The organism is Cryobacterium ruanii (genome assembly GCF_004404055.1).
Taxonomy (GTDB): Bacteria; Actinomycetota; Actinomycetes; order Actinomycetales; family Microbacteriaceae; genus Cryobacterium; species Cryobacterium ruanii.
This window is the reverse complement of sequence record NZ_SOHK01000002.1, coordinates 1-54,665: the sequence shown is the minus strand read 5'-3', so window position 1 is coordinate 54,665 and position 54,665 is coordinate 1. Positions and strand designations below refer to the sequence as shown.

Annotated in this window: 48 protein-coding genes, 1 pseudogene and 1 other annotated feature; of the genes and pseudogenes, 33 read left to right on the top strand and 16 right to left on the bottom strand. The window is 63.5% G+C overall.

Going from position 1 to position 54,665, the window contains the following annotated elements:
* From E3T47_RS16185 to E3T47_RS00650, 18 genes are all read left to right on the top strand, one after another.
* On the top strand, positions 1 to 1,488 hold a 1,488-nt coding region (locus E3T47_RS16185; protein ID WP_241981825.1), incomplete at its 5' end, for a hypothetical protein.
* Entirely contained in the window at positions 1,466 to 2,494 is a 1,029-nt protein-coding gene (locus tag E3T47_RS00730; RefSeq protein ID WP_134553755.1) for an HAD-IIA family hydrolase, read from the top strand. The genes E3T47_RS16185 and E3T47_RS00730, both read left to right, overlap by 23 nt.
* A 10-nt stretch (positions 2,495 to 2,504) precedes the next feature.
* A complete protein-coding gene (locus E3T47_RS15740; protein ID WP_166805573.1) occupies positions 2,505 to 2,660 on the top strand; it encodes a hypothetical protein in 156 nt (51 codons plus the stop codon).
* An 80-nt stretch (positions 2,661 to 2,740) separates the two neighbouring features.
* Positions 2,741 to 3,541, top strand: a complete 801-nt coding sequence (locus E3T47_RS00725) for a TlyA family RNA methyltransferase (RefSeq protein WP_134553754.1) — start codon at positions 2,741 to 2,743, stop codon at positions 3,539 to 3,541.
* Positions 3,542 to 3,545: 4 nt separating this feature from the next.
* On the top strand, positions 3,546 to 4,466 hold the full coding sequence (locus E3T47_RS00720) for an NAD kinase (protein ID WP_134553753.1): 921 nt from the start codon (positions 3,546 to 3,548) through the stop codon (positions 4,464 to 4,466).
* Positions 4,463 to 6,175 carry a DNA repair protein RecN gene (gene recN, locus E3T47_RS00715; RefSeq protein WP_134553752.1) on the top strand — a complete coding sequence of 571 codons (1,713 nt, stop codon included), beginning with the start codon at positions 4,463 to 4,465 and terminating at the stop codon, positions 6,173 to 6,175. The genes E3T47_RS00720 and recN overlap by 4 nt, the downstream gene beginning before the upstream one ends.
* A gap of 32 nt (positions 6,176 to 6,207) precedes the next feature.
* The gene (locus E3T47_RS00710; RefSeq protein ID WP_134553751.1) at positions 6,208 to 7,905 is read left to right on the top strand and encodes a CTP synthase; all 1,698 of its coding nucleotides are present in this window, start codon (positions 6,208 to 6,210) and stop codon (positions 7,903 to 7,905) included.
* On the top strand, positions 7,898 to 8,542 hold the full coding sequence (locus E3T47_RS00705; RefSeq protein WP_134553750.1) for an NUDIX domain-containing protein: 645 nt from the start codon (positions 7,898 to 7,900) through the stop codon (positions 8,540 to 8,542). Before E3T47_RS00710 ends, E3T47_RS00705 begins: the two co-directional genes overlap by 8 nt.
* Positions 8,543 to 8,544: 2 nt before the next feature.
* A complete protein-coding gene (gene xerD, locus E3T47_RS00700) occupies positions 8,545 to 9,477 on the top strand; it encodes a site-specific tyrosine recombinase XerD (protein WP_134553749.1) in 933 nt (310 codons plus the stop codon).
* Between the two features lie 160 nt (positions 9,478 to 9,637).
* Entirely contained in the window at positions 9,638 to 10,555 is a 918-nt protein-coding gene (locus E3T47_RS00695; RefSeq protein WP_134553748.1) for a ParA family protein, read from the top strand.
* The gene (locus E3T47_RS00690) at positions 10,539 to 11,363 is read left to right on the top strand and encodes a segregation and condensation protein A (RefSeq protein ID WP_134553747.1); all 825 of its coding nucleotides are present in this window, start codon (positions 10,539 to 10,541) and stop codon (positions 11,361 to 11,363) included. Before E3T47_RS00695 ends, E3T47_RS00690 begins: the two co-directional genes overlap by 17 nt.
* Before the next feature lie 40 nt (positions 11,364 to 11,403).
* Positions 11,404 to 12,075 carry an SMC-Scp complex subunit ScpB gene (gene scpB / locus E3T47_RS00685; protein ID WP_134553746.1) on the top strand — a complete coding sequence of 224 codons (672 nt, stop codon included), beginning with the start codon at positions 11,404 to 11,406 and terminating at the stop codon, positions 12,073 to 12,075.
* Positions 12,076 to 12,152: 77 nt separating this feature from the next.
* Positions 12,153 to 12,896, top strand: coding sequence for a pseudouridine synthase (locus E3T47_RS00680; protein ID WP_241981827.1), 744 nt, complete (start codon positions 12,153 to 12,155; stop codon positions 12,894 to 12,896).
* A gap of 55 nt (positions 12,897 to 12,951) precedes the next feature.
* Entirely contained in the window at positions 12,952 to 14,034 is a 1,083-nt protein-coding gene (locus tag E3T47_RS00675) for a prephenate dehydrogenase (protein WP_134553744.1), read from the top strand.
* Positions 14,035 to 14,038: 4 nt separating this feature from the next.
* Positions 14,039 to 14,731, top strand: a complete 693-nt coding sequence (cmk, locus tag E3T47_RS00670; protein ID WP_134553743.1) for a (d)CMP kinase — start codon at positions 14,039 to 14,041, stop codon at positions 14,729 to 14,731.
* Entirely contained in the window at positions 14,724 to 16,235 is a 1,512-nt protein-coding gene (gene der, locus E3T47_RS00665) for a ribosome biogenesis GTPase Der (protein ID WP_092339537.1), read from the top strand. The genes cmk and der overlap by 8 nt, the downstream gene beginning before the upstream one ends.
* A 207-nt stretch (positions 16,236 to 16,442) precedes the next feature.
* Entirely contained in the window at positions 16,443 to 17,903 is a 1,461-nt protein-coding gene (locus E3T47_RS15735; protein ID WP_166805572.1) for a right-handed parallel beta-helix repeat-containing protein, read from the top strand.
* 284 nt (positions 17,904 to 18,187) lie between these two features.
* A complete protein-coding gene (locus E3T47_RS00650) occupies positions 18,188 to 19,465 on the top strand; it encodes a hypothetical protein (protein WP_134553740.1) in 1,278 nt (425 codons plus the stop codon).
* A 640-nt stretch (positions 19,466 to 20,105) separates the two neighbouring features.
* Here E3T47_RS00650 and E3T47_RS00645 read toward each other — a convergent pair.
* A complete protein-coding gene (locus tag E3T47_RS00645) occupies positions 20,106 to 21,212 on the bottom strand; it encodes an SDR family oxidoreductase (RefSeq protein WP_134553739.1) in 1,107 nt (368 codons plus the stop codon).
* 139 nt (positions 21,213 to 21,351) lie between these two features.
* Here E3T47_RS00645 and E3T47_RS00640 point away from each other — a divergent pair, with 139 nt between their 5' ends.
* From E3T47_RS00640 to E3T47_RS00625, 4 genes are all read left to right on the top strand, one after another.
* On the top strand, positions 21,352 to 22,026 hold the full coding sequence (locus tag E3T47_RS00640) for a response regulator transcription factor (RefSeq protein ID WP_134553738.1): 675 nt from the start codon (positions 21,352 to 21,354) through the stop codon (positions 22,024 to 22,026).
* The gene (locus tag E3T47_RS00635; protein ID WP_134553737.1) at positions 22,023 to 23,030 is read left to right on the top strand and encodes a sensor histidine kinase; all 1,008 of its coding nucleotides are present in this window, start codon (positions 22,023 to 22,025) and stop codon (positions 23,028 to 23,030) included. The genes E3T47_RS00640 and E3T47_RS00635 overlap by 4 nt, the downstream gene beginning before the upstream one ends.
* A 142-nt stretch (positions 23,031 to 23,172) precedes the next feature.
* A complete protein-coding gene (locus E3T47_RS00630) occupies positions 23,173 to 23,976 on the top strand; it encodes a COG4705 family protein (protein ID WP_198416561.1) in 804 nt (267 codons plus the stop codon).
* A 72-nt stretch (positions 23,977 to 24,048) separates the two neighbouring features.
* Entirely contained in the window at positions 24,049 to 24,702 is a 654-nt protein-coding gene (locus tag E3T47_RS00625) for a DedA family protein (RefSeq protein WP_166805571.1), read from the top strand.
* A gap of 150 nt (positions 24,703 to 24,852) precedes the next feature.
* On the opposite strand, the gene E3T47_RS00620 is transcribed toward E3T47_RS00625, so the two are convergent.
* The 8 genes from E3T47_RS00620 to E3T47_RS00585 form a co-directional block, all read right to left on the bottom strand.
* Positions 24,853 to 26,313: a multicopper oxidase family protein gene (locus tag E3T47_RS00620; protein WP_134553757.1), complete on the bottom strand. Its 1,461-nt coding sequence runs from the start codon at positions 26,311 to 26,313 to the stop codon at positions 24,853 to 24,855.
* Complete coding sequence (locus E3T47_RS00615) at positions 26,313 to 26,567, bottom strand: SHOCT domain-containing protein (RefSeq protein ID WP_134553734.1); 255 nt, start codon at positions 26,565 to 26,567, stop codon at positions 26,313 to 26,315. The genes E3T47_RS00620 and E3T47_RS00615 overlap by 1 nt, the downstream gene beginning before the upstream one ends.
* A gap of 118 nt (positions 26,568 to 26,685) precedes the next feature.
* Positions 26,686 to 27,651 carry a F510_1955 family glycosylhydrolase gene (locus tag E3T47_RS00610; RefSeq protein ID WP_166805570.1) on the bottom strand — a complete coding sequence of 322 codons (966 nt, stop codon included), beginning with the start codon at positions 27,649 to 27,651 and terminating at the stop codon, positions 26,686 to 26,688.
* A complete protein-coding gene (locus E3T47_RS00605; protein WP_134553732.1) occupies positions 27,644 to 28,495 on the bottom strand; it encodes a M23 family metallopeptidase in 852 nt (283 codons plus the stop codon). The genes E3T47_RS00610 and E3T47_RS00605 overlap by 8 nt, the downstream gene beginning before the upstream one ends.
* A gap of 139 nt (positions 28,496 to 28,634) precedes the next feature.
* A complete protein-coding gene (locus E3T47_RS00600; protein ID WP_134553731.1) occupies positions 28,635 to 29,228 on the bottom strand; it encodes a DUF305 domain-containing protein in 594 nt (197 codons plus the stop codon).
* Between the two features lie 95 nt (positions 29,229 to 29,323).
* Entirely contained in the window at positions 29,324 to 29,785 is a 462-nt protein-coding gene (locus tag E3T47_RS00595; RefSeq protein ID WP_134553730.1) for a hypothetical protein, read from the bottom strand.
* 159 nt (positions 29,786 to 29,944) lie between these two features.
* Entirely contained in the window at positions 29,945 to 31,183 is a 1,239-nt protein-coding gene (locus E3T47_RS00590) for an MFS transporter (protein WP_134553729.1), read from the bottom strand.
* Positions 31,176 to 31,568 (bottom strand): ArsR/SmtB family transcription factor, encoded by a 393-nt coding sequence (locus E3T47_RS00585; RefSeq protein WP_134553728.1) that lies wholly within the window; start codon positions 31,566 to 31,568, stop codon positions 31,176 to 31,178. The genes E3T47_RS00590 and E3T47_RS00585 overlap by 8 nt, the downstream gene beginning before the upstream one ends.
* A gap of 536 nt (positions 31,569 to 32,104) precedes the next feature.
* On the opposite strand from E3T47_RS00585, the gene E3T47_RS00580 reads away from it, so the two are divergent.
* The 4 genes from E3T47_RS00580 (at position 32,105) to E3T47_RS00565 (ending at position 36,104) form a co-directional block, all read left to right on the top strand.
* Complete coding sequence (locus tag E3T47_RS00580; protein ID WP_198416560.1) at positions 32,105 to 32,683, top strand: RNA polymerase sigma factor; 579 nt, start codon at positions 32,105 to 32,107, stop codon at positions 32,681 to 32,683.
* A complete protein-coding gene (locus E3T47_RS00575) occupies positions 32,670 to 33,278 on the top strand; it encodes a hypothetical protein (RefSeq protein WP_134553726.1) in 609 nt (202 codons plus the stop codon). The genes E3T47_RS00580 and E3T47_RS00575 overlap by 14 nt, the downstream gene beginning before the upstream one ends.
* A 331-nt stretch (positions 33,279 to 33,609) precedes the next feature.
* Positions 33,610 to 34,818: an FAD-binding domain-containing protein gene (locus E3T47_RS00570; protein ID WP_198416559.1), complete on the top strand. Its 1,209-nt coding sequence runs from the start codon at positions 33,610 to 33,612 to the stop codon at positions 34,816 to 34,818.
* A gap of 590 nt (positions 34,819 to 35,408) precedes the next feature.
* Positions 35,409 to 36,104, top strand: coding sequence for a hypothetical protein (locus E3T47_RS00565; protein WP_134553725.1), 696 nt, complete (start codon positions 35,409 to 35,411; stop codon positions 36,102 to 36,104).
* 285 nt (positions 36,105 to 36,389) lie between these two features.
* Here E3T47_RS00565 and E3T47_RS15730 read toward each other — a convergent pair whose 3' ends face one another.
* Positions 36,390 to 36,551 carry a hypothetical protein gene (locus tag E3T47_RS15730; protein ID WP_166805569.1) on the bottom strand — a complete coding sequence of 54 codons (162 nt, stop codon included), beginning with the start codon at positions 36,549 to 36,551 and terminating at the stop codon, positions 36,390 to 36,392.
* Positions 36,477 to 36,590: a sequence feature (AL1L pseudoknot), on the bottom strand. (Overlaps the previous gene by 75 nt.)
* Before the next feature lie 974 nt (positions 36,591 to 37,564).
* Complete coding sequence (locus E3T47_RS00550; protein ID WP_134553723.1) at positions 37,565 to 38,398, bottom strand: bacteriorhodopsin-like; 834 nt, start codon at positions 38,396 to 38,398, stop codon at positions 37,565 to 37,567.
* A 225-nt stretch (positions 38,399 to 38,623) separates the two neighbouring features.
* On the opposite strand from E3T47_RS00550, the gene E3T47_RS00545 reads away from it, so the two are divergent.
* Both E3T47_RS00545 and E3T47_RS00540 read left to right on the top strand, forming a co-directional pair.
* On the top strand, positions 38,624 to 39,829 hold the full coding sequence (locus E3T47_RS00545; protein WP_134553722.1) for a lycopene cyclase family protein: 1,206 nt from the start codon (positions 38,624 to 38,626) through the stop codon (positions 39,827 to 39,829).
* Positions 39,829 to 40,773 carry a Brp/Blh family beta-carotene 15,15'-dioxygenase gene (locus tag E3T47_RS00540; RefSeq protein ID WP_241981826.1) on the top strand — a complete coding sequence of 315 codons (945 nt, stop codon included), beginning with the start codon at positions 39,829 to 39,831 and terminating at the stop codon, positions 40,771 to 40,773. Before E3T47_RS00545 ends, E3T47_RS00540 begins: the two co-directional genes overlap by 1 nt.
* A gap of 157 nt (positions 40,774 to 40,930) precedes the next feature.
* On the opposite strand, the gene E3T47_RS00535 is transcribed toward E3T47_RS00540, so the two are convergent.
* The 5 genes from E3T47_RS00535 to E3T47_RS00515 form a co-directional block, all read right to left on the bottom strand.
* Complete coding sequence (locus E3T47_RS00535; RefSeq protein WP_134553720.1) at positions 40,931 to 42,151, bottom strand: calcium:cation antiporter; 1,221 nt, start codon at positions 42,149 to 42,151, stop codon at positions 40,931 to 40,933.
* A 527-nt stretch (positions 42,152 to 42,678) separates the two neighbouring features.
* Positions 42,679 to 44,709 carry a glycogen debranching N-terminal domain-containing protein gene (locus tag E3T47_RS00530; protein ID WP_134553719.1) on the bottom strand — a complete coding sequence of 677 codons (2,031 nt, stop codon included), beginning with the start codon at positions 44,707 to 44,709 and terminating at the stop codon, positions 42,679 to 42,681.
* A 60-nt stretch (positions 44,710 to 44,769) separates the two neighbouring features.
* Positions 44,770 to 45,678, bottom strand: coding sequence for a carbohydrate ABC transporter permease (locus E3T47_RS00525; RefSeq protein ID WP_134553718.1), 909 nt, complete (start codon positions 45,676 to 45,678; stop codon positions 44,770 to 44,772).
* Positions 45,675 to 46,763, bottom strand: a complete 1,089-nt coding sequence (locus tag E3T47_RS00520; protein ID WP_422386458.1) for a carbohydrate ABC transporter permease — start codon at positions 46,761 to 46,763, stop codon at positions 45,675 to 45,677. The genes E3T47_RS00525 and E3T47_RS00520 overlap by 4 nt, the downstream gene beginning before the upstream one ends.
* Before the next feature lie 12 nt (positions 46,764 to 46,775).
* Positions 46,776 to 48,035 carry a sugar ABC transporter substrate-binding protein gene (locus E3T47_RS00515; RefSeq protein WP_134553716.1) on the bottom strand — a complete coding sequence of 420 codons (1,260 nt, stop codon included), beginning with the start codon at positions 48,033 to 48,035 and terminating at the stop codon, positions 46,776 to 46,778.
* A gap of 193 nt (positions 48,036 to 48,228) precedes the next feature.
* On the opposite strand from E3T47_RS00515, the gene E3T47_RS00510 reads away from it, so the two are divergent.
* From E3T47_RS00510 to E3T47_RS00490, 5 genes and pseudogenes are all read left to right on the top strand, one after another.
* A complete protein-coding gene (locus tag E3T47_RS00510) occupies positions 48,229 to 49,278 on the top strand; it encodes a LacI family DNA-binding transcriptional regulator (protein ID WP_134553715.1) in 1,050 nt (349 codons plus the stop codon).
* A 239-nt stretch (positions 49,279 to 49,517) separates the two neighbouring features.
* Positions 49,518 to 49,631, top strand: a pseudogene (locus E3T47_RS16180) (transposase); the annotation flags it as partial.
* Between the two features lie 458 nt (positions 49,632 to 50,089).
* On the top strand, positions 50,090 to 51,241 hold the full coding sequence (locus tag E3T47_RS00500; RefSeq protein ID WP_166805568.1) for an alpha/beta fold hydrolase: 1,152 nt from the start codon (positions 50,090 to 50,092) through the stop codon (positions 51,239 to 51,241).
* Between the two features lie 241 nt (positions 51,242 to 51,482).
* Positions 51,483 to 51,893, top strand: coding sequence for an ester cyclase (locus E3T47_RS00495; RefSeq protein ID WP_134553712.1), 411 nt, complete (start codon positions 51,483 to 51,485; stop codon positions 51,891 to 51,893).
* A gap of 62 nt (positions 51,894 to 51,955) precedes the next feature.
* Complete coding sequence (locus tag E3T47_RS00490) at positions 51,956 to 54,046, top strand: GGDEF domain-containing phosphodiesterase (RefSeq protein WP_166805567.1); 2,091 nt, start codon at positions 51,956 to 51,958, stop codon at positions 54,044 to 54,046.
* Positions 54,047 to 54,665: the final 619 nt, after the last annotated feature.

Genomic DNA, 54,665 nt, shown 5'->3' with positions numbered 1-54,665 from the left:
TCGGACCGGCCTTCCGGCGGGAACGATCGTGCTCCGTACCGCGGCAACTCGGACCGTCCGGCGCAGGGCGAACGTGCTCCGTACCGCGGCAACTCGGACCGGCCTTCCGGCGGGAACGACCGTGCTCCGTATCGCGGCAACTCGGACCGGCCGGCGCAGGGCGATCGTGCTCCGTACCGCGGCAACTCGGACCGGCCTGTGCAGGGCGGGGACCGCAAGCCGTGGGCCAAGGATGGCGACCGGCCCGAACGCAGCGACCGGCCCACCAGTGACCGCCCTCGCAGTGACCGGCCGAGCAATGACCGCCCACGCAGCGAAAACGACAACAAGCCGTGGACCCAGCGCGGCGGTTCACCGAACCGTGCCGGTGCGCCGCGCGTCGATGCCGGTAAGAAGCTGTGGACCCGTGACGGCGCTCCGGCCCGAAACGACCGCGATGCCCGCGTTGTCGAAGAGGAGATGACCGAAGAACAGCGCATGCAGCGCGAGCTGCGTTCAGTGCGTCCGCGCCACGATGACCCGGAACTTCCCGACGACATTTCGGCCAATGATCTCGACCGCATTGCGCGCAACGAACTCAAGACGCTGACCAAGGAGAACGCCGAAACTGTCGGCCGACACCTTGCAATGGCCGCCCGCGTCATCGACGAGAACCCGCAGCTCGCGCACCAGCACGTGATGAGCGCCGCCCGTCGGGCCGGCCGCATCGGTGTCGTGCGCGAGAGCCTCGCAATCACCGCGTACGCCACCGGCGACTTCGCCCTCGCTTTACGCGAACTGCGCACCTACCGTCGTATTTCGGGCTCGAACGACCAGCTACCCCTTATGGTCGACAGCGAACGCGGCGTCGACCGCCCCGACCGTGCCCTCGAGCTTGGCCGGTCGGTCGATCGCAGCACGCTCTCTCCGTCCGTGCAGGTGGGTCTGGCCATCGCAATGTCCGGTGCGCGCCTCGACCTTGGCGAAACGGACGCCGCGCTCGTCGAACTCGAAATTCCCCAGCTCGACCCCAACACGGCCTTCTCCTACAGTCCAGAGTTGTTCGCTGCTTACGCTGAGGTGCTGACCGAGCTCGGCCGCGATGACGAAGCCGATGAGTGGCTCGAGCGGGCCTCCCGCGCCGACGCCGCCCTGGGCGCCTCCGATGACGATGACGAAACCATTGAAATCGAAGAGATAGAAGAGAACGACGACGATGCCCGCGCGTACTTTGCCGCCGGCGATGTTGATGATGATGATGACGACGAAACAGTGGCTGCTGGTGAAGCCGCTCGGGTAGTCTCCGCAGCCGGGCTCGGGTCGGTCGACCAGCCAGCCGCGTTCGATATCGACGAAACCGACGACATCGTGACCGCAGCGGTAACCACCGCTGAAGGTGACGAAGAGATCGACGTGACGCACGTTGGGTCCGACGCTGCGGCATCCGCTTCGAGCGACAGTGTCAACAACACCGCGACGGAGCCGGATGCTGCATCGCCGAAAGCCTGAGCCGCCGACGCCGCTCGCCGGCGTTGACGTTCTGCTGGCCGATCTCGACGGTGTGGTGTACGCGGGCCCGGCAGCGATTCCCTTCGCTGTCGAGAGCCTGAATCGTGCCGCCGAGACCATTCGCGTTGGCTACATCACCAATAACGCCTCGCGCACCGACCAGTCAGTTGCCGACCACCTCACCCAGCTTGGGCTGAACGTGGCCGCAGCGGATGTCGTCACCTCTCCCCAGGCGGCCGTGCGGCTGCTCGCGGAGCAGGTGGACGCCGGTGCCAGCATCCTCGTCATCGGCGGCGACGGTCTCGTCGACGAGGTCGTTAAGGCCGGATTCGTGGTGACCCGATCGGCCGACGACAAGCCGGCGGCGGTCATTCAGGGCTTTGCACCAGAGGTCGGCTGGGTGCATCTGGCCGAGGCGGCGTTCGCTCTCAACGCCGACGGCGTCGGCACGGGCATTCCGTGGATCGCGACCAACACCGACTGGACCATTCCGGTCGCCCGCGGCATCGCCCCCGGAAACGGCACGCTCGTCTCGGCGGTGCACACGGCAGTCGGCCGGCTCCCGCTCGTGGCTGGCAAGCCCGAAGCGGCGATTTTTTTGGAGGCCACGCGGCGCTTCGGCGCACAGAACGCCCTCTTCATCGGTGACCGTCTCGACACCGATATTCTCGGTGCGAACCGGGCCGGAATTCCCGCCGTTCTCGTGCTCACCGGCATCGACCGGGCAAAGCAGGTCCTTGCTGCCGATAAGGAATCGCGCCCGGCGTTTATCCTCGAAAACTTGCAGCAGCTGCACGAACCCTACCCGGAGACCGTGTTCTCCAAGGACGGCACGACCGCCACGGTGAACGGCGCGAGCGTGCGCGTCACCGGTAACGACGTGCACATCGTCAAGGACGGTGACGGCGGAATCAACCTGCTGCGCGCCGCGTGCGCTGCGATCTACCGGTCCGGGCGGGCCATTTACGGCCTCAACGTACCGGAGCGACTGTATCTCGCGCAGTAGCCTAGACAGCGTGAAACCCGAACCCGAGCCGGTCGATGTCGCAGCGCAGCTGGCCGACATCGAGACCCAGCCACTCGAACAGCGCGCCGAAGCGTTCGGGCGGCTGCATGAGCAGTTGCTCGCACGGCTCGAAGACGCTGATACCGACCCGACGGGCATGGCATGACCGACACCCCATACGACCCTGAAACAGATGCACCTATGCCCGTGAACGACGCCACTCCGGTTGATAGCCTCTCAGAACGGATGCCCGCCACCCGCCTCGACGTTGCCCTCGCCGATCGTGGGCTGGTTCGCTCCCGAACGGTCGCCGCTAAACTCATCGCCGACGGTCTCGTCACCGTCAACGGGGTGCCGGTCGTGAAGGCCAGCACCCAAGTGGCAGCGGACTCGGTTCTCGAGGTGGCCGCGACCGACCACTACGTCAGCCGGGGCGCCCACAAGCTCAACGCCGCCCTCGACGCCTTCCACATCAGCGTCACCGGCCGCACGGCGCTCGACGCCGGTGCGAGCACCGGTGGTTTCAGCCAGGTGCTGCTCGAACGCGGCGCCGCCCAGGTCATCGCCGCGGATGTCGGCCACGGCCAGCTCGCCGCGCAGCTGCAGACCGAGCCGAGGCTGCAGCTGGTCGAGGGGTACAACATTCGCTATGCGACCCCGGAAACGCTCGCCGGGGCATCCGGAGTCGCGCAAAGACCCGACCTCGTCGTGGCCGACCTGTCATTCATCTCGCTCACCACCGTACTACCGGCCCTCGTCGCCACGGCCGCGCCCGGCGCCGACTTCGTGCTGCTGATCAAACCGCAGTTCGAGGTAGGCCGCGGCGGCATTCGCGAGGGTATCGTGCACGACAAGGGCCTGCGCAGCGACTCCGTGGCCGGTGTGTTGTGGACCGGTCACGACCTCGGCCTGAAAACCTGCGGCGTGATCGCCTCACCCATCATCGGGGCGGCCGGGAATCACGAGTATCTGTGCTGGATGAACGCCACGAGCGGCTCGAATCCGACAGAATGGATGGATCGGATCGAAGCACTGGTGGGAGCGTGACGAGTTGAGTGACACCCCGCGGTACTTTCTGATAGTTGCGCACACCGGCCGTGCCGACTCCGTCGAAGCCGCCTCAACGGTCTGCAGGCAACTTCTCGCCGCCGGGGCTGTGCCGGTGCTCGCCATCGACGAACGCGCCGACCTGTTGGCGGCCTGCCCCGAGCTGAATGGGCACATCGCGATTCTCGGCGACACGGTGCGAACTGCCGAACTTGAACTCGTCATTGTGCTCGGCGGCGACGGCACCATTCTGCGTTCGGCGGAACTCGTGCGCGGCTGCTCGGCTCCATTGCTCGGAATCAACCTCGGCCACGTCGGGTTTCTCGCCGAGAGCGAGCGCGACGACCTCGGCGAGGCCGTGCGTCGCGCCCTCAAGGGCGACTACGAGGTCGAAGAACGACTCGCCCTCTCGGTGCGGGTCAAGGTCGCCGACGAGGTCGTCTATGAAACCTGGGCACTCAACGAAGTCACCGTCGAAAAAGCCAGCCGCGAACGTATGATCGAGGTCGTCGTCGAAATAGATGGTCGACCGCTGTCGTCGTTCGGCTGTGACGGCGTCGTGCTGTCCACCCCGACCGGTTCGACAGCGTACTCGTTCTCGGCCGGCGGTCCGATCGTCTGGCCCGGTGTCGAAGCCCTGCTGCTGGTTCCGCTCAGCGCTCACGCCCTGTTCGCGCGGCCGCTCGTGGTGGGCCCGGAATCCTCCCTCGCCGTCGAGGTGCTCTCACGCACCGGCGCTCGGGCCGTGCTGTGCGCCGACGGACGCCGCACCCACGACCTCCCGCAAGGATCCCGCGTGATCGCGCGCCGTTCCAGCGTGCCGGTGCGCCTGGCCCGCCTGCACATCGGCCCGTTCACCGACCGCCTGGTCAATAAATTCAACCTACCCGTCACGGGCTGGCGCGGACCGGTCGGCCGCGAGTGATCGACGAGCTGTTCATTCGCGACCTCGGCGTCATCGCCGAGGCCACGCTGCCGCTCGGCCCCGGGTTCACCGCCGTCACCGGTGAAACCGGCGCCGGCAAGACCATGGTGGTTACCGCGCTCGGACTACTGCTCGGCGATCGAGCGGATGCCGGCACCGTGCGCCAGGGCCAGCCGCAGAGTTTCGTGCAGGGCCGCTGGGTCATCGACCCCGCCAGTTCGGTCGCCGAACGGGTGCGTGACGCCGGGGGAGACCTCGACGGCCCCGAGCTCATCCTCGGCCGCTCTGTCTCGAGCGAAGGACGCAGCCGCGCGGTGGTCGGCGGGCGCGGCGCTCCGGCGAGCGTGCTCGGCGACCTGCGCAACGACCTCGTCGTCGTGCACGGCCAGAGCGACCAGGTGCGACTGCGCTCCGCCGCCGCGCAGCGGGACGCCCTCGACCGCTTCGCCGGCCCCGACCTCGCCGCAGTGCTCGCTGACTACCAGCACGCCTTCCACCGCTGGCAGTCCAACCAGGCCGATCTTGACCGGCTCGTCACCGAACGAGACCTGCGCGCCCGCGAGGCCGACGACCTGCGCGCCGCGCTAACCGAGATTGAAACGGTCGCCCCGCAACCCGGCGAGGACGCCCTACTCGCCGAACGCGCCGAACGCCTCGGCAACCTCGAAGAACTTCGCTTGGCCGGCGAACAGGCCCGTCAGCTCATTTCGGCCGAAGACAACCCCGACGACGTTCCCGACACGGTTGCCCTGCTCGAAACCGCTCGGCGTGCCCTCGACCGGGTCGCTGGCCACGATGCGGCCCTACCGCCGCTCGTTGCCGCCATCGCCAACGTGGGTTTCGTCGTCGCCGACATCGCCGCCGAACTCTCCAGCTACCTGGCCGGTCTCGACGCCGACGGCGCCCGCGAACTCGAAATCGTGCAGGAACGCCGCGCCGAACTGGGCATCCTCGCCCGCAAATACCCGGGCGGCCTCGAGGAGGCCATCGAATTTCTGCTGGTCGGAAGCATCCGGCTGCTCGAGCTCGACTCCGATTCTGACCGCATCGAACAGCTCAGCAGCGAAGCGGATGCCGACCACACACTGGTCACGACCCTCGCCGCCGCCCTCACCGCGTTGCGCCAGACGGCAGCCGAACAGCTCGGCGCCCGGGTGACCGCCGAGCTCGCCGCGTTGGCCATGCCCGACGCTGTGCTGCACGTGGAGGCCCTGCCCGGTCCCGAGTTTACGATCACCGGTAGCGATCTCGTGCGCCTGCTGCTGCAGCCGCACACGGGCGCGGAGCCGCGCGCGTTGGCGCGCGGGGCATCCGGTGGTGAACTGTCCCGGGTGATGCTCGCCATCGAGGTCGTCATCAACGCCACCGACCCGGTTCCCACCTTCGTCTTTGACGAGATCGATGCCGGTGTGGGCGGAGCCGCCGCGATCGAAATCGGCCGTCGGCTCGCCCGACTCGCCGAAACCGCGCAGGTGATCGTCGTCACGCACCTCGCCCAGGTCGCCGCGTTCGCCGGCAACCACCTCAGCGTCGTCAAGGACAGCGATGGATCCGTCACGGCCTCAAGCGTGCGGCAGCTGCGCGGCGACGACCGCGCCGCCGAAATGGCCCGTCTGCTCTCGGGCCTGCCCGACTCGAAAAGCGGCCTCGAACATGCCAGGGAACTGCTCGACCTTGCCCAATCCAACTCTCGTCCCCTCAAAAAGTGAGTGATCAAATCCAGGTGATAGCATTGAAGCCCGTGGTGGAAAATATAATTACGGACCGATCAGACGGCACGACCAAGCACATCTTCGTGACCGGGGGTGTTGTCTCCTCGCTCGGTAAGGGCTTGACGGCGGCCAGCCTCGGAAACCTGCTCACCGCGCGCGGCCTGCGGGTCGTCATGCAGAAGCTCGACCCCTATCTCAACGTCGACCCGGGAACGATGAACCCGTTCCAGCACGGCGAGGTCTTCGTGACTGACGACGGCGCCGAGACCGACCTCGACATCGGACACTACGAACGTTTCCTCGACATCAACCTCGGCCAGTCCGCGAACGTGACGACCGGCCAGGTCTACTCGCAGGTGATCGCCAAGGAACGCCGCGGTGAGTACCTCGGTGACACTGTGCAGGTCATCCCGCACATCACCGATGAGATCAAGCGCCGCATGCGCCTGCAGGCGAGCGATGAGGTTCGCCCCGACGTGATCATCACCGAGGTGGGCGGCACGGTCGGTGACATTGAATCCCAACCGTTCCTCGAAGCAGCCCGCCAGGTGCGCCACGAACTCGGCCGAGGCAACGTGTTCTTCGTGCACGTCTCGCTCGTACCGTTCCTCGGTGCGGCTGGCGAGCAGAAGACCAAGCCCACCCAGCACTCCGTGGCTACCCTGCGCTCTATCGGAATCCAGCCCGACGCCCTCGTACTGCGCAGCGACCGCCCCGTGTCCGAGTCGAACAAGCGCAAGATCGCGCTCATGTGCGATGTCGACGAAGACGCAGTGGTCAACTGTCCCGACGTCTCGTCAATCTACGAGATCCCCACCATGCTGCACAGCCAAGGCCTCGACAAGTACATCGTCAACGCCCTCGGCCTCACGGCCGACGTCGTCGACTGGACCGGCTGGGAGAACCTGCTGGAGGCCGTTCGCCACCCCAAACACGAGGTCACCATCGGCCTGGTCGGCAAGTACATCGACCTGCCGGATGCCTACCTCTCGGTCACCGAGGCGCTGCGAGCCGGCGGGTTCGCCAACCAGGCGAAGGTCAAAATCGTCTGGATCGGCTCCGACGACTGCGAAACCGACGATGGAGCGGCCCGCCTGCTCGGCGAACTCGACGGCATTTGCGTGCCCGGAGGCTTCGGAATCCGCGGCATCGAGGGCAAGCTCGGCGCCCTCAAATTCGCCCGTGAAAACGGCATCCCCGTGCTCGGCCTGTGCCTCGGCCTGCAGTGTATGGTCATCGAGTACGCCCGCAACAAGGCCAACCTGCTCGGCGCATCCTCGAGCGAATTCGACCCGGAGACCGAGTTCCCGGTCATCGCAACCATGGAAGAGCAGGTCGAGATCATTGCCGGTGGCGACCTCGGCGGCACCATGCGCCTCGGCCTCTACCCGGCCACCCTCGCCGAAGGCTCCCTGGTCGCCGAACTGTACGGCGCAAACGTAGCCTCTGAACGGCACCGTCACCGCTACGAGGTCAACAACACCTTCCGCGACCAGATCGCCCTCGCCGGCCTGTGGTTCTCCGGAACCAGCCCTGACCGTCACCTGGTCGAGTACGTCGAGCTCAAACGTGATGAGCACCCGTTCTACGTCGGCACGCAGGCTCACCCGGAGCTGCGGTCACGGCCAAACCACGCGCATCCGCTGTTTCGCGGCTTGATCAAAGCAGCGCTCGACCGCCAGCAAGCGAGCCGGTTGTTCGAGGTGAAGGAAGAACTCAGTGCCTGAAGATCTCCTGCAGGATGACGTAGTGCCGGTCGAGGTGACCGCCAGCGACATCGTCTACGACGGCGCTATCTGGAACGTGCGCCGCGATTCGTTCGCCTACAACGGTTCGAGCATCACCCGCGAATACATCGACCACCCTGGTGCGGTCGCCGTTCTCGCCCTCGACGAGCACGATCGGGTGCTATTGATCAAGCAGTACCGGCACCCGACCGGTCTGCGCGGCTGGGAACTGCCGGCCGGATTGCTCGACGTGACCGGTGAGAATGCCGTCGTCGGCGCCCAGCGCGAGCTGGCCGAGGAAGCGGATGTCGTCGCCGCCGAGTGGGCGCTGCTCACCGAGTTCTACACCACGCCCGGTGGCAGCAACGAAGCGCTCCGGGTTTATCTCGCCCGAGGCGTCTCAATGGTTGCCGCTTTCGAGCGCACCGACGAAGAAGCCGATATCGAGTTGCGCTGGGTGCCGCTCGACGAATGTGTCGACGCCGTCATGGCGAGGCGCATCGCGAACCCGATTCTAATCGTGGGGGTTCTGGCCGCTCAGGTGGCGCGTTCACGCGACTGGAGCACGCTCGCGCCGGCGGATTCGCCGTGGCCGCGGCATCCGCTCAGCCTTCAGTCGCGTAACATCACGGCCTGAGCGTGTCGATCGCCACGGCGGTGGATTCCTATCTGCGGCACGTGGCTGTCGAACGTGGCCTCGCCGCGAATACCGTCGCCGCCTACCGCCGCGACCTCGGCCTGTATTCGGCGTGGCTGGCGGCTGATTCCGCTCAGTCACCGCCGCGACCGATCAGTGATCTGCGGGCTGTCACCCGGCAGCACATTTCGGCGTTCGTGCAGCATCTCGGCCTGCGTGCGGAATCTCCGCTGACCGCCGCATCCATCGCCCGAATCCTGTCAACGGTGCGTGGATTCCACCGCTTCCTCCTCGACGAGGGCCTCGTCGAAGCGGATGCCGCGCACGACACCAAACCGCCCAAGCTTGCACTGCGACTGCCAAAGGCGATCTCGATCGAGCAGGTCACCGCGCTGCTCGCGGCGACCGACGGCGACGATGTGCAGCGCCTGCGCGACAAGGCCCTGCTCGAACTGCTCTACGCGACCGGCGCCCGGGTGAGCGAGGTAGTCAACCTCAACGTCGACGATGTGCTCATGGAGGTATTCGACTCGGTGCGCCTCACCGGCAAGGGCGACAAACAACGCATCGTGCCGGTCGGCAGCTTCGCCCGCACCGCAGTCTCGGACTACCTCGTGCGAGCCAGGCCGATGCTGTCGGCCCGTGGTCGGTCGACGCCGGCTCTCTTCCTCGGCCTGCGCGGGCAGCGAGTGAGCCGGCAGAACGCCTGGCTGATCATTCGCGCGGCCGCCGAACGCGCCGGACTCACCGTGCCCGTGTCGCCGCACACCCTGCGACACTCCTTCGCGACCCACCTGCTCGCCGGTGGCGCCGACGTGCGCGTCGTGCAGGAACTGCTCGGCCATTCCTCGGTCGCCACCACCCAGATCTACACCCTGGTCACCGCGGACACCCTGCGGGACATGTACACCCTGTCCCATCCCCGAGCGCGCTGACCGCCCGCGAGAGCGGAAGAATCGTTGCTTCACGGGTGCTGACGAAACGATTTATCCGCTTTCGAGAGGGGTGGGGAGCAGGCGGGGGCAGATAGGAGCGGCGGGTGCTCGGCGATCCTTGCGGCGACCGGTCGTTCCACTCGCTACAATCGACTAGGTAATGGGTGCAGGACAAATCAAGGACGGGCCAGTGACGCGTAAGTTGAGCGAGCGGATTTCGCTACCCGGTTTCGACGAGACGCCGGTGGGTCCTACGGGACGCGAAAAACACGAGTTCACCGAACCGGTGCCGTTGAAAAGCCACGGTCCGGCCCGGATCATCTCCCTCTGTAACCAGAAGGGCGGTGTCGGCAAGACCACGACGACCATCAACCTCGGTGCCGCCCTGGCCAGCTACGGCCGCCGGGTGCTCGCCGTCGACTTCGACCCGCAGGGCGCCCTGTCAGCCGGCCTCGGAGTGCCCACCCACGACGTCACCACCATCTACGACCTGCTGCTCAACGGCAAGGCTGACCCGAAAGACGCGATCCAGCAGACCTCGGTCGAGGGCCTCGACGTCATTCCTGCCAACATCGACCTCTCTGCCGCCGAAGTGCACCTGGTCAACGAGGTGGCCCGCGAGCAGATTCTGTCCCGCGTGCTGCGCAAGGTCTCCGGCGACTACGACGTCATCCTGATCGACTGCCAGCCGTCGCTCGGCATCCTCACCGTGAACGCACTCACCGCGAGCCACGGTGTGCTGATCCCGCTCGAGTGCGAATTTTTCGCCCTGCGCGGCGTCGCCCTGCTCATCGAAACCATCGATAAGGTGCGTGACCGCCTCAACCCGGCGATCGAACTCGACGGCATCCTCGCCACCATGTACGATTCCCGCACCCTGCACTCCCGCGAAGTACTCGAGCGGGTCGTCGACGCATTCGGCCACAGCGTGCTCGAAACCGTCATCGGCCGCACCGTGAAATTCCCTGACGCAAGCGTGGCCGGGGTGCCCATCACCGACTTCGCACCGGAGCACGCGGCCGCCAAGGCCTACCTGCAGGTGGCCCGCGAACTGATCCACCGTGGCGCAGTCGCCTAGCGCGGCCGAGAAGCCCGCGTTTTCGGTCGCCCTCGGCAACTTCGAGGGCCCGTTCGACCTGCTGTTGAAACTGATCACCCGGCACGAACTCGACGTCACCGAGATCTCGCTGAGCCAGGTCACCGACGAGTTCATCTCCTATCTGCGCAGCCTCGACGCGAGCGAAGAACTCGACCAGGCCACCGAGTTTCTCGTCGTCGCCGCGACGCTGCTCGACCTCAAGGTGGCCGGACTGCTGCCGCAGGGCGAACTCGTCGACGCCGAAGATGTGGCCCTGCTCGAAGCCCGCGACCTGCTGTTCGCCCGGCTGCTGCAGTACCGCGCGTTCAAAGAAGCCGCGACCTGGTTCACCGGCCAGCTCGACACCGAGACCCGCCGCCACGTGCGCTCGGTGCGCCTCGAAGAGAAGTACCGCCAGACGACCCCTGAGCTGGTCTGGACACTCTCCCTCGCCGACTTCGCTGCCCTGGCCGCCGTGGCCCTCGCACCGCGCGAGCTGCCCGTTGTGGGCCTCGACCACCTGCACGCGCCGCTCGTCAGTATTCGGGAGCAGGCCGCCTACATCGCAGCCATGCTGCAGCCGGGCGAGCTTGTATCGTTCCGTGCGCTCATCGCCGGCACCGACCAGAAGGGCGTCATCATCGCCCGTTTTCTCGCGGTACTCGAGCTATACCGCCACGGCGCCCTCTCCTTCGATCAAATCGAGCCCCTCGGCGAGCTCACCCTGCGCTGGAATACCCAGTCCCTGAACGGGCAGGCGTGGTCCGACGAAAACCTTGCCACGCTTGGAGCCGACTATGACAACTGACCGCATGACAACTGACCGCATGACAACAGATTTCAGACCTATGGCAGATCAGACCACAGACAGCCGATCACGCACCTCGAAAACGAATGCCGCGGCATCCGACTCGCAGCCAGTCAGCGACACAACTTCACAGGCAGGAAACGCCGCGCACGCCCTCGACCGCCAGCTCGAAGCCGTCTTCATGGTCGCCGACGAACCACAGGGACTCGTGCATCTGGCTACCGCCGTGGGGCATTCGATCGACGCGGTGGCGGCATCCGTGGCCCGGCTGGTGGCTGATTTCGACGGTGAAAGCGGCTCCGACGGCACGAAAACGGTGCGCCGCGGCTTCGAACTGCGCGAGGTCGCCGGCGGCTGGCGCATCTACGTGCGCGCCACCCACGACGAGCTCGTCACCGACTTCGTGCAGACTCAGAACCCCAGCCGGCTCAGTCAGGCAGCCCTCGAAACCCTCGCCGTGATCGCCTACAAGCAGCCGATCAGCCGCGGCCAGGTCGCGAGCATCCGCGCGGTCAACGTCGACTCCGTCGTGCGCACCCTGCTCGGTCGCGGCCTGGTCACCGAGGCCTTCACCGACAGTGAAACCGGCGCGATCAACTACGCCACCACAGACTTGCTGCTCACCCAGCTCGGAATCAACTCGCTCGACGAGTTACCCCATTTATCGCCGTTGCTCGACGGCGGAACCGACGGATTCGAGGATCTGCTTTGACCCACGACAATACGACCAACGACAGCGCCCCCCGCGACCCCAACTTCAACCCGGAGGCCGCGGCCGACGGCGTACGCTTGCAGAAGGTGCTCGCCTCGGCCGGCGTCGCCAGCCGCCGCGTCAGCGAAGACCTCATCACCTCCGGTCGCGTGCGGGTGAACGGCAAGGTCGTCACCGAGCTCGGCCGCCGCGTGCACCCCGAAACCGACCAGGTCGCCGTTGACAATGTGGCCGTGCAGCTCGACACCACCCGCCGCTACCTCATGCTCAACAAGCCGGTCGGCGTCGTCTCATCGATGCAGGACGAAAGCGGACGTCCCGATCTGCGCGAATTCACGGACCAGTTCGACGAACGCCTGTTCAACGTGGGCCGCCTCGACGCCCAGACCAGCGGACTGCTCATCCTCACCAACGACGGTGACCTCGCCCATGTTCTCGCCCACCCATCCTTCGGCGTCTCGAAGACCTACATCGCCAAGGTGGAGGGTCGCGTCTCGCCGCAAACCATCGGCCAGCTGCAGAGCGGAATCGAACTCGACGACGGTCCCATCCACGCCGACAGGGCACGTATCCTCACAACCCCTCCGGGCGGCGGCTACAGCATGGTCGAACTCACCCTGCACTCCGGGCGCAACCGCATCGTACGACGGATGCTGGACGCCGTCGGTCATCCCGTGGTCGACCTCGTGCGCCGCCAGTTCGGACCGCTCAACCTCGGTACCCTACAGCAGGGCGCCGTGCGCGAACTCACCCGCGACGAACTCGGCCAGCTGCTGACCGTGTCCCGCCAGGCGCCCACGGCCCGGCCCGACACCGAGTAACGACCCGCAACCGCGACCAGCGAGACCAATCACATACTGAAACAAGGACTGAACCATGGCTGAAAGCCGCCTCGTCGGCCCGGTGCGCATCGTCGGCGTCGGCCTGCTCGGAACCAGCGTGGGCCTCGGCCTGCGCAACCGCCAAATCGACACGATCCTCGCCGACGCCTCACCGACCAACCTGCGCATCGCCATCGACTACGGCGCCGGCCGCGCCGCAGAAGAGGGCGACCTGCCGCAGCTCATCGTGGTCTGCGTGCCGCCGGATGTCACCGCCGAGATCGTCGCTCGTGAGCTCGAGGCCTATCCGGGCGCAATCGTGACGGATGTCGCGAGCGTCAAGCTGGCCCCGCTCGCCGAGTTGCGCGCACGCGGAGCGGATATCAGTCGCTACATCGGGTCGCATCCGCTCGCCGGTCGGGAGAAAGGCGGTCCGCTCTCCGGCCGCGCCGACCTGTTCATCGGCCGTCCCTGGGTCGTGGCCGCGCACGATGCGATCAGCTACCAGCAGGCCGGCGCCATTGACGACCTCATTCTGGACCTCGGCGCCATTCTGGTCGAGATGACCCCGGAGGAGCACGACCTCGGCGTTGCTCTGGTCTCGCACGTGCCGCAGGTCATCTCCACCCTGATGGCCCGCCGCCTCACCGGGGCAGCACACTCCTCGCTCAACCTCGCCGGCCAGGGCCTGCGCGACATGACCCGCGTCGCGGCGAGCGACCCCGACCTGTGGGTGCAGATTCTCGGCGCCAACGCCGGACCGGTGCGTGACGTACTGATGGCCTACCGCGACGACCTCGACCGGTTCATCGAGGCCCTCGAAGACCCGGCCGCCCCCGGCGCGCAGCGCAAAGTCGCCGAAGAACTCGCCGGCGGCAACGCCGGTGTGGCTCGCCTGCCCGGCAAACACGGTCAGGACCGCCGGTTCTCCTCGATGGTCGTGATGGTCAACGACCAGCCCGGCCAGATCGCGCACCTGCTCAATGACATTGGCGCACTCGGCGTTAACCTCGAAGACCTACGCTTGGAACATTCGCCGGGTGCCCAGATCGGCCTGGCCGAAATCTCAGTCCTGCCCGAGGCCGTCACCCGGCTCACCGAAGAGCTGGCCGCCCGCGGCTGGCGGATTGCTGGTTAACCGCATGGCACATCACTCCCTCCCCACCCTCGTCGCCATCGATGGACCGGCCGGCAGCGGCAAGTCGAGCGTGAGCCGTGCCGCCGCCCGCCGCCTCGGCTTCGCCTATCTCGACACCGGCGCCGCCTACCGAGCGCTGGCCTGGCTCGCACTTGACCGCAAGACCGACAGCAGCCAAGCGGATGCCGTCACCGCGCTCCTGAAAGACTTCGACTATTCGATCGGTACCGACCCCGACGAGTACTTTGTCACGGTGGGCCAGGTCGACGTGACCGACGCCATCCGCTCGCCGGAAGTCAGCGCCGCGGTCAGTGCCGTCGCCCGCGTTCCCGCGGTGCGTGGTGCGCTCACCGAGTTGTTTCGGAGCATCGCCGAGAACGTGGATCGGCCCGGTGTCGTGGTCGAAGGACGCGACATCACGACCATTGTTGCCCCCAAGGCCGAAGTGCGCATTCTACTGACTGCATCCGAAGAGGCTAGAATGACTAGACGCTCTGCGGAAATAACGACCCAATCGGCTGAAACCGTGGCGGAACAGCTGCGATCACGCGATCGCGCTGACTCACAGGTTGTCGACTTCATGAGCGCTGCAGACGGTGTGATAACCGTCGACTCCACCCATCTCGACTTCGAGCAGACCATTGAAGCGGTCATCGACGTCTACCACACACGCATGAAGCAGGCTTTGAATGAGTAACGAATACGACGACACGAGCACAGCGCTCGATACTGAGCTGGCGGAACGACTCGCCAACCTCGACGAGGAACTCGCCACCCGGCGTTCCGCGGCGCTGCGCACGGACCTCGACAACTACGACCTCGACGAGGAAGACCTCGACGTGCTGCAGGCCGTCACCGACGACCCCGACGCGATCCAGTACCTGCCGGCCGTTCCGGTGATCGCCATCGTCGGCCGCCCGAACGTGGGCAAGTCGGCGCTGGTTAACCGCATCCTCGGCCGCCGTGAGGCCGTCGTCGAGGACACCCCCGGTGTCACGCGGGACCGCGTCGCGTACAAGGGCGAATGGCACGAGCGCAAGTTCAGCCTCGTCGATACCGGCGGTTGGGAGCCCGACGCCAAGGGCATTGACGCCTCCGTCGCCGCCCAGGCCGAAATCGCCATCGACCTGTCCGACCTCGTCATGTTCGTCGTCGACTCCAACGTGGGCCCGACCTCGACGGACGAAGCCGTCGTGCGCATGCTGCGCAAGAGTGGCAAGCCCGTTTTCCTCATCGCCAACAAGGTCGACGACGTGCGCCAGGAACCCGAAGCGGCCAGCCTCTGGTCGCTCGGCCTCGGCCAGCCGTGGCCGGTCTCCGCCCTGCACGGTCGTGGCGTCGCCGACCTGCTCGACGCGATTCTGCTCGTGCTACCCGAAATCTCCAACGTTGCCAAGCAGGAGGTCGGGGGCCCGCGCCGTGTGGCCATCCTCGGCCGCCCGAACGTCGGCAAGTCGAGCCTGCTCAACAAGGTCGTCGGGGAGGAGCGCGTTGTCGTCAACGAGCTCGCCGGCACGACCCGCGACCCGGTCGACGAGCAGGTTGAACTCGGCGGCAAGGTGTGGCGTTTCGTCGACACCGCCGGCATCCGCCGGAGAGTGCACCTCTCTCAGGGCGCCGACTTCTACGCCTCGCTGCGCACCAGCGCGGCCCTGGAAAAGGCCGAAGTAGCCGTTGTGCTGCTCGACGTGACCGAGGTCATCAGCGAGCAGGATATCCGCGTCATCGACCTTGTCATCGAATCGGGCCGTGCACTCGTGCTCGCCTTCAACAAATGGGACCAGATCGACGACGACCGTCGCCGCTACCTCGAGCGTGAGATCGAGCAGGACCTGGCCCACGTCGCCTGGGCCCCGCGCGTGAACATCTCGGCCAAAACAGGTCGTCACATGGAGAAGCTGGTTCCGGCCCTCGAGCTCGCGCTCGAGTCCTGGGACACCCGCATCGCCACCGGCAAGTTCAACGCCTTCCTGGCCGAGCTCGCTGCCGCCCACCCGCACCCCGTGCGCAGCGGCAAGCAGCCGCGCATCCTGTTCGGCACTCAGGCTTCGAGCCGCCCGCCGACGTTTGTGGTGTTCACCACCGGGTTCCTCGACCCGGGCTACCGTCGCTACATCCAGCGCCGTCTGCGCGAGATCTATGGCTTCGAGGGCAGCCCAATAAACCTGAGTATGCGCGTGCGCGAGAAGCGCAAACGCTAAATTCGCAGACTCGAAGCGGCCGGTCCTGTTAACGCAGGTCCGGCCGCTTTTTTGGGGTGCCGAGTGTCTGTCGTGGCTGCGAAGACGAGTACAGTCGATTTGCGTGCCCACCCTAAGTGGGGAATACTCATCGGTACACTGTGGCTCCCTACGGCCGCTCACCTGCACGTTCCCGAACTTGTGCGCGACTCAGAATATACGTAACTAATGGCATTGAGAAACACCCGCACACCATCGATAAATAAGAATTCATCTGTCGCCGGCCCGATCGTCACAACTCAGGCTGTCGGCGGCAGCACCACCCCGCACACGGCCCCGCGACTGGCCATTCTCTCAGCACTGGCGGTTTCCGGCATTGCCATCTCAGGCCTCGCAGCAATCCCGGCCCATGCTGGTACTAGCGACCTTGACACGATCAGTGCCTCAATTGTGATCCCAGCCGACAGAAGCGTGACCACCGATTTGGGCTCGGTGCCCGCCGGCTTGAAATCCGTCGACGTGAAGTTCTTTACCTCCGAGGTCTCGTCCCGGACCGAGGTGAAGATTGCTGTCGGTCCGAAAGACGCGAATACGTACTCGTTCACCGCGCCGGCCGGCACCAGCTCGACCAAGACCATATCGGTTCCCGTGACGCCAGAGATGGACGGCACGGTCACTGTGGCCAGCGGTACCGCCGACGTCACGTTAAACCTTGCCGTGGATGGTTTTGACCGCGCCGCAACCAGCCCGGCGCCGAGTCCTAGTCCGACGCCGAGTCCGACACCCACGCCGGTTCCGGCTCCTGAGCCAGCTCCCGCTCCTGAGCCAGCTCCCGCTCCTGAGCCAGCTCCAGCTCCCGCTCCTGAGCCAGCTCCTGAGCCCGCGCCAGCTCCTGCGCCCGCTCCGGAAACAACTGGCTCGCCGGGCGCCTCCAACACGGGTGTTCCGACCGGAACCGCCCTGACCGTGCACGAGGGTGACATCAACGTCACGAAGGCAGGGACCGTGCTCAGCGGCCTCGATGTTCGTGGTCTGGTCAAGATCAGTGCGCCCAACGTCACCATCGAGAACTCCATCATTCGTGGTCGTGCCATGAACGGACCGGGGGCCCTCATCGACAACCTCGGTGGATACAGCAACCTCGTTGTGACCGACACTGAGCTGTCCCCGAGCACCGCTTCGCCCGATGCCAATGGCATCTACGGATACAACTTCACCGCGACCCGTTTGAACATCAATAACGTCATCGACGGCATTCACATCACGGGCAGCAATGTGAGCGTGCGAGATTCCTGGATCCACGATCACATGCATTACCGCACTGACCCGAATCAGGGCGGATCACCCAGCCACGATGATGGCATTCAAGTCCAGGCTGGCAACAACGTGTCTGTGACCGGCAGTCGGCTCACCGATTCGCACAGCGCTGCAGTGCAGATCACGCAGGACAGGGGAGCGGTATCCAACTTCACCTTCAGTGACAACTTCGCCGACGGGGGAGCCTGCACCGTGAACATTGCCGAAAAATCCTATGGTCCGATTAGGGGAGCGACGATCACCGACAACAGCTTCGGTCGTGATTCGCGTCTGGCGAACTGTGCCGTGATAGCTCCGACAACGACCAAGATTGACTTCGCGCACAACTACTTCGTTCCCGATGACACCCTCGTCGCAATCAAGAAAGGGTAGTTCTTGGCCGTGACCGCGGAGCATGGCTGGTTCTAAACCTGCTCCATTGTCATGAAACACAAAATCCGTTGAGCGGATGCGGTCGGACCTGTTAACGCAGGTCCGGCCGTTTTTTTGCGCTCGTCGCGCGCTATCTGTCTACCCGCGAACGGGGGGTGAAGCTGAGAAAGCCATGTGTTGACTTGTGGGAATGCCCATTGTGGGCAATGCTCATCTAGGTCACCTCGGCCCCTACAGCCTCCATCCGCACCTCCCGATTCCGTGCACTAGACGAAATGTGAAACATGTCTTCCACTACTGCTGTCGCTTCGCGCTCCGCCGTTCGCCCGTCTCGCCGCCTGGCACTTGTCGCTGCGGCCGGCGCTCTCGCCGTCTCCTTCAGCGGCCTCGCCGCCATTCCCGCCCAGGCCGCCGAGAACACGACGTCGGTTGCGGTTCCCGCCGGCAACAAGGTCACCCGCGACCTCGGCACCATTCCCGCCGACGCCGCCTCGGTCGACGTCATGTTCGATACCACCGCCGCCGCCCGTACCGACATCAAGGTTCTCATCGGCCCGGAAAACACTCAGCGTTACTACTTCACCGCACCCACCGGTGACGGGCCCAAACGCACCTACACCGTGCCGGTCACCAGCAAATCCGACGGCACCATCACCGTCGCCAGCGCCACCGCCAACGTCAAAGTCGATATGACCATCGTCGGCTACACCGCCAAGACCGTGCCCGCCCCCACACCGGCCCCCACGCCTGCACCAGCCCTGGCACCCACACCAGCCCCGCCCACCAGCGGTACGCCGACGACGACCAACACCGGCGTTCCGTCCGGCACCGTGCTCAAGGTCGTCAACGGCGACATCAACGTCACGACGCCAGGCACCGTGCTCAACGGACTCGACATTCGCGGACTGGTCAAAATCCAGGCGGCGAACGTCACCATCAAGAACTCGATCATTCGCGGTCGCACCATGAACGGCCCCGGCGCCCTCATTAACAACCTCGGCGGCTTCAGCAACCTCGTCGTGACCGACACCGAACTGTCCCCGACGGTTGCCTCACCCCACGCCAACGGCATCTACGGCTACAACTTCACCGCGACCCGCCTCGACATCAACAACGTGATCGACGGAATCCACGTCACGGGCAGTAACGTGCTCATTCAGAACAGCTGGATCCACGACCACATGCACTACCTCAACGACCCGAACCAGGGCGGATCGCCCAGCCACGACGACTCCATCCAGGTACAGAGCGGGAACAACGTCAAGGTCACCGGTAACCGCCTGACCGACTCGCACAGCGCCGCCGTGCAGATCACCCAGGACCGCGGTGTGGTATCCAACTTCGTATACACCAACAACTACGCCAACAACGGCGCCTGCACCGTCAACATCGCCGAAAAGGCCTACGGCCCCCTCAAAGGCACGGTCATTAAGGACAACAAGTTCGGCCGGGACACCAAGGTTGCCAACTGTGCCGTGATCGCCAAGACCACGACCATCATTGACTTCCAGCGCAACTACTACACCCCCGACAACTCCACGGTCGTCATCAAGAAGGGCTAACCAGCTCTATCCACAAAGTTCCCTCGCAGGAACCCGGCGGGCCCACGTGCACACAGCACGTGGGCCCGCCTTCTGTGTACCGCTGACGAGACGTGAAACTTCGCAGCTACAGCCACCGGGTAACCCTCGAGTACGCGCCACCCCAAGGTCCGTGCCGGCTCCACCGCCCGCGCAAGAGCGCCTCGCCACTACCGCGCCGCCGGTACCCGACCCGCACCACGCAGCAGGTGACCGCCGTAACGGATGCGTCCTCCGCGGCTTCCGCCCACCCCACCGTCACAATTGTGCCCTGCAGAAGACGTGGATACCGCGTGCGGGGTTGCACCGCTCACCACCCCACCGGCTCGCCGCTATCGTAGGCGATCACTCCCGGGCTCAAATCCTTGGCGATCTGCTCGCGCTGTTCCTCACGGAAGAGCTCATTTGACGCGGCGTCCCAGGCGGCGCTCTGGTCAAACTCCCAGGCGAGGTCTTCTTCGAACTCGGTTCGATGGCAACGGATGCCCGCCCCCCGCCTACGACGCCACCATGGCCATGGGCGGGGCCAAGGGCCGGCATGAAGGTCGGAGTGATCGGTCGCGCCGGCTTGGGCTAGATCGGTGCGCGCGCCGCCGCGGTCTCCGGCGCCGAAGTGCGTGGTCTACTCATCAGGTACTGAGTCAGGTATGAGCTTCTCAGCGCGATACCGGTCGAAGAGGGTGGTGAAGGAATCGATCGTGCGGTGGTGCGGAGTGAACCCGGCGAGGCGGCTCTTGGTGATGTCGGTGAAGACCTCAATATTGCGGCCGAGGTCGGCGTCGGTGTGCCACCATGACGCGATGCGCCCGAGGTCGGGCTCGACGAGTCCGTACGCAGTGGAGAGTTCGGCCCAGACCGGTTCCAGGCCGGCCATCTGAACCTCGAGGGGACGTGGCTCGTCGATGAAGCCTTGCGGCTCGACATCGAAGTACGCGGCGATTCTCGGCCACATCGCCCGCCAGCGAAAGACGTCGCCGTTGACGACGTTGAATGCTTCGTTGGCGCCGGCATCCGTGGTTGCGGCCCACACCATCTGCTCGGCGAGGACTGTCGCGTCGGTCATGTCGGTGACGCCGTTCCACTGGGTCTCACTGCCGGGGAACACGAATGGAATGCCGAGATGCTTGCACAGGGAGGCCTGCGCGGCCAGGGTGAGTCCCATGTTCATGAGGTTGCCGACTGCGTGGCCGATCACGGTGTGCGAGCGGTGTACCGACCAGGTGAATGATTGTCGAGCGGATGCTGCGAACAGCTCATCTTCCTGTGCGTAGTAGAAGTTCGCCACGTCGAGTCGTGGTTCATCTTCACTGAAGGGGGTGTCGGGCATGTTGCCTTGCCCGTAGGCCTCGAACGGGCCAAGGTAGTGCTTCAGGCCGGTGACGAGGGCCACGTGGTGCACCGGCGCGTGGCTGAGCGCGGCGAGGAGATCGCGCACCATGCCGGCGTTCACCTCGATGTTGAGTGCCTCGGTGGCCTGACGGGACCACGCCGTGAAGAATACCTGCTCAGGCAACTCGTCGGCGAGTACACGGGCGAGGTCGGCGGCGGAGCGCAGGTCTGCCTGGATCCAGCGCACCCCGGGCATCGCGCGGCCCGTCCGGCGAGCGAGGGCGAGGACCTGCCAGCCCCCGGCAGACAGTTGATCGACGACGGCGGATCCGGTGATTCCGGAGGCGCCGACTACGAGAGCGGTGCGGGTGCGAGGCTGGAGCTCTGGTGAGTTATTCATTACGGGGTGCAACGTCAGTGGATACGAGGTATTCCTGGGGCCGCGGCGCTGATGAATGTGGCCTGGCGACTTTCACTGTCACACTGGAGCGAACGTCGATCCGGCCTGCTTGCTGGACCCGCCTACGGAGGAACCCAGGATGCCCCCTGACAGTAAAGCTCGTGCCCGGCTGCTGCTGATCGAGGACGATGCCAAGCTCGGCCCGATGATCCGGGACGTGCTCACGGAAACCTACGATGTCATCCTGGTCGCCGACGGTGCGGTCGGTCTCGCCGTCGGCCTCGCTGGCGAGTTCGAGGTGATGGTCATTGACCGGCGCCTGCCCGGGCTAGACGGGCTGGGAGTGGTTGAAGCCCTCCGCCGCAAATTGATCACCACCCCCATCCTGCTTCTGACGGCCCTGGGAACCACCGGGGACAAAGTGGCCGGGCTCGACATCGGCGCCAACGATTACCTGGTCAAGCCCTTCGAATTCGAGGAGCTCTTCGCCCGGCTGCGAGCCATCCGTCGAGTGTTCACCGGGGAGGGTCGAACGATAGTGGTCGGTGGGTGGGAGTACTACCCGGACAGTCGCACGATCTATTCCCCATATGACGGGCGTATCCTGCTGACGGTCAAGGAGAACGAACTGCTAAAACTGCTAGCGGATGCCCCGCAACGAACGTTCTCCCGCCAGCAGATCCTGCGAACCGTATTCAGCGCCGCGGACACCGCCGGAACGGTGGATACCTACGTGCACTACCTGCGGCGCAAGACCGACACCGACATCGTCCTCACCGTGCGCGGTGAGGGCTACCGCCTGGGACAACCATGAACCGCAGAAAAATTCCCGTCATTGACAGCGACACCCTCGCCATCCGTCGGGCCTCACGCATCGTCGGCACCCGAGTCGCGTTCGCGTGCGCTGCGGTCGTGGCGGTGGTCATTGTGGCCGTGTTCGTCTACATCCTGTCCGAGATATCGCCCGGTGAGTTGTTTGAACCCGTGCCTGACACCGAGAACCTGCAGGTCAGCGCCATGAAGCTGCTGCGCGCTGCCGCGGTGTTGGGCGTGGCGCTGATCGTTCTGGCCGGGGTATTGAGCTGGCTGGTCACCCGCCGGGCAGTGCAACCCCTCGGCGACGTGCTGCATATCCAACGGGCGTTTATCGCCGACGCGAGCCACGAACTCCGCACCCCCCTTGCGGTGCTCGATGCCCGCCTGCAGCTTCTTCAACGCACCCTCCCCGTTGGAGACCCGTCCTCCTCGGTCGTCGCGGAGCTCCGCAGCGATGCGAAAGACCTCATCAACATCGTCAACGACCTGCTCGAATCGGCCGAAGTCGGCGGCGCGGCCGTGCACGACACCGCCGTCGTCAATCTGGTCGCTGCTGTTGACGCCGCCGTGCAGTCGATGGCACTCATCGCCGTCGACAAACACATCAGCATCGAACTGGATGCCCCGCAGCTCGCGTCGGTGAGGGTGCCCGACTCCAGCATCACCCGATGCGTCGTCGCGCTCCTGGATAACGCTGTGCGCTTCGCCCCACGCGGCTCGATCATCGCGGTGGGCGTGGCCGTGACCAAGAAGACGGTGGCGGTCACCGTGCGTGATCGCGGCCCCGGCATTCACGGCATCGACCCCGCCCGCATCTTCGATCGGTTCGCCCATTCCGTCCCGCCAGATGCCGACGGCCATGAGTCCCGTACCGGGTTTGGAATTGGCCTGTCCCTGGTGCGCGAAATTGCGGTGCGCTACGGCGGAGCCGTGCACGTCGTCGATAGCACTGCCGCGGGCACAGCAATCTGCCTCACCGTTCCGCGGGCGAAGCTGGCCTGATTTACGCCGTGACCGAGCAAAGTCGTTCGTCAAACGAAAGACCGCAAATTCGGCGATCTCCTGCGGCGATACTGGCTTCTGTGAGAAGTCTTAGACGGCGCCGTGTTCGCTAGTGCTACCGACCCCATCCCAGGAGGATAACTTGTCCACGACCCTAACGTTCCCTGCGACCGTTTCGCCCGTCCGGCATATTCTGACCAAGGTACCCGAGGTGACCCTCATCTTCTGGGTGATCAAGGTACTCGCGACCACCGTGGGGGAGACCGCCGCCGACTTCCTCAACGTCGACCTCGGCCTGGGCCTGTCCATCACTTCGGTCATTATGGCGGTCCTGCTGGTCGCCGCACTGATCGTGCAGTTTAGATTGCACAAATACACCCCGGCCGTTTATTGGCTGGCCGTTGTGCTCATCAGCGTTGTGGGTACCCTGATAACCGACAACCTCACCGACAGCCTCGGCGTGCCCCTGTGGGTCACGACGGTCGTCTTCGCCATCGCACTGGCTGCAACCTTCACCGTTTGGGCAATTTCGGAGAAGACCCTCTCCATCCACTCGATCTTCACGACCCGGAGAGAGACGTTCTACTGGCTGGCCGTGTTGTTCACATTCGCCCTCGGCACCGCGGCGGGCGACCTCGTCGCCGAGGGACTGAACCTGGGCTTCCTCGTGGCCCTGCTCGTCTTCGCTGCCGCCATCGCGCTGGTCGCCGTGGCGTACTTCGTCTTCCATCTCAACGCTGTGCTCGCATTCTGGATTGCCTACATCCTGACCCGCCCATTGGGCGCTTCCACCGGCGATCTGCTCTCCCAGCCCCTTGCCGACGGCGGGCTGGGGCTCGGAACCACGGGAACCAGTGTGCTCTTCCTGGCCGTGATTCTCATCCTGGTGATCGTGCTCACTCGCCGCGCACGCAGCGCAGGTGCACGTCTGACGGCCACGATCTAATTTCTGCGTTCGGCAGCGGATGCCCGGCCCGTATTCAGAAAACTCCACGAAGGCCCTTGCAGCATGAACACTATGACCGTCACCGCAATGTCCGCCTCCGGTTTTCTGGATCCGCAGTCGGTGATCGCCAGCGCCGGCGTCTGGGGCCTCGTCGTCGTGTGCGCGATCGTGTTCGTGGAGACGGGCCTGCTCGTCGGCTTCTTCCTGCCCGGTGATACCCTGCTGTTCTTCACCGGCGTTCTCACTTTCAGCGGGGTGATTGTCCAGCCGCTCTGGGTTGTCATCCCGACCATTGCGGTCTCGGCCGCGCTGGGCGACCAGCTCGGTTACATCATCGGGCGTACGACGGGCCGCCGCATTTTCGACCGCCGCGATTCCGGCCTGTTCAGCCGCAAAAGCGTGACACGAACGCAGGGTTTTTTTGATCGTTTCGGACCGGCGGCCGTCACGATCGCCCGCTTCGTGCCCGTCGTTCGCACCTTTGCTCCCGTCGCGGCCGGCGTGGGCAAAATGCCGCGGCGCCTGTTCACGATGTTCAACATTGCCGGCGCGGTGCTGTGGACGACCGGGGTGGTGCTGCTGGGGTTTGGGCTGGCTCACATTTCGGGCGTCGCCGACTTCGCCGCGCGCTACATCGACCTCGTACTGATCGGCATCGTCGTGCTCTCCGTGGTGCCCGTCGTGATCAGGGTCGTTGTTTCTCACCGCCAGAATTTTCGGGTGTGACCATCAGTGGGTACTCTGCCACGCAGACCGTCGTGAGGCATGCCAAAGACCGAATGCGGTCAGGCGGGAAGCAGCCCTCCGAAAAAAAGCGGTGTCCGAATTTGAGGTGATACGAGTTCGTGTGTTGCCAATCAGACCCTGATGACGTGTTCACAGCGCTTGAATGATGCCCATCATTCCGGCGTCTTCATGGTCGAGGATATGGCAGTGGTAGACGGTTCGTCCGCTGAAATCGTCGAACGCGATCCGAACGCGCACCGTGCTGCGCGCCGGTATGTTGACAACGTCCTGCCAGATCGCTGACTCGACTGGCCGGCCATCCTGTTCAATAATCTGCATCGGCCAGACGTGCAGGTGCAGAGGGTGGTCGAGGGTGCTGGTATTGGTGAGCGTCCACTCTTCGACGCTCTCGAATTGCACGGTGGTGTCAATGCGGGTGGCATCAAATGCTTGGTCGTTAATCGTGGCGGACATCATGCCGCTGCTCATACCGCCACGCATTCCCATGGCGAACACCAATTCGCGTCGAGCGGTGACGGTAGCGGAACGTAGGTCCCGTGGTGCGAGCTGGTCGGGTACCGCGGTGAATCCGCCGGCGCCGGCGCCAGCGACTGCGAACGTCGCCAGCGCGACATCGGCGGAACTGGTCGTGCCGCCGCCCATCATTCCGCCGGATGCACCGCGGTCATAGCGGAGAGCGCGAAGGGAGGATGTGCCGGCACGCGCGGTCACGAGTAAGTCTGCGCGATTGCCCGGGGCCAGGACCACCTCGTCAACGTCGCGCGCGGATTCGAACCGGCCCGAGTCGATGCCGAGAAGGGTGAGTTGTTGCCCGTCGAGTCGAAGCCGCAGGAAGCGGGAAGTGCACGCGTTGATGACCCGCCAGCGTTCACGCTCGCCTGCGCCAGCGCTCAGTGCGGGGGAGAGTTGTCCGTTGACCAGAATGAGCTCGCCCTCGCGACCCGACATCTTCTCCATCGCCGTGGTAGTTACGATGGTGCCAGATGAATCGACGGTGATGTCGGAGATGACGAGGACGCGTTCCCGGCTGGTCGGGATGGGGTCCGGGTCTTCAACGATGATGGCGCCGTAAAGCCCGCCGAATACTTGATCGGCCGCGAAACCGTGGTGGTGCGGGTGATACCAGTACACGCCCGGCGGGTGATTGGCGGGGAGGTCGTACTGATAATCGAAAGAGTCGCCGGCCGCGACGGTGACGAACATGTTGTCGCTATTGTTCTCGGGCGAGACGTGGAGGCCGTGCACGTGCAGGTTGCTTGGATCGGTCAGGCCGTTACGCAGGCTGACATTCAGGATATCGCCCGCTCGAACGCGCAGTGTGGGGCCGGGGACGCCCCCGTTGTAACTGAATGCACGCACGTCCCGGCCGGCAATGTTGACCTGCTGAGACGATGACTCCAAGGCCACCGTCAGCACGCCGTCGGAGCTGCGCAATTCTGGGGGCTGCACGAGAGCGACCCCGGACGCAGCTTTCGAGGCCTCCGGCCTCCTCAATTTTTGGTTCACGACGAATCCGGTCCCGCCGATGGCCACCCCGCCAATTCCTACACCGCCAAGGATGAGAGCGTTTCGGCGGCTGATGTCAATCATCATCGGCTTTCGCCGAGCACCCGTATCTGTTCGCGGTACTGCTCTGCCGTTAGTTCTCCGCGGGCAAATCGCTCGTCGAGGATCTTCCGTGCGCTGGTGAGATCTGATGGCGCTGAGGGGGAGGGTGACGAGGGGCCACGCTCGGCGTTTCTGGTCGATAAGCGAATGATGACGTACACGAGGATTGCGATGCCGACCATCGCCAGCAGTCCGAATCCCCAGGACCACCCCAAAGCTCCATTGCCCCACATCATGATGCGTTTCCTTCCGTATTGATGATGTCTCATTATACCTCTAGGGGTATCTGTTGTTACTGGATAGCAACCGCTCATATTCAGAGCGGATGGCTGGTGTCGTTCGGTGATGCGGATGCTAAAAAGACAGCGATACCAGTGCGGTCCAGGTGTTCCCGTAGTCATTGCTAGCGGCGATTCCGGATGCGTCCGCTACGAGGAGCCAGGGTGAGGATCCGCCGACGACGGTGAACGCTTCGGGGGCGCGTTCGGTCGTTCCGGTTTGCGTCCACGTCTCGGCGTCCTGGCGCCAGACTCCGCCGCTGGGATCCAGACCAACGATTCCTCCGCCCACGTTTGCGTCGATGGTGTCCAGCAGGAGCAGCGCGGGTGCGCCAGCCAATGCGCTGAAGGTGCGACCCGCATCGGCGCTCACCATGACGCCTGCAGCGGTCGTTGCGTAGAGCCGATCGGCCTGGGACGGATCCGCGCTCAGGTCGCGCAGTGCGAGTTTCGCTCCCGCTGTCCAGGTGACTCCTGAGTCGTCACTGACGGAAATGGTCCCAGCGCCCGCGTCGTACCCGTAGACGCGTAGGGTGCCGTCGTCGAGGGGGACGGCATCCAGATCGTGAAAATCGGTCTTTCCCGCTAGCGACAGCGCCGTCCAGGAAGACGCACCGTTTGTGCTGGAGATAAGTCCCAGATTGGGCAGCGCCAGATCGCTGGATGCGGCCGGATCGGGGTGACCAGACGCCAACAACTGACCGGGCGCGGCCACCGTGAAGCCCATCGTGTCCTGCGCTCGGCCGGCGATCTGTAGCGGTTGGGTTGTGTTCGCTCGTGGCGCTCCGGTCAGATAGGTGTCAGGCAGCACTCCGGTGGGAATGAGCCACACCCCCTGGTGGGTAGCCGCGTAGGTGTCACCCGTGAGGGGGTCGGCGCCGAGGCCGTGTACGTGCTCGAAGGCGTTCGCCATCGAGGTGGTGCTGGTCGATACCGCAGCCGAATCGGGATTGTTGCTGGTGCAACCCGCGAGAACTACGAGGCCAACGAACGCGACGGACAGTGTAGTAAGCCGGCCCCGTGACCGGATGAATCTAGCCAAGAGAGACCCCCCGGTTTTTCATGAATGTTTCCGCATCGATGCGTTCACCGTCGACACGTGTTTCAAAATGCACGTGGCAGCCGCTGGAGGCACCGGTTGATCCCACTATGGCGATAATTTCTCCGGACACAACCAGCTGGCCGGAGTCGACGAGGAGCTGACTGTTGTGGGCATATCCCGTTTCGATGCCATTGCCGTGGTCGATGAGAATCCAATTGCCATAGGAGCCCTCCTGGCCCGAGGTGACAACTTTGCCTCCGGTCGCCGCGAAGACGGGTTGGCCGCAGGGTGCGGCTATGTCGGTTCCGTTGTGAAAGTCGCCGACACCATCAACAGGTTTGTTCGGGCGAGAACCGAAGGGGCTGGATATCCGGCCCAGAACCGGTAAAGCCCAGCCTTGATCGCTGAGTTGGCCCGGACTCAAGCTGGCCCATTCCCCGTTGCTGGCGACTTCGGTGTACGAGGCCGGTTCAGGTGCTTCCGTGATGGTGTACCCGTCGCGTTCAATGAGAACGGATGCTGTCCCGGCGGCGCTGACGCTTTGCAGATCGTTTGTTTGCGCGGCGCTCGCAGCAGCGGCTTGTGGTGCGTCTGATTTGACCGCAAGCGCAGGCAGGGACGTGCTGATCGCAAAGAGTGCGATCATCGCCATGGCGCTGCCGGCCGCAGCACGCTGGCGCAGCGAGATCGGCCGAGGTGCAGCCTTCGCGGGTGGTGTAGCTTCTGCTGGGCCGGATCGACCCATGCGAAGCATGCTCTCCATTGCGCGCAGATCGCGTCGCGACATTGGTGAAATGGAGCCGGAGATGTGGGGCGCCGTAGCGACGTGGCCGGTGTTATCCACGGCGCACCGCCCCCGCGACGCGCATCAGATGGGGGATTTTACGGCAGTACATACTCATGTCCTTGCAAGTAATTCATAAAACGAAAGGTGGGCTCCAGGGGCGGGCTTTCCGAAGCGGGGCCCGCCCGAATGTGTCGCTCTAGAGCGAGGTGAGGAGCTCGGCCATGACGGAAATTTCGGCCGTCTGCGTCTTGACGATGTTGGCGGCCATCGCCTGGGCATCCGCATTCTCACCATCATCAATTTCGAGCTGCGCCATCGCGATAGCGCCCTTATGGTGCACTGTCATCTGTTCCAGGAATAAGGTGCTGGCCTCTGCTCCCGAGGAGTTCTGCAGGGCCATCATGTCGTCGTCGGACATCATCCCGTCAGAGCCGCCGCCCATGCCGCCCATGCCCGACATGCTGTTGTCATCTTCGCCCCACGCCGTCAACCAGTCTCTCAGCTGCGTAATCTCCGGTTCTTGGGCAGCCTTGATCTCAGTTGCGACGTCGATCACGCTTTGATCGATACCGTCCTTAGCGAGGAGGTCATCGCTCATTTGCACGGCCTGCTCGTGATGGGGGATCATCATCTGCGCAAAGGTCACGTCCGCTGAATTGAACGCCGCCGTGGTTTGGCTGGCGGAGGGGCTGGCTGCGTCGGTGGCGGGACTGCCGCCAGCGCAGGAGCTGAGCGTGAGAGCGGCCGCCAAAGTCACAGCAGCATAGATAAAAGTTCGTGTTTTGAGCATTGTTTGTCCATTCGTCGTCAAGTGGTAGAAACCGAGCGGCCGCGGGCACGGCAGAGCTGCCGAGGCCACGTGGTGGCTCGGAACTGCATCACGGTCTAAACGCGACAGATGGAGAGAAGGGTGAGGCTGGGTCGCTGAACCGGCAGGGCGCGGGTGCGCCATGAGCCCAGGATGATGCCGACAGCATCGAGTGGGCGCCGATACGTGGCCGGAAGCCGAGTCAGGAACACCATCACGACGAGAGTGAGTAGCGAAACGCACGTCATCGCCAGCAGAGTGCAATCGAGCATGCCGTCCAGGCTCCCGGACGAGATCGCGGCGACGACGGGAGCAGCCATGACAGCAGCCATACCCATCACCGAAGATTGCTGCTCAGGCACAGTCGATAAAGCAGTAGCACTTGATGAAGCAGGGACCGGCGTGTGCATGGCATGCCCGGTGGCCTCGGAATGAATGGCAAACACTGCAAAGAGCAGTGCGGCCAGTGCGAGCAAGGAGATGAAAGGCGACACAGAGGCGGGCGCAACCAGGCGTCGTATCGCGCGCTTCAGGTTCATTTCACCTACTTCTCTGCCCACAGCCCATAACTGCCAGTGTCTTCGCAGTCAGATTACCTCACGGCGAGCGCTAAATGCTGAATGCCAGTATTGGGGCGGTCAAACCGCGGATCGTGACAACCCGTTCTGCGGGGAGCACGGCCACGAGCATCCTTTCCTTCAGGCGGCGATCGGTGACTCCACGGGTGCCGACGATATTGGATGAGTCGTCCACGCCCGAAGCGCAATGATGCCGGCGATTGTACCGATGCCGGCGAGCACCGCTGCAGTTGGCGCTAACCCGAGCAGGGCTCCGAGTATCCCGGCCAGTGGGTAGGTCACGATGAAGCAGGCATGAGAGAGCGAAAACTGCGCGGCAAAGACGGCCGGACGATTAGTCTCGTCGGAAGAGCGGCGCAACAGTCGTGCCGACGGCGTCAGGATGAGCGCGGTAGCGGCGCCGAGCACGAACCAGATCACGAGGAGACCAGACCAGGCCAGGGGCGTTGCTGGCGCGAAAACAATACCGGCGAGGGCGAGAAGCCCGATGGGCAGTACCGCACAGCCAAGCAGCATGATGTTGCGGTCGGCAAAGCGCTCGAGTACCCGCGGCAGCGCGAGCGCAACGAGCATGGACCCGAATCCGTAACACGCCAGGGCGACGGCGAAGTCGGACTGAGCGCCGCCGAAGTGGCTTTGCACGAGTACGACGGTGTTGACGATGACCATGCTGGTCGACGTTGCGACGACCATGTTCATGGCAAGCAGGGAGCGCAATTCCGGGGTGCGCCAGAAGACTCGTGCGCCACGGGTGAGGCGCTCCCAGAAGGGTGTCGGAGGGGAGACGTGGTGTGCCGGCAGGGTGGCTGTGAGAACGAGCAGAGCGGAGCCAACGAAGCCGATGACGGTTCCCACGAACAGGGAGTGATAGCTGATCACGGTCAACAGGGCGGCAGCCAGGATGGGGCTCAGGAGCGATTCGAGGTCGTAAGCCAGTCGCGACAGCGACAGCGCTCGGGTGTATTCATTTTCCTCTGGAAGTATCACCGGGATGAGGGCCTGAAATGCCGGGGTGAACGTGGCCGAGGCGGCTTGCAGTACGAAGATGAGCACGTAGATCTGCCAGGCCTCGGTGACGAACGGCAGGGAAAACGCGACGATCGCGCGCAGCACATCCGCTGACACCAGCAGGTTCTTGCGCGGTACGTGCGCCGTCAGTGCAGCGATCACGGGGGCGATGCCGACATAGGCAAGCATTTTGATGGTCAGTGCGATGCCGAGCACGATACCGGCGTCGCCGCCGGCGAGGTCGAACGCGAGCAGGCCCAACGCCACGGTGAGCAGTCCGGTGCCGACCAGCGCCACGATCTGCGCGCTGAACAATCGGCGATACGTTCGGTTGCGCAGGACCTCAAGCATGAGCGCCCTCATCGTGAGCGTCAGCAGAACGCTCGAGGGGATGCCGGTGATGCGCCGGTGTGCCCTCGACGGCATGCTCCGCCTGAAAAATCGCATCCGCGACGAGCTGGCGGGCATGCTCATTGGCCAAACGGTAGAACACCCGAGTGCCCTCGCGACGGGTGGCCACGATGCGCCCGAGCCGCAGCTTCGCAAGGTGCTGGGAGACGGCTGCTTGAGACTTATCGACCGTCTCGGCAAGCTGGTTCACCGACAACTCCGTGTCGCGGAGTGCCAGAATGATGCGAATGCGTGTGGCATCGGCGAGCATCGTGAAGACCTCTACTGCCAACTCGACGTACTCCCCATCCGCATCAAGCGTGCACATCTTTTTATCTGCATTCATACGCAGATTATTGCACAAGTGTTGGCCGGTGTTGTGCGTGCGTTAGTTGGAGTGAGATTGGCGGACCGTTCGTGGGTCGCACAGCGCGCGGCCGCGGCGTCGGTCGTCGGATCTGTCGCTGCGTCACTATTTTTCGGTATGAGAACAGTCAGAAGGCCCCCATGCTTACGGTCATCCATGCTGCTTATATTTTCGCGGGCTGCGCCGGCTCGCAGGGTGGCGCTCTGGTCGCGCCCGTGGCGGTCCATGCGGGTTTCCCGCCGCCGGCCACGGGCTACCAGTAGCGCCGTCTTGCACGGCTTCATGAACCGCCAGTGATCGACGCACTGTGCGCGGATGTCAACGCGCGGGATGACCGAAAATTGTCGATGATGCGGCGTTCGACATCGCGTCGATCCAGGCCTCTTTTGGCTGCAAGACCCACCTAGGGTGGTACTGACGTGGCCACGAGAAAGACGCTGACAGGGTAGAACGCTGCTAGAACACCCTGCATGAAATCCCCGCGGCCCTGTCGGACATACTTCAGTATGAGAGTTGTGACCGACACCGACACCGATGCTGAGCGCGAGAAGCGTATGCGCAACCTCGTCGTGCTCGTCGTCGACCCTGTGCGCCGATACCTGCACCGCCGCACCGATGCCGCGACGGCCGACGACGTGATCGGCGACACCCTGCTGGTGTGCTGGCGCCGCCTCGACGAGGTGCCCGACGACGCCCTCCCTTGGGCGATCGTCGTCGCGGGGCAATGCCTCAGCAACGCCCGCCGCGCCGAGCGTCGTCGCACCCGTCTCATCGGCCGCATCATCGCCATCGACCCGCCGCCGGTCGCTGCGGACGAGAATCCCGCAGGATCCACTGTCGATGGCGCCGCAGAGGCGGCCCGCGTGACCACTGCCCTCGCCGGCCTGCGTCGAAACGACGCCGAGATCCTGCGGCTGTGGGCGTGGGACGAGTTGAAGAGCCCGCAGATTGCCGTTGTGCTCGGCATCAGCGCGAACGCAGCGGCGATCCGTCTCCACCGTGCGAAGGCGCGCCTCAAGCAGGAGCTATTGAAATCCGGCACCCCGACCGGACATATAACTTATGACGAAGGGAGCGAAGATGCACGACGATGACCGTGCGCTGCGCGATCAGCTGCGCGCCGCCGATCCGGCCCGCGCGCTGCTCCCTGCCTCGCCGACATGGCTCGACCACAGAATGGAGCAGATCATGACCAACCAGTCTTCTACCACCACGACCGTCACCCCCGAGGCGCCGCGAGGCACCTTCCGGCGGTGGATGCCAATGGTCGGCGTCGCCGCCGGCATCGCCATCGCCGCAGCAATCGTCGCGCCCCTCGTCCTCCGCGGCCCGGAACCCACCGTCGAGGCGCTGCAGCCTCCCATGGGCGAAGGCCTCGCGAGCGGCAGCTGCCTCGCGCTCGTGCCGGCGACCGTCGCAGCGCAGGAGCAGGCGTTCGCCGCGACGGTGCTGCCGACCCAAGGCGACACCGTAATGCTGGAGGTCACGGAGCGCTTCGCCGGCGACGTCGCCGACCGCGTGGAGGTCGCGCAGGGCGATGCGATGACTGCCGACTCCTCGGGCGTGCCGTTCGAGGTCGGCCAAAGCTACCTCGTCGGCGCTGTGGCTGGAACGATCACCGGCTGCGGCGTCACCGGGGCCGACAGCGCCGAGCTCCGCGCGGTTTACGACGCAGCATTCCCCGGCTGATCCACACCCGCCAGAAGCACCACGACGCCGGAACTGACACAAAGAAAGCGTCCCGCAGAGAGTTCTCCTGACGTGAACGGAGGAAAGGTGCTGATAGACCCCTCCCGTGTCCCGTGTCCCGTTCATCGTGCGCCTCGCGGAACGCCGAGGGCAGCATCCTCTTGCCGATTCGCCGATCCGGCTGTGTGGCCGACGTCGTCGGGGTGCACCCGTCTCGTCGCTGTGGCCGACAGAATCTAAGACGTTCGATTCCTGAAGCCGAGGTAAAAAAATCGAACCCCGCAAGATTCACATCCGGAGATACTTCATCTTTGCAATTTAGACTTGGCGGGTGATTATTGACCTAGCTGGTATCTCCCCGGAAGCCGTCGTCGATCGATACCTGTCGCACCTGGTAAGCGATCAGATCAAGGCGAGTCCGGTCATTCGCGGTGGCCAATCAGCGGCGGATGCTGCACTCGATTCGTTCGACGTCACAGGGTATGCCGCCAAGCGCAACCAGGTGCTTCCAGACTCGGATCGCGGAGCATCCCGGTTGTCGCCTTACATTCGCCACGGATTACTTCCGCTGCGGGAGGTCTGGAGCACAGTTGCAGGTCCCCCTTCTGACGTCGCCAAGTTCCGCGACGAACTGCTCTGGCAGGAGTACGCTCGTCACTTATATGCTCGCGTCGGCATGGATCTGCACCATAATTTGCGCTTCGACGTTGTCTGGTCGGGGGAGTTCGCGCCAGCCGCGTTGCCGCGTGAGATGACCTGCGTTGACTGGGTGGTCTCGAGCCTGGAAACAGATGGCTGGTTGGTGAACCAAACCCGTATGTGGTTCGCTTCGCACTACACGGTCCGATCCGGAAAAGGATGGCCGGCCGGTCAGGAGTATTTTCATCGCCACCTCTTAGACGGTTCTCGTGCCGCAAACCTGCTCGGGTGGCAATGGACAGTCGGCGCGGGTACCGGCAAACCCTATGGATTCGCGCGTTGGCAGGTCGAAAAACGTGCGCCTCAACTGTGTGCGGTCTGCCCCCTCAATCGGGCCTGCCCGATCGAGAATTTTCCTCCGCAGTTGGATCCGCGCCCAGTATCGAATCCAAGTCCACGGCTCGTTCGTGACTACGATATTGCAACCACTCAAGGTCCGACCACGGTCGTCGAGCGCTCGACGCCGCAATCGGTGTTGCTCACCGTCGAGTCACTTGGCGATGCGGATCCGGCGATGCTCGCGCATCCGCTGCTGCCGGTCGTCTTCATTTTTGACGAACCGGCCTTGAAAAAGCTTCAGCTTTCGAGCAAAAGACTCATATTCTTCGTTGAGACACTGCAAGACCTCGCTGCGCGGCGAGAGGTCATTGTGCATCTCGGAGACCCGAGGCAAATCACTCCAGGACTGCGCGCTGCAATCACTTGGGCCCCGGTCCCGAGCTTCGAAAAATACGCCGGGACTACCGTGGAACTTCATCCATGGCCATGGCTTACCCAACCACATGCCGGCTCTGTCACAAGTTTCTCTGCGTGGCGCAGGAATATCGCTAGGCCGAAATAGGCTGCAACGGTTTCACCGCACGGTCTGCGCATCCGATGGCCGGGAACACCAGATAAGTCGAGCCGTAGGTCGTGGGACGCGGTGGTACCAACGGTGCAGGCGCGGAATCAGGGCTGACAAATAATGCCCCGGGTTTTCAATGGGTCACGTCCCGCTGAGTGGATGCTTCTATCGGGGCCGTTTCGTGAAGAGTTTCGCGGAGGGCACTTTGGTTGAAGGCTCGGCTATAGGAGAACCGACGCCAGTTCGATCGCCTCGTGAAATTTGTCGTGGCGCAGGTCTACCGACACGGCGCGAGCTGATCGCAGTAGCCGAAGGTCAATCTCTGAGTGCTGTTTCCACCAGGTCTGGCACATCGACGGTCTCATCGATCCGTTCACCAGACCAGGATCGTGATGAAAAGGACATGTGCGAGCAGCGGACAAAATCGGCAACCACCACTGTCAGGAAGCTTGATTTGCGGATACTCTTCGCCGCAAGCGTGCGTGCGTGCGAGTAATAACAATGCATTTGACGGAGGGCTACGTATCAACGCTGTCGCATTAATCGTCGGGATCGTCCCGATGGGCGAGGACACATAGGAGTGAATCGTGAAGAAGAACATCAAACTGGTTCTCGGGTTGAGTGCAGCTGCGGTGATCGCTGTGTCGCTGGGCGCTGCGCCGGCGTCGGCGCATGTCCCGAAATCGGTGCGCGGTAACGTGGTGCTGACGGCTAACCTCACGGAGCTTAACGACTCCGGAGCGTCGGGTAGGGCGTTCGCCGTTGTTCGCGGCGAGACAATCCGGGCGATCGGAATCCGCGCGCGGGGTTTGACCCCCGATGCTCCGCACGCCCAGCACATCCACTACGGGGAACAGGCCATGAATGAGTGCCCCACGCTGGCGTTGGATAGTAACGGTGACGGACGGTTGAACACCGTCGAGGGGGTACCGGCCTACGGCCCCGTCGTGGTGTCCCTGAATACCAGCGGCGACACCTCGCCGGCCAGTTTCCTGGACGTTTCCCGGTTCCCCGTCTCGAAGAACGGCTCCTATAGCTACCTCCGGACCAACATCCGATTCACGGACGTCGCCGGAACCGGCTACCCGGGAGCCGAAGGGCTCGGCACTGCCGCGCAGATCGCTGAAGCCATCCGTGATGGTGAGGGCGTCGTCGTGATCCACGGAAACGACTACGACGGCAACGGAACGTACAACCTCAGCGATCCCGAGGGTGCAAGCGAGCTTGACCCCACCCTCCCCGCCGAGGCAACAGACCCGGTCGCCTGCGGAGTTCTGCACTAGCTGCAAGCGTCCGATCAAGGTTGCGGTCCAGGCGCCATGCGAGCACGCACAGTGCCGTGTGGTCCTGGATCTTCTTGACAGAACACCTCTATTCCGGGGCCTGCTCAGGCGTGCACAAGCTGGTAGCCCCGACATTCAGCGCGGCCTCTGAAAAACACCCCGCAATCACTTTTGGAAGAGTCGGCACCGAAGCCGAGTAGGGATTGGCCGCAGCCGCGGGCATCCGCTCCATCGTTTGAGTTGGGCGTGGACCTTTCGCACACCGTGAACGCCAGAGTTCTTCTTCTAGACGTCTGTGATCTTCACCATGGTCTCCTCATCCGTTTTCGATCGTTGCGAGGGCGGCCGGGAGATGACCGCGTGGTGCGTCGATGGGGTGATCTGCATTTTCTTACAAATCCGCTCGGCCCGGTATTTGTGCTTGTTCACGTCGATGAACGTGATCATTTGATGGAGGTGCGGTCGTGCTCCGCCGCGAAAAAAGCCGACGCGCTGCGCAGGATGTTATTCGCCCTCCGCAACTCGCGGTTCTCTCGCTGGAGTCCGAAGAGCCGCGCTGGCAGCGCTGGCCCTACGCTTGCGCTACGGGCCGCAGACCTAACCCCGGACAGGCCAGGGCGCCGGTGATAGTTCTCTCGGCAGGTATAGCGGATGAGGACGTCGTCATCGCGTACGGCGTCGGCGCCGAGATGCTTCGGAACTGACTCCACGAATACCGTGAGGACAACGGGGCTACGGAAACTGAATTGCCGGTGTCGGAACGGGCTCGTTTGAAGGAGCTTGAGCGGGAAGTTCAGGAGTTGCGGGCAGAGACCGCTTTCTTGGAAAAAGCCAGCGCATACTTCGCGCGGCAGCAGCGGGAGTAAGTAAGTACGAATACGTTGATTCCTAGAAATCGGAGCCTGCCAAGCGGGATTCGGTGGTGAAGATGTGCTGTTCGCCCGGGTTTAGCATTTCTTCGAGCAGTCCGACGGCACCTATGGCTACCGGCGCATCCACGCCGTTCTTGCCGCGGAACAGACGAAGTGCTCACCCGCAGCGACGTCATCCGGTATATCGACGGTTTTTACAACAGCCGACGCCGGCATTCCGCGCGGGGATATCGCCGGCCTAATGACCTTCGCTATGGTTATCACCAGCCAGAACTGGCACGGTAGAAGAATCCACTAATTCCGCTGTTTGAAATGCCCGCAGCAGCTCAGAGGGACAGCGGTGGTGTTATGGCAATGTTTTATTACGTATTGAGGTGTGACAGCCTCTCTAATTCGGACGCGCTTCATTTTGATCTGCGTCCCAGATCGGTAATATGGGCACGTAACTCTCACGAATGCACACCCTCGTTCGGTATGCCGTTCGAAGATGATATTGCGCAACGTCTTGCGGGTAGCAGTCACTTCAGATTGGGCCTGCACGACCAAGTTTTAGCCGTGCAAGCCCTGTGACGGGTGACTCTAGGTGATCTAGTTGCTGAGGGTGGATCGCTTGAGGCTGCTCGCATCTTCCAACGACAGTTCGGAGTCGGCGAAGGTCTGATCGTCCGAGAAGGACTTCATGCGCGCGATGCGGTAGATGATCAGGCCGTAGAGGCACTTAGCGAGGATGTCGGCCACGGAGTAGCCGATTTGCAGGCCCACCCAGGCGTCGGATCCGTCGATGCCGATACCGGGCAGTAGGTAGGCGATCGGGTAGACGCCCCAGGTTGCCAGCAGCAGTAGTCGCAGCAGGCTGATGGTCTTGCGCACCGTGGCGGGCTGACGTTCCAGCGATCGAGTTAGCTCGACGAAAAGCACATAGAGGATGTAAGCGAACGGGATCGAGGACAGCAGGCCGAAGATGCCGCGGGTCAGGTTGTCCGAGGCCATCTCGCCGGGGTAGCCGAGGGCGATCATGAGGGCGGCGGCGGGAATCAGTCGCGTGAGCAGGCTGCTTTGCACCTTACGCGCAAGTGCCAGCACGGCGACCAGCTCGAGCAGAAGCAGCGGAACGGTGAGCAGCCAGTCCACGTAACGGTAGCCCTCGTTGAAGGATGCTCCGGCGACCTGCGTATAGTTGCCGCGGCCACCAACGGCGTCAGTGACAAACGCTTCGGTGAAGGAACTAAAAATACGGAAATAATGGTATGCCGCGATGCCACAGACGATGGCCGCAACGGTCATGGCCTGGCGGTAGCGCGGAAGCACTCGCGGCAGGCAGATAACCAGAAAAATAGACGTGAACAGCTGCGAAGCGATCACCAGGGAGAATACGTTGTAGATGGTGTCGTACTGGATCTGGGTTAGGGAGTCAGGTATCAAGATGTCCTCTACTGTTTACGAGAATTCGCCGAAATGATGGCGACCGAACCGAAAATAGATAGCTAACCTGGTTATGTGTCATAACGTACTCCGGTTAAGGCAAGTTCGCCAGTTAATGCCGGACGGACTCAAGAAATACCGGTCAGCTTTGTGTTTCTCGCTAGGCTGTTTTTGTACATCACCCGATCCGCACCCTTGCACGAGATCGAGTGCGAAGGAGCACGGATGATTCATGCCGCGGACGCTGACCTCGTGATACTGGGCGCGGGCTTGGCCGGGCTCTCTTTGGCGGCCCGGTTGGCTCGAGAGTGTTCCGGCCCGCGCGTTGTCCTGCTAGAACCTCGTACCGCCTATCGAGACGATCGCAGCTGGTGTTTTTGGCGACCGGAACAGCATGATCTGTCGTACTTGGTCTCGCGACGTTGGAAAACATGGACTTTTTCCGATGTGGGGGGCAGGAACGTGCGGCACCAAGTGCCCGGGCTGGCATACCAGTACGTTCGGGGCAGCGATTTTTACATGAGCGCGCAGGCCGACATTGCCGAGTCGCCGCGCGTCGAGCTGCGCCTCGGGGTGCGTGCCGGCACGGTCACGGCGGTTTTGGGCGGAGTTCGGGTGGAGACCAACGCGGGCACGCTTTTGGCGCGTCAGGTGATCGATACCCGGCCCCGGGCCTCTGCGGCCATGCTGTACCAGAGCTTCGTGGGCCTAGAACTGGAACGTGACCGTCCGCTGCCGTTCGATCCTGACGAGGTGACGCTGATGGGGTCCCTCGCGTCCGACGCCGAAGGCCTACGTTTTGTGTATGCCTTACCGCTGGGCCCGAACCGCGCGATCGTGGAGTGGACTCGGTTCGGCACGGCGCCGATCGACCGGGACCGCTTGATCCCGGAGCTGGATCAGGTGCTTACCGGGCTCGGCTTGGCTGACGCCCGCCGGGTGCGGACAGAGGGCGGCGTATTGGCCATGGGACTGGGCCGCCAGGCCGGACTGCCGATCGAGGGCGTGGTGCACGCGGGTAACGCTGGCGGTGCACTGCGGGCCGCTTCGGGCTACGGGTTCTTGCGCATTGCACGCTGGGCTCAGCTGTGCGCGGACCGCCTGCTCGCGGGGCGGGAGGCCGTGGGACATCCGGAAGAGCCTCGACTGAGACGCACCTTCGATCGCATTTTTCTGCAGGCTGTTCGGGCGCACCCGGAACGCACCGCAGAGTATTTCCTCGCTCTTTCCGACGGCGTTCCCCCGGCCGCACTGGTGCGTTTCCTCAGTGACGGTGCGCGGGCCGCAGACTACGCGCGCATCATCTCCAGCCTGCCGTGGAGCCCGTTCATCGCCCAGCTGGCTGCGCCCACCAGGTTTACCCCGGCGCCGGCCGCGCCGGTCGGCGCGGCCGTCATCGCGACGCGAAGCACGACTACGAGTGGGCAGTGATGATCGGCCAAGCCGCTCTGTTCCATGCGGGGTCCGCCCGTGTCAAGCCGCGCTGGCGTCGGGTGCCCGTCGAGACGGTGGTGTTCGCCAGTCTCGCCTTGGTCACCTTGGTCGTGCTCGGGCTGGGCCTGCCACTGCCCTCGCTCACGATTCAGGTCGTGCTCCTTGGCGTGCTAGTCGGGATTCTGGGCCTGCCCCACGGCGCCCTCGATCCGCTGATCGCGCGCCGCGCCGGACTGTGGCGCACCCGACTGGGCTTTGCCGGGTTCAACATGGCCTACATTCTCGTCGTGGTCGTCGTGGTGTTGCTTTGGCTGATCGCTCCGGTTGCGAGCCTGGTCACGTTCCTGCTCGTGTCTGCTTTGCACTTCGGGTCCGATTGGAATGCCGACCGAGCGCCCTGGCTGCGGTTTCTCGCCGGGTTCGGACTTCTCAGTGTCCCGGCGCTGTCGCATCCAGCGCAGGTGAGTGCCGCTTACGTGGTGCTGGCCGGAGACGGAGGCGCGGTGGTGGCCAGCGTGCAAGAGTGGCTGGGGCCGCTCGCCCTGGCCAGCTTGCTGCTCGCAGCGTTGGTGGCTCTGCGACACCGGGCACACGAAAGTATCGAAATTCTGCTCGCGACCATGCTCGCCCTCGCGACAGAGCCGTTGGTCTTCTTTCTGCTGTACTTTTGCGCGCTGCACAGTGTTCGGCACCTGAAGGCAGGGTTCCAGGCCGAACGTGATGGCGGACGGCTGTCGGCCCTGATGGTGATGGTGTACACCGTGGTGCCCATCCTCGTAGTGGGCGTTGTGCTGGTTTGGCTGGGCCCCGATGGCTCCCTGAGCGAGCAGATTCTGCAGGTGGTGTTCATCGGTTTGGCGGGGCTAACCGTGCCTCACATGATCGTCGTGACCTACGAAAACCGTCACCGCCGGGCGTTAAGAGCACCCGATCTCAGCTGAGAATCATTCCCGTGGAATAAGTGCATTGACATGCAAGGACGTGAGTTGTCTCATGAACGATCGCCTGCAGGTCGTTCGCCAACCAGCGCAGCATCAGGTCGCACCCGAGTCGAATCTCGATCGCGTTGGGAATTTCGCTCGACTGAGATCCAAGAGATTATGGAGCAAAGAGCAGAACGGCGAACATGCCGAACAGCACCAGGTGGACAGCTCCGTGGAGGGCAGTGGTGCGCGGGGAGAAATAGGTGATGATGCTCGTTGCTAGTGTCACTGCGATCAGCACCATGTTTGCGTTCGATTCTCCAAGAATGACCTCTTGGCCTGTCGCTAGGCCGATGATCAGTACTGTCGGGATGGTGAGCCCGACCGTGGACACGAACGCCCCGAGCCCGAGGTTGAGGGTGCGCTGGCCCTCGTCAGCCAGCGATGCCCGAACTGCGGTGATCGCCTCTGGCGTGAAGACGATGATCGCGATGATCACCCCGCCCAACGCGACTGGGGCACCCGAGGCTGCGATACCAGCTTCGACCATGATCCCAAGGTCGTGGGAGAGCAGCACGATCGGCAGAACGGTCCCGACCAGCAGGAGCACCCGCCGGACAAGCTCGCCCCTGCCGACGCCGACGGCAGCGGTTGAAGGAGAGTCGGGGCGGGTTTCGGAAATATCGGCGGTAGTGACGCTTCCAAAGATCGCCTGAGCGTGGCTGGGCTGCTTGAACAACGCCCGGCTCTTCCCCGTCTGCAGGTAGATGAAGAACCCGTAGAGTGCCGCCGCCAGTACCGAGACGGCAATGGCTTGCGCGGGCACCAGGCTCCCGTTGGAGGTGGACACTGTGAAGTTTGGCAGCACGAGCGTGCACAGCGACAACACGGCGATCATCGCAACATAGACCGATGCGCCTTCCATGTTGTAGCGCTGCGGACCGTGCTTCATGCCGCCGAGGAGGAGGGACACACCCATTACTCCGTTAATGATGATCATCATGACGGCGAACACCGAGTCGCGTGCGATCGTCGTCGATCCCGACGGCCCAAGCATGACCGAGGAAATAAGGACCACTTCAATGATGACGACGGTCAACGTCAAAATCAGCGTTCCGAATGGTTCTCCCAGCTTGTGGGCCAGCTCCTCGGCCTGGTGGACGACTCCGAACGCGGCGACCATGATCGCCGCGAGGACGATCAGGAACACGCCAACCGCGACTGCCACACTCGGCGGGTCGGCGACAAGATCATGGCCGACTGTCAGCACGCCGATCGAGACTAGCCATGCGATCGCGAGGGTCATCGCCGTTGATCGGTTGAGCAGCGTCCGCCAGCCATCGTTCGAGCGGACCAGGGTGGGGGTGTGAAAATCCGCGTGGCGCTTGATGGACATAAGCCTGCCTTTATCGGAGGCCGTCCCCCTACAAACCGCAGCATCCGAGGTCGTCCCGTGACGCATGAACGCAGCACGCATCCACTAAATAGACGATATCAGAATCGCGGTTTTCGCCGGAGATCATCGGCTTCAGATTTATATCCGACGGGTCTCGCAACCTGCATGTCTCATATCCAAGGGGATGCAAGACGATGGGGTCGCTGCCGCCCCTCGTGGACTGAGCTCGATGCGCCACTTGACACTGAAAATGTGGTGTCAAGACCGCCAAGAGGTCGCACGTCTGCACTGCTGGTTCGGGCCGTCGACGGCGCACGCTCCCGCCCCGTTGGCGGAAGTTGCGGCGGGTCAAGATAGCGCAATTACGGATTGTAACCGCCGCGTTTTTGACGATGACCGCGTCATATCCGGTGACGATTCGGGAGTGTGAAAAAGCCCCACCGAAGGATCCCGGCGGGGCTTTCTTCAGAATGTTGACGTGGTCGCCGTCATTGGCCGCGCGCTGACAGGGTGAGCGAGGGTAAACCTCAGCTGACTCGGAGAGCGGCGGCCAGGCCGTTCAGGGTGACGTTTCCGACGATAGCGGGGCTGATGGGAGTGGACGCTATCTCGCCCGTTACCGGGTTCGGTTCGAGGCCGAGCACTGTGCTAAGCACGGACACTGCGGCCGCCGCGGACCAGGCTTGCGGCCGGCATGCGGCGGGGTAGGACCCCGCCGCGCTGGCAGCGGTGGAAGCGTCGCCGGAGTGGAGTTCGGGCATCCGGTAGTCAAACGATTCGGCCGCTGCGAGCAGACCGGTGATCAAAATGCCTGCCTCGGCACCGAAGCCAGCGCGGCCGAGCCCGGCGATGGCAATCGCGGTGTCGTGGGTCCAGACCGAGCCGCCGTGGTAGCTCACCGGCCAGTACCCGGCCGAGTCGGTGGACATGGTGCGCAGGCCGTAGCCGGAGCTGAGTTCGGGAGAGACCAGACGGGCAGCGACGAGGGCGGACTCTTCGGCGGAGAGCAGGCCGGTACCGAGAAGGTGGCCGATGTTGCTGGTGACGGTGTCGACCGGGCGCTTGAACGCGTCCAGGGCCACAGCCGGGTAGCGGCCCTGCGGTGAGTCGATCCAGAACGACTGGCGAAACCGGGTCTTGAGCGCCTCGGCCCAGGCGCGCCAGGTGTCGCCACCGGGCCGGTCGAATGCGTCGAGCAGGTCGGCGCCATCGGTCGCGGCTTGGTAGGCGTAGGCCTGAACCTCGCAGAGAGCGATAGGCCCAGTGGCGAGGCTTCCATCACGCCACTGGATGGAGTCGCCGGAGTCCTTCCAGCCCTGGTTAGCGAGCCCGTGCCCGGTGCTGTCGACGTACTCGAGGAATCCGTCACCGTCGCTGTCGCCGAAGTCGCGCATCCAGGCTAGGGCCGCCTCGAGGTGTGGCAGGAGGGCCTCGACCTCGGCATCGGCCATGCCCCAGCGGTGGGCGTCGGCCAACAGGCAGACCCACAGGGGAGTGGCGTCGACGGTGCCGTAGTAGAGCGGCGGCAGCGACACATCTTCGCCGGGGATCGTAAACGCGGCGGGCCGCAGTTCGTGCATGATTTTGCCGGGCTGTTCCGCGGTCTCAGCGTTGTTCCGGGTACCCTGCAGCTGGGCGAGTAACCGTAGGGTGGAGGCCGCGAGGTCGGTGCCGAGGGGAAGCAGGAACCGCGCAGCCCAGAGTGAGTCCCGGCCGAACAGGGTGAAGAACCAAGGGGCGCCGGCGGCGAGGAATGCCTCATCCGGCCGCGCTGTCGTTGCCATTCGCAGGCCGGAGAGGTCGTCGAGCGCGCGCTGCACCCAGCGGCCCAGGCGTGCGTCGCCGGAGCTCACCGATACCCCGGCCCACTCGGGCAGGCCCGAGGCCGCCTGCACCACGGTTGCTGCATGCTCAATATCGATCGTCCACTGCACGGTGACGCTGCCACGGGCGGGCACAGTGACCGACCAGTCGCCGCCAACTTCTGCGGCAGCCGTGCTAGGCACACCGTCACCGCTCAGGCTCACCAGAGCAGCTACGGTCGGGGTGGTCAGATGGATGCCGGTGCCCGTCTCTTTCAAGGTGACGACCGGGGCCTCGCGGCGATCGGCTGCCCCAGACGTGACCTGCTGAGCACCGCTACCAAGGCCGGCTTTGACGATCTGCATGTCCGCGAAATCGGGAATCAGGCGCACGGAAACAGTCGTGTCAATCGCGTGCTGCAGTCCGGAAATAAGAGTGATGCTCTCGGTTAGGTGGCCGGCCGTGACTCTGCGGGTAACCTCTAGTCGCAATCGCGGGTCGGCGGTGCGGTCGTCAAGGTGGCGCAGCAGCGCACTGAACGTCATCTCGCCAGCGCCGCGAGCAGCCGAGCCGATTGGCTCGCCCGCCGACCCGCCGACCCGCAGGCTCCAGCCGGAGAGGACGCGGGTGTCGGCATGGTAGAGGCCATGGATTGGGAGCGTCGTGCATCCGTCGGACCCGGACCATGCCTGGGTTGGAGCGGCTAAAACAGTGGCGGAATTATGGAGCAGTGGCTGGACAGGGTGAGAGAACATGAGTGAGGTACGACTCCAAGGTGTTGTGGTGTGGATCTGGGGAGAAACGAAGGGTGCCGGCTACTCCTTCACGGAGCCGTCGGTGGTGTTCATGATGCGTTTCTGGAAGATGAAGAACATCACCGCCACCGGGATGGTCATGATCGCCGCTGCGGCGAGCTTGAGCGGGTACTGGGTGCCCTGGCTCAGCTGCCCGGAGGCCAGCGAGGCCACGCCCTTCGTGAGTGTGGTCAGTTCGGGCGATTGCGTGGCCACGATGAAGTGCGACAGCTCGTTCCAGGAGCCCTGGAACGACAGAATGATGATCGTGACTAGGGCCGGCCGGGCCATCGGCAGCACGATCGACCAGAACACTCGGAAATTGCCGGCCCCGTCGATGCGTGCTTGCTCTTCGACGCTGGCCGGGATCGATTCGAAGAAGTTCTTCATGATGAAGACGCCCGCGGCGTCGGTGAGCAGCGGCACGATCATGGCCACATAGGTGTCGTAGATGCCAAGTTGGTTGATCACCAGGAACTTGGGGATCAGCAGCACCACCCCGGGCACGCTCATCACAGCGATGAGCAGCGCGAAGATCACGTTGCGGCCTCGAAAATGCAGCCGGGCCAGGGCGTAGCCGGCCAGAGAGTTGAAGAACACGCGGCCGAGCGTGACGAAGACCGTGACGATCGCGGAGTTCTGAAACCAGATCGGGAAGTCCGAGTTGAGGAACAACCTCTCGTACGCGGCCGTAGACCAGGTTTGCGGGAGCAGCGAGATGGGATTGGTGGCGGCTTCGACATCCGTTTTGAAGGAGGTGGCGACCTGCACCAGGAAGGGGGCGATGTAGATCATCGCGAGCACGATCAGGATCGCGTAGAGCAGCGACCGGCCGGCGATCGCGCTAGTGGGTAGCTGTGGCCGGCTCAGGTCGTGCAGTCGCTGGGAGGCAGTGCTGGGCCGCATGCGGGCCCGCACGGTGGTGGTCATTTGGAACCTCCGGAGGTTGGGGTTTGCAGGTACAAGCGCATCCGCCGGGCGGAGACCGTACGTTCAACCAGTAGCCAACGTTGGAACAGGGTGAAGACCACGATGATCACGAACAGGATGAACGCGATCGCGGCGCCCTGGCCCCAGGCCTGGTTGGTAAAGGCGGCCTGATAAGAGAGATAGGCCGGGGTGAGCGTGGTCTTGCCCGGTCCGCCTTGGGTGCCGGTGTAGATCTGGTCGAAGACCTGCCAGGCACCGATCAGGCCGAGGGTGACCACGGTGAACAGGGTCGGCCGCAGCTGGGGGAGGGTGACTTGCCAGAACCGTTGCCAACCGTTGGCGCCATCCATTACGGCGGCCTCGGCGACATCTCCGCTGAGGTTCTGCAGCGCGGCGATGAACAACAACATGAACGTGCCGCTGGTGGTGAACACAGCCATTAAAATGAAGGCGCTCATGGCAACGGAGGGCCCGGCCAGCCATTCCCAGAACGAGATGCCGAGGAACGTGTTGTCGGTGAGGGCGGCCGGGCCCGTCTCGACGCCGAACGCTCCGAAGATGTTGTGCAGCACTCCGCTAGGGTCGTTGAACCAGTTCGGTCCGTTGACGCCGATGAATGAGAGCAGTTTGTTGACGGCGCCGCTGGCGCTGAATAGGAACAGCCACAGCACCGTGATTGCAACAGAACTGGTGACCGACGGGAAATAGAACGCGGTGCGGAAAAAGCCGCGGCCGCGCAAAATCTGCCGGTTGACCAAAACGGCCAAGAACAGGGACAGCATCGTCTGGATCGGTACGACCAGCAGGACGTACCAGGCGTTGTTGCGTAGCGCCGTACCGAAGTCCTGTTCGGCGAGGCCGCCGCCGCCGACCAGAGCGGAATAGTTATCCAAGCCCACAAAAGCAACGGAGCCGGAAAACGGGCTGCCGCGACCGTTCCAGTCGGAGAAGCTGACCCAGAGTGCCATTAGCACCGGGATGACCAAAAACATCCCGAGCAGGATGATCATCGGAGCCGTGAAGAGCCACCCCGAGGCGGCCTCGCCGCCCCGGATACCGGAGCGGCGAGGCATGCGTGCAGGCATCGACATGGCGGGCTATTTCAGTAGTGCTTCGAGGTTCTTCTGTGTGGAGTCGAGGATTGCTCGCGCGTTCCCGGTTTTGAGCGACTCGAGCTGTGCGTTCAGGTCGCTTACGACATCCGCGGCGCCCTGCACGACGGGCACGCCCTTGGCATACTCCGCGCCGTCTAGGAACGGAACCAGGGTGGGGTTGGCGCTCTTCCACTCGTCGGCGGCCGACATGATCGAGGGCATCGGGCCAAACTCCTCGGAGAAGGTCAGCTGGGCGTCCTTGCTGGTGAGCTGTTCCACCAGGTCCAGGGCCGCAGTCTGGTTGGGGCTGTCGGCGGCGATGCCCCAGCAGTTGGTGAACTGCAGGGTGCCCTTGCCTTCTGGGCCTGCCGGCAGCTCGGCTACCGTGTAGTTGACGTCGGGGAAGTCGTTCGTCATTGCGCCGGTGATCCAGTTGCCCTCGATTGTCATGGCGGACAGCTGCTTTCCGAACGCCTCACCGCCCCAACCCGCGCCGATCTCGCTGGCATAGCTCATCACACCGTCGTTAAGGAGCGTCTGCGCGTATTCGAGGCCCGCGACGTTCTCCGGGCTGTTTGCGGTGGCCTCGGTGCTGTCCTTGTTCATCAGGCTACCGCCGGCCTGGGCCATGAACGCGCCCAGGCGGGCGTACTCACTGCCGAGGGCGAGGCCCACTTGGGAGCCGGTGGTGAGCGTTGCGCTCACCGTCGCGAGCTCGTCCCAAGTGGTGGGGATGTCGCTATCCGTGAGCCCGGCTTTGGCCCAGGAGTCCGTGTTGATGAGGAGCTGCAGGGTGGAGAAATCCTTCGGAGCGCAGTAGAAGTCGCCGTCATAGGTGAAGGCACTGACCAGGCTGGGGTAAAAGTCGTCTTTGTTGGCGAGATCGTCGCCGTAGGCGAGCAGCGAACCGTTCGACGCATACCCAGCGAGTGCATCTGTTGAGAGGTAGAACACGTCGGCGGGCTTCTGCGCGGCGAAGCCCTGGGCGAGCTGCTGATTGAGGTCGCTCGCGACGCTGACCTCGGCTTTGGTGCCGGCGGTCTCGGCCCAGGCGGCCACGGCGGCGTTGACGGCAGCGGTCTCGGCGTCGCCACTGGAACCGATCAGAACCGAGAGGCCCTGCGAGGAATCGCTGGTGAGTTCGCCGCCGGTAGTGGCGGAGCCACTGCTAAAACCGGATCCGGAACCACACGCGCTGAGGGTGAGGGCACCGACCACGGTGAGACCTGCGCCGATTAGCAAGCGGGAGTTGCGTCGTTGCATCTTGATGCTCCTTCTGTCGCGCTACAATGCGCACGTCTTGTGTGGTCTTCACAGTAGCTGACTTTATTTGATCGATCAAATAATTTCTTGGAACGATCAAATGTAGTGAGCCTTTAGCCTCTGCAAACGCGGTACCCTGTGGAGAATCAATATTGGATCGATACATACTGAGGTTTCGTGGGGAGGATCGACTATGGCTTCGATGCCAACGGTGACTGATGTTGCACTGGCGGCAGGCGTTTCCCGCCAAACCGTTTCGAACGTGATGAACTCGCCCGGCATTGTGCGTGCTGATACGCGCGAACGGGTTAGGGCCGCGATCGCGCAACTCGGCTACCGCCCGCACGCCTCGGCGCGGCGGTTGCGTACCCGACGCAGCTCGACCATTGGCATCCGGTTGGATCCGATGATCGACGGCATATCGGGGTCTGTGCTGGATCGGTTTTTGCACGCTCTGACGGAGCAGGCCGACAAGCAGGGTTTGCGGGTGTTGCTGTTCACCGCCACCAGCCCCGAAGACGAGATCATCCAGTTGCAGCGCCTGAACGACGGGGCCGACGTAGACGGCTTCGTGCTTACGTCCACTTTTGCTGGCGACCCCCGCACGAAGTGGCTGATCGAGAACGGGATCGCCTTCGTGACCTTTGGGCGGCCGTGGGGGACCGACGACGTGAGCGACCCGCAGCACCTTTGGGTGGATGTGGACGGCTGGGCCGGGCTGCATGAGGCGACCCAGGCGGCGCAGAACGCCGGCGCGCGGCGGATTGGCTACATCGGCTGGCCCAGCTCGTCGGATACCGGCGAGGACCGGCGCCGCGGCTGGCACGATGCGATGCACGAACGCGGCGACGTGACCGAGGCTGACCTGGTCGCACTCGAGGTGGTTACCGTCGACGGTGTAGCCGAGGGCACTGCTGCGATGCAGAGCCTGCGGCGCACGGCGGGGCCGCTGGACGCGGTCCTCTGCGCGAGCGACTCGCTGGCACTGGGGGCGATGATTGCCAACCCTGAGCGGGTGCCGGTGACGGGCTACGACAACACACCGGTCGCTGCCGCAATCGGGCTGTCGAGCGTGGACCAGTCGGTGGGAGAGGTTGCCGCGGGCGTGCTTGATCTCCTGACGGGCGAGTTCGGTGGTCAAGTCCACGGTGCGCCGAAGTCGCTACAGCCTCGACACCAGATGATCAAACCCCGGCTGGTCGCGCGGGCGTTCGCGGCGATCCCGATGGAGGTGCTGGCATGACTCGGTCTGGCCTCGGTCTGGGTCTCGCGGGGCTTTCGTCTGGATGGTGACGCGGTGGTCGTCAGCGGTGACGCGAACCTATTCGCTGTTTTCGGTGATCGCTGATTGTGCGGCAGCCAAAGTGACGATGGCGTTGTCGGCGAAGTAGATCCCGATGAGCGCGGCGACCGCGAGGTTGTTCGTTGCCCACGGTGGCTTTGCCCCCGTTGACTGGACACCTCACAAGAGAGAATATTCACCTGGCAAAGACGCGTAGGGAGGTCACTCCTGAGTACAAAGACGAGGCCGTGAAGCTGATTATCAACACCGGCAGGGCGATCGCGACCGTGGCCCGCGAGCTCGGTATCAACGAGGCATAGATACTTATTAGTCCGTAGCGCCGCCCTCCGTACAGCGTGCCGGTTCCGCGACGGCGGTGGTGGCAAAAGATTTCGGGCGACGAGCACGCGGGTCCTTATCAGCAGAGCCGAGCGCACCCACGCCCTAGATTTGTCTCGCACTGACCGTATCCAGACCTAAATCAGAACGGCTCCGTTCAACCGAGTGTCACCAATCAGACGGCTCGGTACGGCTAGGCCCAGGCGTGATGTCCCCACTGCCGGTGAGTCCACATCGGGGATTCCTCAAGTATCTCTTGCAGGCACCCCCCATTCGGGTTACGCTGGCGACCAGTTCGTCGATCTTCACAAATACTGGCCCCGTGCCCCGCGCATGATCTCGTTGTCGAGGCGTGCCTTTCCCGCACTACGGCCCCACCCCACGCGCTACGTGCCAGTGCGCGGCGCCATGTCACTTTCGTTTGGAGAACAACGTGTCACGATCCGATTCATCCGTAAAAAGGCGACTTCGTTCGAGCCGATCGGGGCTGGCAGTCATTGCAGTGGTGGCGCTTCTTCTTGGAACAACGAGCGTACTCAACGCGGCAACGTCACCGACGTCCGCTGCGGCTGCAAACCAAGATGGCTCCAGCATCAAAGCCAATGACGTCACCAGCCTGCCGGTCTCCTTCGAGGTTGAAAACGTCAACCGTTCCAAAGTGGCCTGCGCCAGTGACGGGGCAACCTACACCGTCCGCGGCCACATCGTCGGCCCCACGAAGGAGCTACGGCGTAAAACGGTGAATGGCGCGACTCTCTACCTGCACGGTCTGAGTTTTGGGGAGTTTTTCTGGGACTTCGCCCAAGCACAAAATTATAACTTTGCAACCAGTCAGGCAAAAGCCGGCCAGGTGTCGGTTGTCATCGACCGACTCGGATACGGCAGCAGCGACAAACCCGAGGGAAACAGCATCTGTGTGGGATCCCGCGCTGACATCGCCCACCAGATCGTGCTCGACCTGCGCGCGGGATCCTATGAGGTAACTCCATCGGGGCAGACTCCGGAGTTTTCACGGGTAGTCCTCGCCGGTCACTCCTACGGTGGTCAGATCGCCCAGGTCGCGGCCTACTCGTTCGGCGACATCGACGGATTGGTCGTCATCGGCTACGCCGATCGTGTGCAATCGCAGCTCCTTAGAGACAATTCCGCGTATGCCGCAACGGTGTGCGCGAGCGGCGGTCTGCGCGTCGGCGGCGCTGGCCCAGCTGGTTATGCTCCCTTCGGGCCACCAGAAGGAGCTGCGGCCGCCTTATTCAATAGCGCCGAACCGGCCGTGCAGAGTGCCGCATTGCAGTTGCTGACTATTGATCCGTGTGGTGACACAGCATCGTTCGCTTCGGCTGTGGCGGTCGACTTGGTGAACGTTCCATCGATCGAGGTTCCGGTCCTGATTATCGCTGGAGGACGCGACGCCTTGTTCCCTGTACCGGCCGGTCCTGATCAAGCGTCCCTCTATACCGGCGCCCAAAGCGTTGACCAGGTAACTTTGCCCACCTTTGGGCATGCTGTCACTCTGGAGTATGCCTACGCGCCTTCGGCGCTGCGGCCGCTCAACGACTGGCTGCAAAAAGTACTCCGCAGGTAGCCACGCAAACGACGGGAGCCTGTCTAACGAGTTGCGATACCGCATCCGTCAAAGCGTGCATGCCTGTCCCTGTCCGCCTCGACTGCGCCAGCACCACACGCGATCAACAACTTGTCCAAAAAGCTCGCTCAGCTGAGTCCAGCGCCGTCGTCGGCGAAGTACCGAACGTCAACGGCGGTACGGTCACCCTGTGGCCCCCACCAAATCGATCCATGATAAATCCTGAAAAGAGAGCACACGCATGAGTCAAGAAGCGAATATTGCCGCACAGCAGAAGTTCGGTGACGCCGTCAACAGTGGGCAACTCGACCTCCTCGATGACCTCGTGGCCGAGGACGCGGTCGACAACGACCCTGCCCCTGGCCAAGGCCCTGGCCCGGCAGGCTACAAAGCGTTCTTCGGCGAAATGATTGCCGCCTTTCCAGACCTGCACATTAAAGTCGAGCGGCTAGTCGCAAACGATACCGACGTCGCATTCGCTTATACCCTCACCGGTACCCACCAAGGCTCCCTCATGGGCCACGCCGCTAGCGGGAAAGCGGTGTCCGTTCGTGGCATGCAAATCAGCCGGTTTGAGAACGGGAAGCTTGTCGAGCGATGGGGAAGCAGCGACCAAAAGGGCATGCTCGAACAACTCGGCCTCGCACCCTAACCTTCCACTTCTGGCGTTTCTATTCGGAAGTGGTAGGGCCGAAGACGCACATCGAATACATGATGAATAAGATGCCGGTCAGGAGTCAACCAAACCGGGGGCAGTCCCTATGTCAGACTTTGATGATGCACTCATTTTCCAATGGAACACCTGCGGCCAGCGCAGAACTTTTGGCGCGGGCGTTCGCGGCGACGGCGCGAATGTCGTTGATTACGGACGCGCAACAGAACATTTTGCATGTGGGTAATTCATTCATCACGATTACGGGATACGGCGCTGACGAAGTGCTGGGCCGCAACTGTCGCTTGCTTCAAGGCCCCGGTACAGATCGTGCAGTTGTCGCCACTATCAGCGCCACATTGCGGGCCGGAGACGCCTTCGAGGGTGACATCTTGAATTACCGCAAGGACGGATCGCCGTTTTGGAACGGTTTGAAGGTTACACCGCTCCGAGGTCCGGCAAACGAGATTACTCACTACGTGAGTACGCAAAGTGACATTAACACACGTCGAGCGTTCCAAGACACTTTGCGCTTCCAAGCGCTGCACGATGTTGTCACGGACCTGCCTAACCGGCGCTACCTTGAGCAGCACTTAGCGCGGGACCGGACAGACCTGCAGGCGAGTGTCACGGCCATCGGTCTAATCAATATTGACGAATTCCGTCGGATTAACGAGCAAGTTGGACTCCGCGGAGGTGACGAGCTCTTACGTGCGCTGGGTCGTCGGCTTCGCAATTTGACCGGTGAAGGCGTCTTTCTGGCGAGCATGAAAGGCGATGAATACGCCGTCGTGATCGACGACCTCGGTTCGCTACGCGGCAGTGCAGATATTGATGACCAACTGGAAGCGGTCCTTCGTCGTTTGCACGAGGCTGTTGAGCGCCCGTTTCAAGTGCTGGGGAAAAGCGTGAGTGTCACCATCAGCATGGGAGTCGCTTTTTGCCCGCTGGACAGCGATGACATTTTGGATTGTCTCCGCGTCGCGGAGGTGGCATTAAAAGTGGCTCAGAGACGTCGACACGATCGTCAGCGCTGGTGGTATTTAGCACCGCCGGTAATCGAGACCGGCACACAGGCGACAGCGATTCTTATGGAGTCGCGTGCAACGCAGGCGGAACAGACCTTGCTGAACCAGCGCTTCGAAGCCGATCGGTTGCGCCTCTTCAATGGCGGATTGTCCATGTACATGCAGCCCGTCGTTGACTTACGCACCGGAGATTTAAGCCGAGTCGAGGCTCTGGCGCGACTAATACTTGTCGATGGCACCGTTGTCGGTCCCGATCGGTTCCTTTCCTTCTTAGACGATGCTGGTCACGATGAGCTGTTTCGTCTTGGTCTTGACGAGGCATTAGGTTGCCTTGCCCGCTGGGACAGGGAGGGGCTATCCACCCGCGTTTCGGTCAATTTGTCTCCGTCAACGCTTTACGACTCGAACTGTACCGGTTGGGTGAAGGGCGCCTTGGAACGCCACAACATAAATCCGAGCCGTCTCTCGCTCGAGCTGCTGGAGACGGAGTCAGCGAAGTCCGCAGTGCAAATCGCTGCAATCAACGACCTGCGAACACTCGGAATCGGGTTGGCTCTTGATGACCTCGGTTCCGGTCATGCGACTCTGAAGCGTTTGTCAGAGTTGCCTTTCGACTCGATCAAGCTGGACCGCGGCTTATTCGCGAGTCTGAATATTCGCCCGCTGGAGACACTCAGCATGCTCGCTACACTCACACAAATGGGACGTGATTTCAAGATCGGTGTCGTAGCGGAGGGCCTTGAGGATGTCCGCCTCGCCGAAGCTGCGGTCGTGCTCGGGGTGCCATTGGGCCAAGGATATTTCCTTGCCCGACCGATGCCCGCCTCGTCGATACCCGGCTGGGTCGCGGCATACAAATTCCCCCTAAGCGCTGGCATGGTGACGACCGCACTCGGCGCACTGGCCTACCATTGGAAATTTCTGCGTTGGGAATCACCGCATCCGCTGCCGCTATCGGCCTGTCCGCTGACTGACTTTATGCAGCGCCACACGCCGCAGACCAGCCGAGCGACCGCTTTGCACGAACAACAACACGAGCCTTTCAATGCGCCATCGACGGGTGGTCAACAGCTGCAGGAATGGCTGGTCGAGTTGGTGCAGGACCACGCCACAGCAGCGGGCTGAACGCCCTCGCCCGGCGCAGCGGCGGCGCTGCACGCGTCACGCGCACGCTTCCCGAGCGATTCAGCACCAATCAAGCGATGCAGACGAACCTCCACGGTGGCGTCGACGTATTTTCCAAAGCATGGAACCGGGCCCACTTGATCGCAGCGCGAAGTTCCGGTGTGATTTGTCGCGGGTCCCCCAAATGTACGACCACCTCATGCCTCGCAGCCAGGTCCTGAAGTGTTTCAACGAAGAAGAAAAGTCTCTTGCTCGAGAGCTGCAGTTTTTTAGGGCGGGTTCGTCAGAAATGAAGACGACCGGCAGCGCTGGACGGGCGAGGAGCGCCGGGTCCGCATCGGCGAGCGACTCGACGGCGAGCAACGCCGACCGCGGCGAAGAGCGCTCGACGTCGGTGGTCGGACCTTGGATAGGTGCAAGGTCGTCCTGAGCGAGCCGTGACCTCGGTTCAGGCACCGGGCGCAGCCCTAAATCTGAAGGAAAATCTTCCATCAGGCAGAGTGTCAGCGACGGTTGAAATGTAGTCCAGAATCGACGGTTTAAAACTAGGCCACCCAAGCACGATAGATGGGTGATCACAGTGGAAGATTGGGCTTTGGTTCGTCGCCTTCACTTGAGC

Coding starts and splice junctions, on each gene's coding strand:
- E3T47_RS00620 (WP_134553757.1), bottom strand. CDS start 26,313: ATGATTGACATCAGCCGCCGAAACGCTCTCATCCTTGGCGGTGTAGGA.
- E3T47_RS00725 (WP_134553754.1), top strand. CDS start 2,741: ATGCCCGCCACCCGCCTCGACGTTGCCCTCGCCGATCGTGGGCTGGTT.
- E3T47_RS00590 (WP_134553729.1), bottom strand. CDS start 31,183: ATGCTTGAGGTCCTGCGCAACCGAACGTATCGCCGATTGTTCAGCGCG.
- E3T47_RS00510 (WP_134553715.1), top strand. CDS start 48,229: ATGGCTTCGATGCCAACGGTGACTGATGTTGCACTGGCGGCAGGCGTT.
- E3T47_RS00595 (WP_134553730.1), bottom strand. CDS start 29,785: ATGAACCTGAAGCGCGCGATACGACGCCTGGTTGCGCCCGCCTCTGTG.
- E3T47_RS15730 (WP_166805569.1), bottom strand. CDS start 36,551: ATGATCACGTTCATCGACGTGAACAAGCACAAATACCGGGCCGAGCGG.
- cmk (WP_134553743.1), top strand. CDS start 14,039: ATGGCACATCACTCCCTCCCCACCCTCGTCGCCATCGATGGACCGGCC.
- E3T47_RS00640 (WP_134553738.1), top strand. CDS start 21,352: ATGCCCCCTGACAGTAAAGCTCGTGCCCGGCTGCTGCTGATCGAGGAC.
- E3T47_RS15735 (WP_166805572.1), top strand. CDS start 16,443: ATGGCATTGAGAAACACCCGCACACCATCGATAAATAAGAATTCATCT.
- der (WP_092339537.1), top strand. CDS start 14,724: ATGAGTAACGAATACGACGACACGAGCACAGCGCTCGATACTGAGCTG.
- E3T47_RS00540 (WP_241981826.1), top strand. CDS start 39,829: ATGATCGGCCAAGCCGCTCTGTTCCATGCGGGGTCCGCCCGTGTCAAG.
- E3T47_RS00615 (WP_134553734.1), bottom strand. CDS start 26,567: ATGATGTGGGGCAATGGAGCTTTGGGGTGGTCCTGGGGATTCGGACTG.
- E3T47_RS00645 (WP_134553739.1), bottom strand. CDS start 21,212: ATGAATAACTCACCAGAGCTCCAGCCTCGCACCCGCACCGCTCTCGTA.
- E3T47_RS00515 (WP_134553716.1), bottom strand. CDS start 48,035: ATGCAACGACGCAACTCCCGCTTGCTAATCGGCGCAGGTCTCACCGTG.
- E3T47_RS00600 (WP_134553731.1), bottom strand. CDS start 29,228: ATGCTCAAAACACGAACTTTTATCTATGCTGCTGTGACTTTGGCGGCC.
- E3T47_RS00575 (WP_134553726.1), top strand. CDS start 32,670: ATGCACGACGATGACCGTGCGCTGCGCGATCAGCTGCGCGCCGCCGAT.
- scpB (WP_134553746.1), top strand. CDS start 11,404: ATGGCAGATCAGACCACAGACAGCCGATCACGCACCTCGAAAACGAAT.
- E3T47_RS00525 (WP_134553718.1), bottom strand. CDS start 45,678: ATGACCACCACCGTGCGGGCCCGCATGCGGCCCAGCACTGCCTCCCAG.
- E3T47_RS00585 (WP_134553728.1), bottom strand. CDS start 31,568: ATGAATGCAGATAAAAAGATGTGCACGCTTGATGCGGATGGGGAGTAC.
- E3T47_RS00495 (WP_134553712.1), top strand. CDS start 51,483: ATGAGTCAAGAAGCGAATATTGCCGCACAGCAGAAGTTCGGTGACGCC.
- E3T47_RS00675 (WP_134553744.1), top strand. CDS start 12,952: ATGGCTGAAAGCCGCCTCGTCGGCCCGGTGCGCATCGTCGGCGTCGGC.
- E3T47_RS00635 (WP_134553737.1), top strand. CDS start 22,023: ATGAACCGCAGAAAAATTCCCGTCATTGACAGCGACACCCTCGCCATC.
- E3T47_RS00695 (WP_134553748.1), top strand. CDS start 9,638: ATGGGTGCAGGACAAATCAAGGACGGGCCAGTGACGCGTAAGTTGAGC.
- E3T47_RS00530 (WP_134553719.1), bottom strand. CDS start 44,709: ATGTTCTCTCACCCTGTCCAGCCACTGCTCCATAATTCCGCCACTGTT.
- E3T47_RS00730 (WP_134553755.1), top strand. CDS start 1,466: ATGCTGCATCGCCGAAAGCCTGAGCCGCCGACGCCGCTCGCCGGCGTT.
- E3T47_RS00520 (WP_422386458.1), bottom strand. CDS start 46,763: ATGCCTGCACGCATGCCTCGCCGCTCCGGTATCCGGGGCGGCGAGGCC.
- E3T47_RS00625 (WP_166805571.1), top strand. CDS start 24,049: ATGACCGTCACCGCAATGTCCGCCTCCGGTTTTCTGGATCCGCAGTCG.
- E3T47_RS00545 (WP_134553722.1), top strand. CDS start 38,624: ATGATTCATGCCGCGGACGCTGACCTCGTGATACTGGGCGCGGGCTTG.
- E3T47_RS00650 (WP_134553740.1), top strand. CDS start 18,188: ATGTCTTCCACTACTGCTGTCGCTTCGCGCTCCGCCGTTCGCCCGTCT.
- E3T47_RS00490 (WP_166805567.1), top strand. CDS start 51,956: ATGAATAAGATGCCGGTCAGGAGTCAACCAAACCGGGGGCAGTCCCTA.
- E3T47_RS00535 (WP_134553720.1), bottom strand. CDS start 42,151: ATGTCCATCAAGCGCCACGCGGATTTTCACACCCCCACCCTGGTCCGC.